The organism is Blautia sp. AM47-4, from assembly GCF_003479865.1.
GTDB classification, from domain to species: Bacteria; Bacillota; Clostridia; order Lachnospirales; family Lachnospiraceae; genus Fusicatenibacter; species Fusicatenibacter saccharivorans.
Genome location: NZ_QUHY01000006.1, coordinates 1 through 54,844, shown reverse-complemented (window position 1 = coordinate 54,844; position 54,844 = coordinate 1). Strand labels below are relative to the sequence as shown.

Below are 54,844 nucleotides of genomic sequence, written 5' to 3'. Positions count from 1 at the left end.
CGTTGCCAGAAGCGCACTCCGCTTCGTTTTGATCTTCGTCCCCGCCCATTTTCCATACGCCGCCGAGCCGCCGGATTTCGCCATCAGCACGACAACCATGCCAAGCAGGATATCGAAGATCAGAATGTTGATGTTCATGCTGTTCCGTAAAATTTCAAAGAAGCTTGTGAACGCATCCCACGGATGGAAGCCGGTGTACAAAAGGACACCGACTGCCGATCCGATGAACAGGGAACTGTAAACTTCTTTTGTTACAAATGCAAGCAGAATTGCAAGCAGCGGCGGGACGAGTGCCCACCAGGTTCCGATAAACATTGAACCATTCATGTCGTCTGTTTTCCCTTTCTGCTGTTAAGTTCGTTTACACTTCCGGCGTTACAATTTTTCCGGCTACTGCACATGCTGCCGCTGTCTTTGGAGATGCCAGATAAATTTCAACTTTAGAAGTACCCATTCTTCCAAGAAAGTTTCGGTTGTTCGTTGCTACAACACGCTCGCCGTCAGAGAGGATTCCGCCCGCTCTTCCGCAGCACAGACCGCAGCCTGGATGTGTAATCATGGCGCCTGCCTCTGCCAGTGTATCGAGAATGCCCATTTTGCTTGCCTGCAGATAAATCTTGCGGCTTGCCGGTGTTACGATCAGTTTTACGTAGTCGGCTACTTTTTTGCCTTTTAAAACCTCGGCTGCCGCCTGCAGATCCTCGAGACGGCCGTTCGTACAGGAACCGATGAAGACCTGATCGATCGGGGTTCCCTCGAGAACGCTGGTATCACGGATCTTGTCTACCTGGGACGGGCATGCCATCACCGGCACGAAGTCCTCAGCACGGTAAGTGATAGTGCGCAGATATTTCGCATCCTCATCGCCTTTTAAGCTCTTCTGATAGTCATTGAGTTCGATCTCGCAGTATTCTGCGGTCTTCTCATCCGGGGTAAAAAGTGCACATTTGGCACCTGCCTCGATCGCCATGTTGGCAATCGTCATACGGCTTGCCACGGTCATATTTTCTACGGTGCTTCCTGAGAACTCCAGTGCGCGGTACGTTGCGCCGTCTGCACCGAGGTCACCGATCAGACGCAGGATAATGTCTTTTGACATCACATTTTTCGGCAGCTCGCCTTCGATGACAACTTTGATCGTCTCCGGCACTTTGATCCACATCGTACCCGTTCCAAGGATGCTCGCCATCTCTGTGTAGCCGATTCCGGAAGAGAATGCACCGACACAGCCGTATGTCGTCGTGTGGCTGTCGGTTCCGAAAACAACGTCGCCCGGTTTTACGTAACCTGCCTCTGTCATTAACTGATGGCAGATTCCGTCGCTTCTGTGTACGTTTTTCATGCCGTATTTCTTTGCAAATTCATCGCCTTTGTGGAAATGTCTCGTATCGTCCACCTGGCTTGCCGGAACGAGGTGGTCGTAGATCAGAACGACTTTATCCGGGTCCCACAGTTTGGTAAAGCCCATCTCCTCGAATTTATCGCCGACAAACGGGATGAAGATATCATGAATCATGACTCTGTCCACGTTGACCGTCACAATGTCGCCCGGTTTTACGTCTTTTCCGGTGTTGTGGCGGATGATTTTTTCAATTACTGTATTGCCCATCGTTTCTTCCTCCCGCTCTTAATCCAATCCGTTGCGCTTGCGCATTGCCTTTACCAGGCCGCCTGCCTGAATGATATCCATCAGGTTCTCCGGCAGAGCTGCGATCGGGTATGTTTTTCCGTTGTAATCAACATGCTCATTCATCTTGACGGTGATGGTGTCGCCCTCTTTGATATCGTCGTGCAGATCCGGCTGCTCGATCAGAAGAAGGCCGTTATTGATGGAGTTGCGGAAAAAGATCCGAGCAAAGGATTTCGCGATAACGCAGGAAATGCCGAGCGCCTTGATGATCTCCGGTGCCTGCTCTCTCGAGGAGCCGCAGCCGAAGTTCTTTCCTGCCACGATGATGTCGCCCTTTTCAATCTGTCCGGCCAGTTCCGGGCGGAGCGGGGAAAAGCCGTACTGTTTCATATCGTCAATTGTCTTTAAAGCAAGATACTCGGTCGGGATAATGATATCGGTATCAATATCGTCTCCAAGCACCCATACTTTTCCTGTAAATGCTTCCATATGTTTATTCTCCCAAAAATATTATGTATCTCTCAAAGAAAATGGTCAGATCTGGTCTGCGGTCGCAATCTTTCCGGCAATTGCAGATGCGGTTACGGTTGCGGCAGAGCCCAAGTATACTTTGGAACTTGGATGACCGGCACGGCCCTTGAAGTTACGGGTTCCGGTGCTGATCAGCACTTCGTTCTCGCCGATGACACCCTGGCAGCTTCCCCAGCAGACGCTGCAGTTCGGGTTCATCACAATGGCTCCGGCCTCCATGAAGGTGTCGATGATGCCTTCTTTTAATGCCTGGCGGTAGATCGTCTGGCTTGCCGGAACAACGAGGAAACGGACGCCCTCTGCGACTTTCCTTCCGCGGATGATCTCTGCGCCGACGCGGAGATCTTCGATTCTTCCGTTGTTGCAGGATCCAAGGAATGCTTCATTGATCGGCGTTCCGCAGGTCTCTTCTGCCGGAACAACGCGGTCTACGAAATCCGGTTTTGCAACAACCGGGCGGACTTTGGAAAGGTCAAAGGTGTACTCTCTGACGTATTTTGCGTCCGGATCGCTGTGAAAGATTTCTTTTGGCTCTCTTCCGTGCTCTTTCAGGTACTCGATGGCTTTCTCATCTGCCTCAAAGATACCGGTCTTGGCGCCGGCCTCAACTGCCATGTTGCAAAGTGCCATACGGTCGCTGATGCTTAAAGTCTTTGCACCCTCACCGGTAAACTCCATCACCTGGTAGTTGCATCCGTTTGCGCCGACCTCGCCGATGATGGTGAGGATCAGATCTCTCGCATAAACGCCCTCCGGCAGTTTTCCTACAAGATTGAATTTTACGCTTTCCGGTACGAGTACCCAGGAAGTTCCCGTTACCATGCCGTACAGGAAATCGGTACAGCCGACACCGGTGCCGAATGCGCCGAGTGCTCCGTAAGAGCAGGTATGGCTGTCAGCGCCGAAGATCAGCTCGCCCGGGCGGACATAGTTCTCAATCATCACCTGATGGCATACACCTTTTCCTTCCCAGAAGTCAATGTTGTTCTCTCTTGCAAAATCACGCATCTTTTTCTGGGATGCTGCTGTTTTCGGGCTGTCGGACGGAACGTTGTGGTCGACGATGAAAACGAGCTTTTTCGGATCCGCAATGTGCGGGTGGTTTAATTTGTTGCGGTACATATCAACCGTCAGATGGGTGGTTCCGTCGTTGCTCATCAGACGATCCAGTGTTACGGTGTGGATATCTCCCGGCTTTACTTCCGGAACGCCGGCTGCAGCGGCGATAATTTTCTCTGCAATTGTCATTCCCATGGTTCTTACTCCTCCTCGCGGTTCAAAGAAGCAATCAAGCCTCCCTGATTCAGTATGTTCTGCATATATTCCGGCAGTTTGGTGCAGGTGTACGTTTTGCCGTTCACCTCTGCGGTTCCCTCGGACATATGGAGGACCATGGTGTCCCCGTCTTCTACGGCATCCGGCAGGTCTTTACAGACAATCGCCGGCAGACCGATATTGATGGCGTTGCGGAAAAAGATTCTGGCGAAGGATTTTGCGATAACTGCCTGCACACCCAATGCTTTTAAAACACCCGGCGCCTGCTCTCTTGAGGAACCACAGCCAAAGTTTTCTCCTCCTACAACAAAATCTCCCGGTTTTACTTTTTTTGCAAAGTCCGGATCTAACGATTCAAACGCATGGCCTTTCATCTCATCCAGATTCGGCAGAAGCAGATACTGGGACGCGATGATCTGGTCTGTATCAAGGTCATTATGAAATTTAAAAATTTTACCCTGTTCCATTTTCTTTCGTTCCTTTCGCATAAAAATTCTGACAAAATCTATTGTAACACAAAAGATATGGTTTGCAAAAGGAAAAAAAGCAAAAAATATAGGCCGCCTCACCTTTTTCCGGTAAGACGGCCTGAAATGCTTCTTTAGTGGGTCGTTCCCATTGCCTCTTTTACTTCTTCTTTGTTGGTTACGACTGCCTCGATGCAGTATTCCAGAGATTTTGCAATCGTTTCCAGCGGCATGCTTGCATGGTGCTTGCTTTTCCGACTACCTGCTCGCATGCGAACGGTACGTGGATGAAGCCTGCGCGGATGTTCGGATATTTCGTTGCGCACAGGTGAAGCACATTGTACATGACGCAGTTGCATACGTAGGTGCCTGCGGTGAAGGATACGTGGCACGGAAGGCCGTGTTCGCGGACGTTCTGAACCATTGCTTTGACCGGAATCGTTGCAAAGTATGCGGTCGGGCCGTCTGCCTGCAGCGGTTCATCGGACGGCTGCTCTCCGGCGTTGTCCGGGATTCTTGCGTCTGCAAGGTTGATGCCGACTTTCTCTACGGTTACGCATGCGCGTCCGCCTGCCTGTCCGACATCGATGACAACGTCCGGATTGTGCTCTTTGATGGCTGCTTCCACGCAGGAAATACTTCTGGTAAACTCGGTCGGGATCTCAACTTTTACGATCTCTGCTCCGGCGATGGTATCCGGCAGAAGTTTGATGGCCTCGAATGCCGGGTTCACACTCTCTCCTCCAAATGGGTCAAATCCTGTTAATAAAACTTTCATCGTCTTTTCTCCTTTTGTCTCTTAATTTTTGTCTCCTGGTTCTGTCCTTTAATATAACACAGGCTCGGGTGCAATAATCTTTCCCCGGTCCATAATCTGACGGTTATCGGTAAAAATATCGGGTTCCCGGCAGACCAGGTCGAAGTGGCCTTTCGCATTCTGCACGCCGCCGAGCGCGATATTGCGTCCAAGCCCTACGTGGAAAGTTCCATACGCGGATTCATCCTCAATGTAGCAGTTGCCGAGGCAGTTCGAGCACGAATTCAGTCCGATGCCAAGCTCTCCTGCGATATAAATCCGTGGATCGAAATATTCCTCCATATACTTCTTTAAGCGGATGCCGGTCGGTGTCTCCTCGATATCGACATATGTTGTAACTGTAACCAGCGGTTGGATTCGTCATCCAAAATCCGCCGTTTTCCGCACTGCATCATGAATTCAATTCTACTAAAATATTCAAAAGATATCAACCTGTTTCTGATTTTTCTATGAAATTTGCACAATTCTTCCAATAAAAATCAATTTTGCGTCCATACTGTCTGAAAATTTTGTAGAAAATTTCTTTTTCCTCAAAAAGAAAAAGAGGCGTTCACAGCCAGCAGAAACATTTCTTTCCTGCGGACCGTGACAGCCTTTTTGCCGTCTTTCTTTTTCTTATTTCCAGACCGTATCGTAGTTGATCGGTTTATAGAATGCTTTTTCCCGGCTCTCATGATCATCCGGACGGTTGCCGAGAAGCCACATGGTTTTAGTTGCGACTGCCTCCGGGGTCATATCGTATGACTCGAGAATGTTGCACAGGGTTTTCATCTCATGGCCGACTTCATAGACGGTCATATCGCTTCCCTCGTGAGAAACCTGGGTACACATGATGATGAGTTTTTCCGGGTACTTCTGGCAGAGCTCGTAAAACGGCTCCTTGATGCTCGCCGGAATACCGCCGACACCGAAGCTCTCCACAATGATCGCATCGTAGTGCTCAAAAATCGCCGGAAGCAATACCGGGCTGATTCCCGGGATCAGTTTCAAGAGAAAAACGTTATCGCTTAAGTTTTCATAAAAACGAACCGGCTTTTCATACGGCAGCATCGGCAGATACCGCAGAATCCGGCGGTCCTGTATTACCGCAAGGTACGGGAAATCGATGCTGGAAAAGGCATTGTAGCTCTTCGTCCGCACCTTCTTCGCGCGCGTTCCCGCGATGACTTTTCCGTCGAACACAATCTGCACACCCTGGGATGCATCATCACAGGCGTAATAAAAGCTGTCGGACAGGTTTGTCTTTGCATCCGTGATATCCAAATTGATCGGCCGCTGTGCTCCGGTGATGACGATCGGCTTTTCCGAATTCTGAATCATATAGGAAAGCGCCGCCGCGGTGTACGCCATCGTATCAGTTCCGTGCGCGATGACGAAACCGTCGTAATCCTCGTAATGCTCCTTCGCCACTTTCACCAGCGTGCTCCAGTTCTCCGGAACCACATTCGAGCTGTCCAGATTAAACGGATTCACCGCCGTAATCTCACAGAGGCCTTCCACCTCCGGAATATAAGACAATAACTCCTCCGGCGTAATCTGCGGAGTCAGACCATTTTCCGTCTTCTTCGAAGCGATTGTGCCGCCGGTTGCGATAAATAAGATCTTTTTCAATGTAAATCACTCCTGTTTTCTCGTTTGGTAACAAGTTTTCTTTATCTTAGCAGACTTTGGGGACGGCGTAAATGATGAATTTGGAAATCGAGAAACCAATCCTTTCCATTGACGCGAAAAATTCCGTTTGCTATACTGAATTTTAGACACAGAAAATCCTTATCTACGAATTTTACATTCAGAAAGCCAGGCTTCCTATGAATCATGAAAATCATCCCGGTCATCCATATCTTTATTCTTTTCTTCTTGTTTTCGGTCTGACGCTGATCTGCGCTCTGCTTGCGGGATCTTCGTATTGATCGGAGCGTGAAAAACAGGAAGCTGCCGAACAGCGCAGAATCCAGGAGCTGCATAATGAATTTCTGACTCAGAAAGATTAAACACATGTTAAACATACGTGAAACGCCCTTTACCGGCTACGCCTTCAGCAACACCTTCTGCCCGCAGACCGGGATTTCCTCGAGATACTTAAAATACCACTTCTTCCTCCGCGCCGAATACCGCACCACCACCGGAATCCAGCAATTTTCCACTTTCAGATACACATACTGCCCGGAAGCCACTTCCACCTCGCCGTTCTGCTGCTCTACAAATGCACGGTTTTTCTTTATTTTTACAATGCCTTTCGTCATAATGATCATCCTTTCTGAACGGGTTTGAAAAGATACTCTACCTGTATTGTATGCAGAGGGGATAGGAAATTTCCACTTTTCAGGGGCAAAAAAACAGGACACGGGATTCCCCCATTGTCCTGTTCTCCTTTTATCACACACCTGCTTACCCCTCAGCATCGTTCTGCTGCCAAACTTTATCGCTCGAATCAGAACAGCTGCCCCAGCAGTTTCAGCTTTTCCTTTTTGGGGAATGCGGCTTCAAATTTTTCAAAAGCTTCCGGGTTCTTGTCACAGATAAAACTCCAACGCCAGCTGCATGGCCGTTTCATCAGAATCCGCCAGCTTACGAAAAATCACCGCCATATATTTCAATGGTCCGCCCGCCAGATAATCATGATGAAGCTGCGCAAGTTTTGAATCGCGGTATTGTTCCAGCGTCAGCATTTTGCGAAAATTGGCAGAGAATGTTTCTTTCGTCCAATGCTCAAACTGCGCCATGCTGTAATCATGAATCTGTGCAATCGGGGTCTGCAGATAGAAGTGTAATGGGGTCTGGTACCAATGTGCAGCTCCTCGGTGTCCAGAAACGCATCCTTGTGATCGACTCTTCCGGCTTTCCGGATCTGGCCTGTCTGTGCTTTTTTCAGGCAGCCACATTCCCGGCAGCCCGACTCACTGATTATCGTAACACGTAACCTCTCTTTGTGAAACCCCGGAGTCAAAAACAAAAAATCTCAAAACCAGTTGCTCTTGTTCTCCTGGTTTTGAGATTTTTTATGCTGTGTATCTTTTATTTTTCACCCGCCATCGGCTGATGGTCTGCAATTTTCAGAAAAACAAATCCAAGCGCAAAGAAAACCGCCAGACATGCAACCGCTACGTTGATCGTTCCTCCCGCCAGCTTTACAACTGCAATGACTACAGATCCAAGGAAGGAAGCGCCCTTGGCAAAAATATCGTAGATGCCAAAATATTCTCCCGAATTCTCCGCCGGAATAATTTTGGAATAATACGACCGCGACAACGACTGAATTGATCCCTGAAAGCATCCCACTCCAAATGCCAGAATCGCAAAGTGCACCAGCGTCCGCAGTGTCAGCGCATAGAGGCAGATGACAAAATAGCCTGCGATACAGATCAGAATCAGGGATACCGTGTCTTTTTTCCGCGACAATTTTGCAAAAAACAGAGATCCTCCAAAAGCGACAACCTGCGTGGCAAGCAGGAAAACAACCTGTCCGACCGTATTCAGATTCAGATCGGTTCCGATGTTGATGCAGTTGTCAATGATAGTTCCAACCCCATCAATATAGAGAAAGAATCCAATCAGAAAGAAAAATACTTTCCGGTCCGAAACTGCGATTTTTTTCAGGGTTCTGAATATTTTTCCAAATGTCTGACCGACGGTAACCGTTCTCATTTCCACGTAATTCTTCTGCCGATACTCCTTCAGCAACGGCAGCGTCACCACCAGCCACCAGAGAGCCGTCACGCAAAAGCCAATCATCTTAGAGACAAAATCCGGCAGCACCCCGACCATATCCGGCCCCAACACGTAAGCAATCAGTGCTACAAGAAACGGAATGCAGGATCCCAGGTATCCCCACGCATAGCCATAGGAGGATACCTCATCCATACGTTCCTCCGTCGTCACGTCATTCAGCATGGAATCGTAAATCGTCAGCGATGCATTATAGCAGACTCTTGTCACAATATAAATGACCAGAAACAGCACCCAGCTCGTCGCAACGCCATTCAGCACACATCCTGTGATGCCAAGACCTGCCGTTGTGGTAAAAAAGATCTTTTTCTTATCCTTACGATCCGCCAGCACACCGCAGACAGGACCGATCAGTGCCACCACCACCGTAACAATTGAAATGGCAATCGAATAATACGCCGTCGCCTGATCCGAACTGATTTTTCCCGGCCCTGTACCGATTGCCAGACTCTTAAACCAGATCGGAATCAGCGAACAGGCAAGCATAATAAATGCCGAATTTCCCACATCATATAAAACCCATGCAAACTCCTGCTCCGTCAGATTTCGAAACACTTTTGTCCGATGAAGAGCACGAAACAGACCACTCATACTCCAATCCCCACTTTCTTTTATTTTGTCATGCAGTATCAGTGTAGCATAGATTTCTTGATATTCAAAGTATTTTTTTGTATGAAAGTAGCCAAAATCATTTGCGAAACGCCAGTTTTCCCATCCTTCCATGATCCGCCGGAAATTTCACAGCAGATCATTTCGATTTCTCAGATTAATGCCGGTGTCTGCGCCAAAACGGAAAGGATCGCAATCACCGCAAAAATCACAGCAGCTGCCACTGCAGCAATCATAATTTTTCTTTTCATAGCATACCTACTTTCTCTATCATGTTTGCGGAATATTTTGTTTTCGTAATCATATCTTTTTTTCTAAAGACATTATACCCTATGCATAGGAATACATCAAACTTTTCCAGTCCAGGCCATTTCCAGACAGCTTTTAAAAACAGTCTGGCATGACTCCAAACGATTACAGGCGCAGGCGGTCATAACCGTCTGCGCCTGTAGTCGTTTCACTTTTTTTGCAGATGTTTTATAAGAATCTGATTACTATTTTTTTATTTCTCTGCTATACTTATGCTAAGATACCAGACACGCTCTTGCACCGGCCTGGCAGTCCGTGCATTGAGAAAAAATAAGAAAGCAGAGGATCAAAGAGATGACGAAAATCCCAAACAGACTTCACAAATACGTGCCATCTATGCTGCTGTTTCTGCTGTTTGAAGCAGTGGCAGTTACGCTGTGGCTCACAAAGGACAATTTTTTCTATCTGCTGAATTTCAGCTACATCGGAGCCTGCCTTGGGCTTGGAACGGCACTGTTTACCGCCGGGAAACGGTATGCCCGGCATTTCGTCCAGTTGGCGGTGGGCAGCTATATGTTGCTGTACCTTGGCGTGATTTCCCGTGAAAATATGCAGATCGAAGGGTTCTGGTACTACCTGTTTCTCGGCGTTTTCGAAGCAGCAACTATCCACTACGCGGTTGCAAAAATTTTCGGACCGTTGCTTTTTGGGCGTGGCTGGTGCGGTTACGCCTGCTGGACAGCTATGGTGCTGGACTTTCTGCCCTACAATCAGCCGCAGAAGCCACGAAAAGAAAAGCTGGGCTTCCTTCGCTATGTGATGTTTCTTCTGTCTCTGGCGTTGGTGTCTGGGCTGTTTCTGATGCAGGTGGCACATCTGGAGCAAATCATGTTCTGGCTTTTCCTGGCCGGAAATGCGCTTTATTACCTTGTCGGTATTGTGTTCGCCTTCCTGTTTCAAGATAACCGGGCATTCTGCAAGTACCTGTGTCCCATTACGGTTTTTCTCAAACCTATGAGCTATTTCTCTCTTCTGCGCGTCCACTGTGATGAGGATAAGTGTGTCCATTGCAGGAAGTGTCTGCAGGTCTGCCCCATGAACGTGGAGGTTAATAAGGAAACCCGCAAGCGGAAAAACGGAACAGAGTGTATTCTCTGCTATGAATGCACGAAAGTTTGCCCCTCAAAAGCACTGCATTAACCGTTTTTCCTCATCCGTAAGTTTATTCCTCGCTTCGGCTGATTGATCATATATAGTACATTAATGATTGGAATTATCTATATCTTCTTTTAGCATTCTACTGCTACCTTAATTACACCATCTCTCTTACCTTCAAAGAGTTCATAAGCTTCCTCTATCCTTTCTAAGGGATAGGTGTGGGTGATAAGCGGCTCTGTGTTCAGTTTTCTCTCTGCAATCAACCGTAATGTTTCTTCACAGTCACAGCCATCCACCCCTCCGGTTTTAAAGGTAAGATTTTTTCCATACATATCCGGAAGCGGCAGGATCTGTGCCTGATCATAAAGAGCAACCACCGTCACCAGACCATTTGGTCTCGCGCATTCCCAGGCCAGACGGAAAGTAGCTTCCGCCCCCGCAACCTCCAGCACAACGTCAGCTCCCCCATGATCGCTGTTTGCCCGTACAAACGCTTCACACTTCTCCGGAGAAACCAACAAAATCTCCGGATAATGCTGTCGGATAAACTGCAGACGATTTTTATCCTTTTCACACACAATAATCCGTCTTGGTTTTTTCAGCATTACCGAAAGCAGGGTACAGATACCGGTGGGGCCGGCTCCGATGATCAGCACCGTGTCCTGCTCTGAGATCTCTGAAATACGCGCTGCCCAGTAACCGGTAGCCAGAACATCGCCCACCAGCAATGCCTGTCGATCTGTAACGCCATCCGGAATCTTATTCAGTCCCTGATCTGCAAAGGGCACACGCACATATTCCGCCTGGCCGCCATCAATCCGGCAGCCCAGCGCCCAACCGCCATTTTCATCTGTACAGTTATTCACATACCCTTTCTTGCAGAAAAAGCATTCACCGCAGAAGGTCTCCACGTTTACTGTCACCCGGTCTCCCGGTTTTACCTTGGTAACTGCCTTTCCAACCTCTTCCACAATCCCCACCATCTCATGGCCAACCGTGATCCCGGGTACTGCCCGCGGAACGCTGCCATGTTTGATATGCAGATCGCTGGAGCAAATGCTGGCGAGTGTCACTTTGACAATAGCATCCCGCTCCTGCATCAGGGTCGGTTTTGGCTTCTCTCTTAATTCGAATTTTCCTTTTGAAACGTAGGTATACGCCTGCATATTTCTATTTTCCTCCACGTTTTTTATAATCCTCATCTATACGTTTTTTCCAGTCTGCGTTCAACGGGGCACTGCACCGGACAGAGCTGATTGCTTCGCTGACCACCTCATAATTCAACGCAGTTCCTTCGCTGTCGCACTGATAGTTGACTGCACGGTCTGCACCGATTCCGAACTGGCTTGCGGTCTCTACCGCGTCAATATTAGCACCGAGGAACAAAAACTCCCAACCGTATTTCGCTTTCTGCCGCTCGATCATCTGCCTCACTTTTTCGCTGTTGTACCGGCGGCTGGCATTTTCCATTCCGTCCGTAGTGATTACGAACATGGTGTGTTCCGGTACATCCTCCGGTCTTGCATACTTATGAACATTTCCAATGTGATGAATCGCACCGCCGATGGCATCTAAGAGCGCTGTGCATCCGCGAACTGTATAATCCCGGTCGGTCATCGGTCGGATTTTCTTTACATCTACACGGTCGTGCAGGACTTCACTCACATTGTCAAACAGTACCGTTGAGATCAATGCTTCGCCCTCTGCTTTTTTCTGCTGCTCAATCATAGAATTGAATCCGCCGATGGTGTCCCGTTCCAGTCCGTTCATGGAACCGCTGCGGTCTAAGATAAAAACGATCCCTGTTAAATTCTTTCTCATATGCTTGTCCTCCTCCAAAAAGATCTCGCCCTTGCGGGCTCGCTGTCGCGGTATTCGCCAAGGTTTCGAGCAAGCTCGAACTTTGGCTCATTACACGCGCATATGGCTGCTCGGTTTTGTACCTTACAGTCATAGTATAGCGATTTTCTTTTGTGGAGTGGTCGCATGGAAAGCGACATTTCTTTGTTCTTATGCTCCGATCAGACTCTGGTCAAAGGCAAACAGTGCCTCGTTAATTTCATACACATTATAGTTTCCCCGTTCGACAAAATATTCTACAATGATGTCAAATTTACTTGAATGGGACAATGTGAATCCTGCCTTGCCGAGCATCTCCTGCATCTGGGCAAGCGGTAGCTCCAAAGCGAGGGCAAATGCCAGCACCGTAGGTTTGGATGGCTTATAGAATCTATCCGAACGGATTTTTGAGAAGAGCTTTCTGTCAATATTTGCTTTCTTGTAGCACTATGCATCCGTCATACCGCTTTCCTCAATCTTTCGAAGCAGCATTTCTGAAAAGCTCTCATCCATCTGCCCCAGCGCCTCTTCCAGAGACTGACTGCTGCAGGATTTACAGATTGCTTCGGGCGGCAGCGGGACAGATGCAGCTTCAAAGCAGGATTCCTCTTGCCATGCTTCGGAACACCGACTCTGTTCTGCCCTCCTGTCGGTATGTTCTTCCACATACCTGTCATCTATGTACACTGCGATGTCATCAAACAGCTTTCCGCTAATCTGATATGTCTTTCGGTCAAAAATAACGATATAGACCATCATCTCGTTTTCCAGCAGAAATTCGCTGATGGTATCGACTGCAACCTTCAGAGCCTGGTCTTTTGGATAGCCGTAAACACCGGAAGAAATCAGTGGAAAGCTACAGACTGACAGCCATTTTCTTTCGCCAGATTCAAAGATGTCCGATAACAGGATTCCAGAAGCTCCTGCTCCCGATGCCTGCCATCCCTCCAGCGCGGACCGACTGCATGGATCACATATTTGCAGGGCAGGCGGTATCCCTTTGTAATTTTTGCACTGCCGGTTTCGCAGCCATGCAGCGTACTGCATTCTGCAAGCAGTTCCGGTCCGGCCGCACGATGAATGCAGCCGTCCACACCGCCGCCGCCCAAAAGGGACGTGTTGGCAGCATTGACGATTGCGTCAACGTTCATTTTTGTAATATCGTTTCTGATCATTTGCAACGGCATGAAGCACCCCTCCCATTCGTCCAGCAGTTGAAAATCAACATTAGTAAATAAAATATCCCATAACATAAGCTTCTTTAAAAACACTTTGATTCTTGACTCCAGGAACTTTATCGAGATATTCCATGTCATTACTTGCAATCTTAACTCTTTTTAAGTTAAGATGCAATATTTGAGTTAAAAGTAGTTGAAAATCAACATTATTAAAAATCATTTTCGAAAAAAGTCCGGTGTAGCATGAGCATTACACCCACACTGCACCGGACATTCCACATCATCAACTGCTCTGTCTATTTTCTTCTTCCTGCTCATGCAGCTGCTCTTTTTTCTACTCGTCCCCTTTCAGGATTTCTTTGCCACAATGTCAAGTGATGAATTAAAAAAAGACAAGCAACATCAAAGAAAAATTTCTTTCACAGCACTTGCCTTTTTCTATTATATTATCGTTATAAAAGCTCCTACTTGAATGCTTACAAACTGTTCTTCAAAATCTCCAATACCTCATCATGATTCAACACCTTATATCCACCTTCCATGATGATGGTTCCATTTGCAATACCATGTAACATTTCTTCTGTTGCCCCCAACTCATGGAGATTCATTGTAAGTCCCAGTTCTTTCATCCAAACTTCCATACAGGAAAGCCCTTCTCTGGCAACCTGTTCATCAGCTTTTCCAGCAGGATTGACCTCCCACACATTCACAGCAAAACGGCAAAACTTGCTAAGACCATAAGGCATAATATACCGATATTGAACTTATTATAAATGAATCTATATCACCTGAAATGTTTTCCATTTTCCGGACTTCTGCCTCCAGAAGAAAATGACCGCCCGAATGCTCCAGTCACAAACCATTGCAATAGCAATCCCGATCACGCCCATTTTCAAAACAATTCCCAAGAGCCATGATAAAAGCAGACGCACCGCTATCGTGGAGATAACCGAAACATACATGGTAAATTTCACATCACCCGCTGCCCGCAGCCCATTACTAAGCGCACCGGAAAAGGGATATGCTGCTGCATTAAACACGTTATGGATTAAAACCAGCCAGATTACAAGCCGTTTGGTCTCCGGCTGCAAAGCATAAAATTTCATAAAGAATGGAGTCAGAAGAAAAATCAAAAGATTCCATGCCGATGAAATCAGCAATGTGATTCTTGTCAATCTCTTAAAATAATGCTCCGCAGCATCTGCATTCCCATTTCCCATACACTGTCCAATGACCGTTATAAATACGGGACCCATAGCGACTCCCGCCAGCGCAGCCAATGACCAGATACTTTGTGCAACACCATTTGCAGCAATCTGATATGTTCCAAAAAGTGCAACGATACCGCTTAATGCTACTTTGACTAACTGGAATATACCGTTTTCCATCCCATTTGGAATAGCGATTTTTAGAATTTGTTTCATGAAATCCACATTCCACCGGAAAATCCACTTGCAGCGATAGAACACTTCATTTTTTCTCTGAAAACAAAGTACTGTAATCATCACGGCTGAAAATGTCCGAGCGATCAGTGAAGGGTATGCAACACCTGCAACACCTGCACGCAAAACAAATACACCAATGAAATTTCCAATAACATTGATGATATTGGAAATTACCGACAAATACATGGTCACACTGGTTTTTCCAATACTGCGAAAAAGGGCAGCGCCAGCATTGTAAACCGCCAATGCCGGATAGGAATATGCAGAAATCCTAAGGTATGTAATACAAGAGTGCATCACAGAATCTTCCACTTTACCGAACATCAGACGAAGCATCCCTTCATTTCCAATTAGAACCATCACTGCGATCAGTATGGAAAAAATCGCAGAAAATGAAAGAAGCTGACTGGCGGATTCTCCAGCGTCATCATTTTTCTTTCTACCAATATACTGGCTGATCACAACCGCCCCTCCAGATGCCAATGCTGTAAACAGATAAATAAAAATAGTATTGAACTGATTTACCAGTGAAACACCGGATACTGCCGCTTCTCCTGCGTAGCTGACCACCAGTGTGTCCGCCATCCCTACAAGCATTATCAGCAGCTGCTCTAAAAACAGGGGAATAATCATAGCCATCAACTTCTCGTTTGAAAACAGAGTTGTTTGCTGATTCACGCCTTTTCCTCCTCTTATTGTTATTTTTTTGTTTTACAGATCATATAATCGATTGCATCAAGTGACTGCTGCTTTTCATGTACCTCATCAAGCAATTTGTACCGATATTTTCGCAACATCCTTATCTGCATTTCTTGATCTTCGCATCCTGAAATTTTTGCGATTTCTTCTTTGCTTAATCCGGCGTTTATACGGGAATCATAATCCGGTTTCATGAAATGGCACTCCCTCCTCAATAAAAAATATAGGTGCAGAAATTAAAGCTGTTTGCTTTATCTCTACACCTATATTATAATTTTCTAATTGAATTATATCAAATACTTAGTTTTTATGGTTTGTCCATGCCTAAAAAGCATTGAATATGTTTGATGAATTTTGTGGTTGCTAAGCTAAACGGCTGACCACGTTTCCATGCTAATACACTTGTTGCTGTAAGTGGCGGATCAAGCGGTCTGAATGTAACCTTTGATTGATTCCAGAACGGTACAGCCCCTTCAATCACCAATGAATATGCCAAGCCTCCATTCACCATAATTGCGCTGTTCGTACTTAAATTGCTGGTAAAAACAATATCCAGTTTCTCATAGTAGTTACCAAACCAACTTGCCAACTCACTCTGCACATTCATACGCCTAGGAAGAATCAAAGGCAGTACAGACAAATCTTTTGCGCTTACCGTTTCTTTCTTGGAGAGTGGATCATCCGATTTCATCAGAACCACCCATTTTTCCCTTATATTCAAGCGAATAAATTCATATTTTTCCATATCAACCGGCTCAAGAAGCAAACCAATATCCAGTAGTCCCTTCTCCATTTGTTCCTTTACCAAATCTGCTGTGGCTGTAAAAATGTCAAAAGTAACACGGAGATATTTCCGACGAAAGGACTCAATTATTTTAGGAAGAAGTTGTACAGCAGCAATTTCTCCACACCCAATGGAAATTTTACCTTCCACCTGTTCCTCTTGCTCCACTAATTCTTTTTCTGTCTTATCTACAAGCTGCAAAATTTCTTCCGCACGACGGCGAAGAAGTATTCCTTCATTTGTCAATTTGATTTTCCGTGTCCCTCTATCAAACAGCTTTACACCAATATCTTCCTCCATCTGTGCAAGCTGACGTGAAAGTGTCGGCTGCGTGATATGTAAAACTTCTGAGGCTTTTGTGATACTTTCTTCCCTTACTACAGTCAGAAAATATCGAAGAACTCTAATTTCCACGAAAAATACCTCCCAAATTCATCATGCTTAATAAGTATATTTTAACGTATCTATACTCGAAAGGCAATAAAAAACATCTGCTCATCGTATGCTTACCGGTAATATAATTTTATGTAAAACTTGATAAACCCCTATCATTTAATCGTTCTGTCTACATTGTAGAGCGGGGAAAATCGAAAAACAATGGACGGAGTACAAGTCCTTCCAAGAGGGATAAGAAAACTTCTGAATGGGTAAACAGTGCTAAAAAAGGTTCTGACATTGAAGCACAGCTCCATGTCAGAACCCATTTATTTCACAAATTATTTTTTGGGGTTGCGTCTCCCAGTGTTTTCCGAGCCACGCACTTCCTCATGGTAAAAGTAATCCACAATGACCGGGTGCCCAGGCTCTGCCCGGCCGTAGGGCAGCTCGTTGTCCACGAAGGGACAGCTGTTTTCTTTCGCCAGCCGTTCCGCTTGATCCTCCAAACCACGGAAGTAGCTTCTGTCTCTCTTGTTGTAGATAGCGTTGTACAGCGGAACCAAGTCAGGATGTTTTTTACGTATATAGTCAAGGATGTCTTTTTTGAATCCGCCTCGCAGGTTTAGATTTTCCAGCCACACCAGGTCGCACTGATTTCTGACCTGATGGAAGATAGCCTCAAAATCCGTGATACCGGGAAAAACCGGAGCGATAAAGCATACGGTGCGGATACCTGCGTCATAAACCTGCTTCATGGCATCCAGCCGTCGCTTAATGCTGACGGCATTGTCCATATCGTTTTTGAAATCCTCGTCCAACGTATTGATCGACCAGGAAACCGTGACCTTTCCCAGTTCTTTCAGGAGGTCGATGTCACGGATTACCAAGTCTGACTTGGTACAGATGAGAATTTCTGCCTCACTGCCCCGGAGCTGTTCAAGAAGCTTTCGGGTGTTCTGAAACTGAGCCTCCTGGGGCAGATATCCATCGGTCACTGAACCGATGACTACGCGCTGCCCTTTGTATTTTTGCGGATTTTTGATTGCCGGCCAATGTTTCACATCCAGGAATGTACCCCACGGTTCGGTGTGCCCGGTAAATCTCTTCATAAACGAGGCGTAGCAGTATTTGCAGCCATGGGTACAGCCCACATAAGGATTGACGGAATAGCCTCCCACCGGCAGGGTGGATTTTGTCATAATATTTTTGGTTTCTACATCCTGAATCAGAATGCCGCTCTCTTTTACTTCTGCCATGTCTTTTGTTCCTCCAATACCCGGTAAAAAGCCGTGGGAAATTCTTGTACCATCTGTGCCTCTCCCATGATAGGTAGCAGATCTTCTTTCATAAATACAGGGATGCCAAGCGCATGGGCCTGATGTGTCAGGTTCCACACCCATTCCGGTTTCGATACGGCTTTGCCCTTCCTATGTCCGGTCTCAGTCCCAATGACGATCCACTCAATTTAATACAAACAGCCACCGCTGATGCCTCCTTACCGTTTTAAGATTTAGCCTTCTGCCGCAGGTGCAACTTTCCCGAAGCCGTTCCAGGCATACAGGCCCTTCTTGTCCTCATCGCCCAGGAACTTGTCCACCTGACAGATGTGCAGGATATGGTCGCCCACCTCCACCGACTGCTGCAAGGTAGCCACCATCGCCAGCCGGGTGTCCGCCGGAATCTGGATGTCGCTGCCCTCCACAGCCATCATCTCGATGTTGTTGGCGGCCGCCTTGTCGGTCTCGGCTCCGGTAGATGCTCCGCAGGCCATTACTGCGCCAGCCAGACTCTCGCCGGGAACAGTGACGACGACTTTGCCGGTCTCACGCACACGCTTGCCGGTGTGGGACTGTTTGCCAGTGGCGAAGCCACCATAGGCGGATTGAAGGAGAGGTAAGACACAAAGCAAATGGGAGCCAGGTTCGTAGAACCATCCTCCTTTTTAGAGCAGATCAGTGTCAGCGGATTGGGGGAGGTCAGAACAGTAGCCTCCATAATGTTCAGTTCTTTCATAAAATTCAGACCTTTCTAAGAGATTTCAGTCGTTGACTGTATGGCCAACCAGTGATATATTTATTATATCTGATAGCAATTTTTGTTCAAGTACGCAAATTATTTATACCTGGTATCAAAAAATATACTGCAAAAGACGAGGAACGATCCAATTATGACTTATGAAGAATTCAAAGAAAAGGTTGGCAGTGTCATTCTAACCGGCGAGGGAAACTGCCCGGTCACGCCGGTGGTTCAAATGCTGCAGGGCAAATGGAAACTCCAAATTCTCTATGAACTGTGCATCAAGTGTCCTATGCGGTTTGGGGAACTGAAAAAGATGCTAAAGCCAATTACAAATACGGCGCTGACAAATGCCCTCAAAGAGTTGGAAGCCGATGATTTGATACAGCGAATCCAATACAACGAGATGCCCTTGCGGGTGGAATATTTCCTTACTGAGAAAGGTCGTGACCTGCTGCCGGTCTTTTACGCCATTTCCCAATGGGGAATGAAATATATACCATGATTCTAACTATATTAATATCTGTATGATAATAGCCGGGAGGCATTGACAATTTGAGTCAACTTCCCGGCTTTTTATGCATTCTCTACTGCTGCAAAGGATTCAGGAAGCAACCTGATTCATGAGAGTTGATAACTCCCACCGCCTGCAAATAGGCATAGATGATTATGGTCCCAACAAACTTCATGCCCCGCTTTTTCAAATCTTTTGAGACGGCATCAGATAATGGTGAGCTAACCTTGTCTACTTCTTGGATGATTTTTTTCTCTGTCCAATGCCATAAGTATCGGTCAAAACTGCCCCACTCTTGCTGTATCTTTTGAAACACTTGTGCGTTGACCACTGCAGCTCGTATTTTCAGCCGGTTACGGATGATTCCAGAGTCAGCTTGCAGAGCCGTCAATTTTTCTTCGCTATAAGATGCCACTTTCCGTAAATCAAACCCATCAAAAGCACGGCGAAACGCTTCCCGTTTATTTAAGACACATTCCCAGGTGAGACCTGCCTGAAAATTCTCCAAAATCAACATTTCAAACAGCATATGGTCATCGTGGACCGGTCTGCCCCATTCCTCGTCATGGTATCGCAGATAAGTGGTATTAGTTGGGCTCACCCAATGGCATCGAATCTTTCCGTCTGCCCATTGCATTTCTTACTCCGCCTCCAAGAGAAAAATAACAGGTCGGATGCCGTCTGGACATGCAAACACACCAATCGTATCATCATTGAGCCAAGTGCCAGACGGCTGAACCAGTTCCCCCAAGGATAACTGACGCACCATGGGAGCAATCACCTGCCAAGCAACGCCACACATCCCATCCGGCGGATTGATGCCATCGCTGTACAGCACTTGACCTTTCTGATGAAAAGGACGTTAGTGAGCAAGATAAATCGCCGGACATCCCACACGCAGTTTTAAATCTTTGTATGGCTTTTGCAGTGTCTGCATCATAGCACAGCACCGCGATCAGCTGCTTTTGAAAGGAACCGGCAAACAACGCCCACATTCCAAAGGGCATTCCAGCGTATTTCATTGCAGATACCTCCCGGCTTCCGCTTCCAGTGCCTGCCATACTGGGTAGGCTGCGCCGTTCGCATCGAAAAATTTCTTGAGATCCCGGTTCAGCGCACTCATTTCATCGATGGCGTTCATTGCGTGGTCGGAGGCGCAGAGCTTGCCCAGCGAGGTGACACACATCAGCTTGAAAAAGCGCAGGCAGGTCTTGCGGTATTTCTCCCCTTCAAAGTCTGCATCCTCCTTGGGCAGAATGGTGTGCCCGGCATCTCGGATGGCGCGGTATCCCTCGATGTTGGCATCCAGCACACGGTTCAGGTACGCGGTATCTCCCCTGAGCTTTTTCAGGTCGCCGTCTGTCTTATAGCAGGCGAAGGCCGCAGGCATCACAAACGCGGCATGGCAGAGCAGATAGTCCTCCATGTTCGGCTCGTAAACAACCTTATATTTTGTGCCATGGAAGATGCGCCCGATCAACTGTTTATTGGAGGTTGCACCCGTCAGCTGCCCGATGGTAATCTTTTTCAGGTCGATGGAGACCACCCGGTCAGCCTCCCGATGCCCGGCAGAAAGCGCAAAGGCAAACAGGACGTTCTTTTCCGGCAGTGCCGCCGCCTGCGCCCTCGCCTGCACATTGTTCCCCACAAAAACGATGTTCTTCGTCCGGTTCACCCGCAGCGTGTCCAGAACGGAATCCAGCTGTGTATAGCGCAGGACTACAAAGATCACATCGTACATTGCATCCGGTGCAAGTTCAGTCACCACCGGAATGCGGCTGACCGAGGTGCGGAGTGAAAATTTGTCCTTGATCCGCAGGCCGTTCTGCTTGATCTCCGCAGCCCAGTTTTCCCGCGCAAGCAGAGTGACATCCTTTCCGGCGCGCAGCAGATTTCTTGCCAGATTGCACCCCAGAACGCCTGCACCATATACCAGAATTTTCATAGCTTGCCTCCAAATCCGATCTTCACGATCTGCATTTTCATCCCGTTGTCCCCGACCTTGGCGAGAAATCGGAAAAAGCCGCTGACGGAAGGGTCTTTCAGGTCGTTGTAGCCCATCATATAGCCCCTGCTGGATACCCGTAACCGGCTGTCCCACTCGCCAATCTCCTTGGGAGCATCCGAAACCGCGAAATATGCCCTACATCCTTGATTTTTGCCGTTCTGAGCCATGTTTTTGCGATCATCTTCACCGCCGTACGGTTGGCAGCATCAAAGACCAGCACTCCGCCTGGGAAAGCGTCCGCCATCCCCTGCACCAGTTCCCGAACCTGCTCCGTCAGGAAGTAATAGAACACCCCGGAGGCAAAGAACACCGCCCCGCCGGAGGCATCGATCTTGTCAAACCATGCGGGGTCTTTCAGGTTGCAGGGGATGTTTTGCTCCCGCTCCCCGGCGGGCAGCAGCTGCTGCCGCAGGGCAATCACATCCGGGAAATCCAGATTGTAGATCTTGTATCTGCCATTGTCGCAGGCTCTACCGGTGTTATCCAGCCCGCAGCCCAGATTGACCACTGCCGCGCAGGGGTGATTTTTCAGGTACGCCTGCACTTCAAAGGCAAGGTCATTCTGCCGCATGGCGACCTCCAGCGCACCGAAACGCTGCATCAGGCTGCGGGAATTTTTCTCTGCCTCTGAAAAGTCGTAGTCGATCTGGTCGATCAGACGCACCGCCGTTTCGTCCCGGTAAAGGTTCGGATACAACTCCGTACACAGCTTCCGTGAATACAGCGGGAGGATCAACGTCTCCTGCACGGTGTTTTTCTCGATTTTGTATTTCATATCGGGTCCTCTCACTTTCTGATAAACGGCAGCTTCGGCATACCGTCCTGTTCAGCGATAAATGCCAGCATCTCAGCAAAGCCCTTCGGATCACGAATCTGATATTGCATGTGATCGTATCCCTCAAATACGGGATAATTGCCGCAGGGATAGGCTTCTATCACCGCTTGACGGTATTTGAAATGATCTTCTATGCTGCCAAACTCGAAATAGAGATGCTTTTGCAGTTCTTCGGAAAGTGCTGGAAAGGGTTTATCCTCCAGGCTGTCCAGAATCTGTCGCCGCAAATTTGTGTAGGTCAGATTTTTCCCAGCGTCTATAAAATACGACTTTATGGAATCGTCGTCACACCACAGTATCTTTTTCAGCGTACCGCCCTTCGACCAATATAGGCTCTTGATGGCAAAATACAGAAACGGCGTCATGATACGGCGCGTGCCCTTTCCGATTTGGGCGAACTGCCCGCCGTCAAAGAAAGCGTGCTCCACAGGCAGCTTCGTCTGCGTCAGAAACGCCATGGCAAGGTCTGCACCGATGGAAGAAGCGACCACCATCGCCAGCCGCTCCACGCCCTGTCGATGCAGAAAGTCCTCCACCTGCCGTATTTCGTCCTGCTTGCTGACATATTTCTGCCCCTCGCAGTAAACGGTGGAGGTGGGCAAGATGCAGAAATATCGATCCTGCAAATACCTCGCAATCGGTTCGCTGCTCGCTCCTGTCACACCCATTGCATGAAAGAACAGCACGGCAGGATTCCTCCTGTCGCCATATGTTTGAAGCAGCATTTCTATCACCTCATATTTTCATAAAAAGCATCATAATCGCCGCCAGTACTGCCGAAATGACCGCCATACCAATTGTGCCGAACAGCCACTTTTTGCCCTTATCCTTGGCTGTAATGTAGGGTTTCAGGTCTTCCGTTCCCGGAATTTCCCATGCGTTCGTATGTCCTACCCAATAGCCGTCAACCCAAAATCGGTCTATGAGATTCATAACGGACAGTATGACCAGCAGCTGCCAGAAGCCCTGAACGAAGCCCTTTGCGCCGTTGAGCGCATAGACGCAGACCAGCACATAGGCGATGTATCCGGGGACGCAGACAGCTTTAAAAATCAAAGCATTTCGCTTGATTTTCGCGTGTGTTGTAAGTCCCAGCGTTACGCACCGCTCCTGCACCTCCTGGCTGTAAAGATGCACCATGCCCACCGCGCCCTTGCAGATACCGATGGCGCAAACCAAAATGAGCAGAACGCCCAGCCCGATGCCTTCCAAAATCACCTGTAAAAGCATTACCGATTCCTCCTGAATCCCGCCTCATCCCGGTATTCGGGATGTCCCTTCAAGTACGGGTCTTTATCGCCGCAGATGGTGTAGTCGCATCGGCAGCCGTCCACGCAGGTGGTCGTTCGCACCAGCTTGGCATGGAGCAGTTCCATGGACGCATAGTCCACATTGCACAGGGCGGGCATGATGTCCGTAAGACCGTGCCGGATGGCGAACTCCGCCGCCGGACACGACGTAAACTCATAATAAATAGGCTTGCCGTTTTCGTAAGGCGCAACCGACATCTCGTAATCGTGCCATTTGTCGCAGCCGCTTTTCGCACGAACAAACGCCCTGTACATCAGCTTCCTCCAGAACGGCTTGTTGCAGTCCACGAATTTCAGCTTGCGGAAGGTCGGCAGGATCAGATTTTCCTCCATCTCTTCAATTTCACGGAACGAAGTAATTGCTTTGCAGACCACATAATAGCTCATGATGGCGATGCAGTCGTAGGTGCCGCCTACGCCGTTGTGAAAATTCTTTTTACCGCCGAGGTCGGTGCGCCACTTGGAAAGAAGCTCTGCGTATCTCAGCTGCACCTGCTCCCAGACCGCCTCGCGCTCCACCTCCGGATAGTGCAGAGTGATTTTCGCCAGAATTTCCTTTTTGCAGGGTTTGGAATATAGCACATGGCAGCTACGGTCAATTTGTAATTCGCTGTCCCTCATCTTCCCACGCCTTTCAGAAAACCGCTCTTTGCATTTTCTTCGGTGTCGTCCGATTCGTCGTAGGCATCATAGGGTGCCGATGGGTCATGTACTCGTTTTTTGAATGGTGAACAGTGCTTGTCTTTGTGGGCAAACGCAAAGGCAAAATTGTCCGTCCATCCCGTGTGACCGGTGATGAAATATGGATGCAGCCCACGTGCGCGCAGTTTCCGCTCCAGCTCCGCCAGTGACTGCACAGCCAGCTTATTGTCCTCCGCCAGCGAGGAAATGAAGCTGTAGCCGCCGTCCGCGCCAAACCACAGCGTGTCGCCGGTAAAAAGGTACTTATCGTCAATGAGGTAGACCATATGTCCCCATGTATGACCAGGAACCAGAAAACACTCGATCCTGACGCTGTCAATATCAAAGACCTCTCCATCGTGAAGCAGCTGCTTTTCGTTGTAGATGGTCACTTGCGGCAGCTTATAGAGATGATAAATAACCTTGCGGCGTGTTTCTCCGATCAGATACCGGTTCTCGATCTCGCCGATGTACAGATTCGCATTCCGGAACAGCCCCGGACTGTCTGCTTCCACCGCACCCACATGGTCGGTGTCCTGATGGGTGATAAGGATATGGTGTATCGACTTCGGATCAATCCCAAGCCAGCTCATTTTTTCGGCAAGGCGGTCGTAGTTATATCCCGCATCGACCATAATGGTCGTATCGCCTTTGTGGTAGAAGAAGATGTTCGCCACCCATTCGCGCACGCAGGCAACATTCTCGTCGATCCAGCCGGTGTTCAAAGGCTTGAAGATTTCCTTGCCCCGGTACATCCAGCTCATTGCTTTTCTTTGAAATTCCGTTGCCTTTTCGACATGATCGCACCTCATTTCTGTGCTGTGACACACAGCCAGCCCTTTTTATTTTTGTGACTCTGAACCCTGCCAAAGCCTGCTTGCTCCAGATACACTTTCAGATCAGCATCCGTATAGATGGTCATACCGTTAATGATTTGCGTCCATTTGTCGTCTTTTGCTGTTTCACCGTTTGCTTCGTTACAGATGAAAAAAGTCCCGCCGGGCTTCAGCACCCGATAGACCTCTCTGAAATTCTGCGCAAGTTCCGGCCAGAAATAGACCGTTTCAAATGCGGTCACTACATCAAACTGCTCCGCTTCAAACGGCAACTCTGCTACACTTGCCTGCTGCACAGTACACTGCCCTGCTGCAATGGCACCTGCATTGACCTTTCGCGCTTTTTCTACACTGACTGCTGAATAGTCGATGCCCTGCACCTTGCCCTTGGGACACAGCTTCAGCAGCGTTTTGATGTTCGCTCCACCGCCGCAGCCGCAGTCCAGCACCATGGCATCCGGGGCAGGCTGCAAAAAATGCAATCCCCACGCTGCCATTGCGCTGTGCCCAAAGTTCATCATAGCAACCATGATCTTTCCGCTAAAGCCTACGGGCTTGCGGGTGTTTTCAAAGAAGGACATATCACACCTCCGATTTCACACATTCCGTATAGGTCAGCGGAAAAGAGGCCTTTAGAACAACACTTTTTCGCACTGTCCAATCATTCTGTTGCAGAAATTTTAGGTATTCTTCACTCGTCCACTTGCTGTGGAGAGGAAAGCCTGCCAGATTCATGAAAAAGGCTTTGACCTTGCCGGGAAATGAGTTTTCTGCGTGCGTAAAGGTAGGCGCGATCAGCACACCGTCATCCTTCAGCACCCGTTTGATCTCTCGCAATGATTTTTCTGGCTGAGGCACAATGTGCAGTGCGTTTGATACGATTACCACATCGAATGATTTGCTCGCGTATGGCAGAGAAAACATATCCTGCACGGAAAAACGCAGCTTCGCAGAGTAATTCCCCCGTTTGGCCTCTGTAATCATTTCCGGAGAGGCATCCGTCGCCTCGATGTGTGCCGCTGCTTTTACGATGTGCTTGGCGATCAGTCCCGTTCCGGTAGCCACCTCCAGCACTGTTTTGTCTTTCACGACCGGACGGATCAGCTCATACATTTTCTCGTATACTGCCCTGTCTTTTCGCATAAAGCAGTCATACAGACCTGCATTTCTGTCCCAGAAATTCTTGTGTTCTCGCATTGCTGTCTCTCCTTTTATAGTTAGATTTATCTAATCAGCACGTGCACGCTGATACGTTAGGTTCGGCTAACTCACGTATTTAGGAAAAGCCGCATTTCTGCGGCCTTTCGGCTTATACAAATAGCTTGCTGCAAGCATCTCACATCTGTATTTTCAGCCACTGAGGATAACGCCTCTCGATCTACTCCTTATGGAAACAGCCAAAATCTATTTTCACACCATTGCGGTGACTTTTGCTTTCTTATCCATATTATATCATGCTCACTTCTTTTTTGCAAGGACGGTCATGCCAAGATCCACGATGATTTTTCCAATCGTTTTGCTTTGCATTGGGGTTGACCTCCTATCCTTTATTGGTTCCTTATCGAATGAAATTTGTCATTTCCCACGGTTCTTCCGGGGGCAGAGGCACCAGCTTGCTGCCTACCTCTTTGCACTTGAGATAATAAGCCATATTATGACCCAGTGTTCGAAGAGTCGCAAGGCCCTCACGGTCCTGCATTACTTCCTGCGGTGTTGTTCCATGCATCATGTTCCAATAACGAGACGTAATAATAGGCATCTGCATCAGACCAAAATACTTGTTCAGCTGATCCCATGTAGCCGTCGTTCCGGCTCGTCTAGCCGACATAATCGCCGCTACAGGTTTCAAATAGAATCGTCTGCCGCCTCCGTTTAAATCGGCATAAAAAGCACGGTCCAGAAAAGAAGTGATTGCACCGGCAGCTCCTGCCCAGTGGACCGGCGTTCCAAATACAAAGCCATCATAATCCTCTGCCAATGACAAAAAATCGTTTACCGTATCCTCAAACACGCAGCGATTGCGGTCATTGCACTTGTGACAGGCGATACAGCCGGAAATCGGCTTATTGCCAATCCAGAACGTATCGGTATCAATCCCGTTCTGATTGAGTGCCTCCGACACCGCACACAGTGCTGTATAGGTGCAGCCTTCCCGGTGAGGGCTGCCATTTACAAGCAATACCTTCATGATTCATTCTCCTCCTTGGTGTGAGACAAGACCCAGTTTAAAACATCATATTCCCCAAAAACCACATTGCCGCCGCCATGATAATTGCTGGTAACGCCCCGCTGAGCGAACCATTCGTCATTTGGTGTCTGGATCTGAAGAACATTGCTGATCTGCTCCTCGCTCCATCCAGCTTCCTCATAGGCATCATGGAGACTGTTGTAAGCACTCCATGCCCGCTGGGAACCATAATACTCATCATGTTCTGCCATAAAAATATAGACAGCCGTGCCATTTTCCGCAATGGGCGCATAGTCCCCATCCCACTGAGATGCTCCGTGGAGATAGGCTGCATAGAGGTCCGGGCGCATAGATACTGCCTGGGACATGGTTTCCCCGCCAGCGGAATAGCCCGCAGCATACACCCGAGACACATCCACAGAAAAGTTAGCAAGGAAATATTCCGTCAGCTCAATGGCCTGCCGAGCCGACGTATCATGCCAATCCGTCAGCTGAGCAGACACAACGATCATATCCTCCTGAAGCTGCGTCCAGCATAGGAACCCATCCCCGTCCAGGTTCGAACCGGAAGATAATATCTGTAATGGATCGTCCCCGTTTCGCCCTCCAGAATCTGTTCTGCAATAATCCCTGTTTTCATGGACGATTTTTCCTCGCCAGAGGAGATGGCACTGGCTGCATCAGTCTCCGGTTTTATTGTTTCCGATGGCTCAGAGGATACTGTTTCTTCCAGATGCACTTCAGCTGAAGGGAAAGCCGTACATCCGGTACTGTCTAAATTTCAGCCAAATCTGCCTTTATGTACTCCGCCATCTGGTGTGCGATTTCTCTGGTATTCCCATTGGAGACAGAGTAGTAAACAACCAGTATCCTGCTCATTGGGCTTTCCCCCTTTATACGATTCGCGTTTTGCCCATATTGGTGAGCATTTCCACTGTGGAAGGATCGTAATGGTCAAAGAACAGACTCTTTCCTTCATCCAGAGTGCGGATGGCCTCCATATCTGCTTCACTCAGGGAGAAGTCAAATACATCCAGGTTCTGTTCCATCCGCTCTTTGTGAGTGGATTTTGGGATCACGACTACATCGGACTGGATCAGAAACCGCAGGGCAGTCTGTGCAGCCGTTTTTCCGTACTTTTCGCCAATTTCAACTAGTACAGGGTTGGTAAAACAGTTTTTCTTCCCTTCGGCAAAGGGGCCCCATGCCTCGTGCTGCACACCGTACTTTTTCATGTATTCGTGCGCAGTTCGCTGTTGCTGAAACACATGGGTTTCCACCTGATTGACCATGGGTGCAATTTCTGCGAACTGACACAGATCGATCAGTCGGTCCGGGTAGAAGTTGGACACGCCAATAGCCCGCAGCTTTCCCTCTTTGTATGCTTCCTCCATGGCTCGGTATGCGCCGTAATAATCTCCAAAAGGCTGATGGATCAGCATCAGGTCAAGGTAGTCGGTTTTCAGCTTGTGCAGGGATTTGTCGATGGATGCCTTTGCCTTTTCATAACTGGCGTTGGACATCCAGATCTTGCTGGTGAGGAACAATTCCTCTCTGGGTACGCCACATTTCTGGATAGCATTGCCTACCGCTTCCTCGTTTCCGTAGGACTGAGCGGTATCAATCGCGCGATACCCAACTGAGATTGCATCCAGTACACAGCGCTCGCATTCTTCGTTCGAGACTTGGAAAACGCCGTATCCCAGTTTTGGCATTTTAACGTTGTTATTCAATAATACATATTCCATCATAGATAACTTCCTTTCTGTGGTTTCACAACACCTCTCCAGGCATTGCTGGATAATCTTTTGTTTCTGATTCTATTGTAAAGGTTTCTGTAAGATTACAGAAGTCTCGATTCGTTATAAAGTATTAACCTTTAGCTTTCCACTAATACGAAAACAAGGTACCTGTTGAAACAGATACCCTGCCTTGTAAAATCATTCTATTGATTAGACGAATATGCCCGTTTATGGCCGGGTGTAGCGCACCCATAACACATTCGGTACAACTGTCTGCACCTCTTTAAGATGAAATGCAGTCGGTTGCCAGGATGGCAGAAAATCAACTTGGGTAAAGGAACTGACACCGTTGCCGCCGTCGGCTACCGGGGCAATGACTAGACTCAACTCGTCCACCAAATTTTCAGCCAAAAACGATCCATTGACGATCCCGCCGCCCGCCAGCATCAGTTTGTTGATGCCAAACAGTCGATGCAGTTTCTCCAAAAGCAGAGTGCAGTTCAGTCGTTTCTCGCCGGCAAACAGATAGGAAACCCCTTGATTCTGTAAATAAGACAGGTATTCTGGAGCCACCTGCTCCGTCAGCGCCTCGATCACATGGGCGGCCCTTTTTTTCGATGGACAATCCGGAATAGGCCAGCTGACCCTGTGGGTCCACTGCAACAATGAAATTGCCCATGGCCTTGCCTGTCGGGTTTACCCAATCCGCTCGGGGCGGAGTGGACATCACAGTGGGTAGCTGCCCCACCTTTCCCTCGGCATATCCCCCCAGCATGGTAGTTGTGCCGTATAAGGTGGCCTGACATCCGTAAAAACTTCGCAGTTCCCCATAGGCTTTTATCGCCGGAACTGTTTCAGGCACACCGAAAAACGTACCGTCAATCTTTCCGTCCAGAGAAGTGAGCATATGGCACACAACAAAAGGGTGTTCCATCTTATTCCTTTCCATAGACATTTTTTGCCATCCGCAGAGCCGCCCACGCCTTGGGCCAGCCAGCATAGAAAGCAAGCTGGGTCAATGCCTCGCTCATCTCGGTGGCGGTTACACCGTTGGCCTTGGCCCGCTCAATATGATGAAGAAGGGATGTATCCAGAATTCCGCTGGCCATCAAGGCGGAGACGGTAATCAGGCTACGGTCACGGGGCGAGAGCTTATCCTCTCGCGACCAAACCTCTCCAAAGAGGACATCATCGTTTAATTCCGCAAATTTAGGGGCAAATTTGCTCATGGCATCTCTGCCTGCTGTTACTTTATCCATGATAATCCCATCCTTTCTATCGGATTTATTTTAATTTAGTATATTCTGCTTCATCTACCGGCTCCAGCCACTCGGCTTTGGAACCTGGAACGGAAATCGCTATATGGGCAAACCAACTGTCAGGAGCCGCCCCATGCCAGTGCTTTACCTCGGGCGGAATGTTAACCACATCTCCAGGGTTCAATTCCTGAGCGGATTTGCCCCACTCCTGATAATAACCCCGACCCGCCGTACAAAGAAGGATCTGACCGCCGTTATGGTGGATGTGCCAGTTGTTCCGGCAACTGGGCTCAAAGGTCACGTTGGAAACAGACACGCCCATATCACTCAGGGGCACAGATAACTGGCCCCGCTGAAATACTGCCCGGCCACCGTGTTGGGACTGCCCTGCGGGAACAGATTGTGAAATTCCTTATTCATATCATTCGCCCCCTTATTTCAACTTGCCGCCATCGCTGAACGCATTGCCCACACGCTCACCCAGCACATGGTACCCATTGTTGGCTGGCTCAAAAGAGATGGGCTGGAATTTGCTCATATCCAGCTTCCCATCGCTGTCCAATACGCTTTCGTCAATGCTCACATTCACAATCTGACCGATGATGTTGCCGTCCTCGCTCACTTTCAGGAGTTTGCACTCCAGAGCTACCGGCAGCTCATCGATGAGGGGCGCATCCACCGATTCGCTCTTGGTGCAATGGAAGCCAGACTTCTCCATCTTTTTCGGCTCATTATTTGCGGACACCATGCCAACATAGTCCGCAGAAACCGCATGGGCAGCGTCAGCAAAACTGACGGTAAACGCTCCCTTTGCCTGGATATTCTTGGTGGTCTTATGATCAGCGCTCAGACACAGTACTACCTTGTCTGCATCGTACAGGCCGCCCCATGCGGCATTCATGGCATCAGGATTGCCGTTTTCATCATAGGTGCCGATCACAAGCACCGGCAGCGGATAAAACCAGGATTTTGTTCCAAAATTCTTACGCATTGCGAATCCCTCCTTATTTCTGCTCGTCTACAGGCGGAACCATTTCCGCATACTTCTTCAGCATTTCCGGTGTACTGGTGTAATATCGCTTCTGCTTGTCCAAAGCAGTGATTTTAGCCATTTCATCATCTGTCAACGCAAAGTCAAACAGGTTGAAATTGTCTTTGATATGGGCCGGGTTCTTGGAGCCAGGGATCACGATATTGCCGGCCTGAATGTGCCAGCGCAGGATGATCTGGGCATTGCTCTTGCCATACTTTTTGCCAAATTCCGTGAACAACGGTTCCTGGATCAGCGCCTTGTCTCCATGCCCCAGAGGATACCATGCCTGGATGACGATGCCTTCTTTATCCAGAAATGCCTTCAGTTCTTTCTCCTGCGAGTAGGGGTGCACCTCTGTTTGGAGCACGGCAGGCTTTACCTCGCAGATGTCCAGAATCTCCTGCACCTGCTCCGGGGTAAAGTTGGAAAGGCCAATGGCGCGCACCTTGCCCTCTTTGTAGGCTTTCTCCATAAGCCGGTAACCTGCGACATAGTTGCCTGCGGGCTGGTGGATCAGCAGCAGGTCAATGTAGTCGGTTCCCAGGCGCTGGAGCGTTTTTTCTACCGCATCTTCCTGCTCATAAAAACTGGGCCACAGTTTGGTTTCCAGAAAAATCTCATCTCTCGGAATCCCAGATTTCCTCATAGCCCGGCCAACGGCTTTTTCGTTCACATAGGCATTGGCCGTGTCAATCAGGCGGTATCCGCACTGAAGAGCGGAGAGGACGGATGTCTCCGCTTCATCCGGGGTAAGCAAAAAGGTGCCAATGCCTGCCATGGGCATTTTGATTCCGTTGTTCAAAGTTGCGTATTCCATAAATAAATCCTCCTAAAAAGTGATTGCTTATTTGTACCGATACAAACAGTGTTTACCAAAATTTGTGGCTGGCGGTTCAATACACCAATGCCGTAAAGGAAAAAGTGACCAACTTCCACCGTTTTTCATCCTGGGTGTACACTTCCGTCACCATAAAGTGGTGAGTGGTTTCCTTCCCGTCCAGCAGTAGGCTGTAATCGCAGTCAGTAAGCACCACTCCGGTATCTCCAAACAACTCAGCCTTCTGACTGTGGAAGGTAATATTCGTAGGTTGAAAGGCCCCACTGGTGTAAAATTCGATTTCCTTGTCCAGTTTGCAGGTGATGCCAATATGGACAAAGTTGCAGTCAGGATGAGCACAGGCTCGCATCCCCACTTCGTCGGCGTGTTCCATAGCTTCCCAAAACTGCCGAGATATATCAAGTAGCGTTTCGTTCATGAGCATACTCCTTCCGTTTATTTTAAAGGCGTTCCACCGAATACCGCAGACATATCCATATGATCCAGTGCGTCGTCCAGAGCGCGCACCTCACTGGGCGTCAAAAAAACAGATGCGGCCCCAGCATTTTCTTTCATGCGATCTTCCTTGCGAGTGCCAGGGATGGGTACAATCCACGGGTGCTTACACAACATCCAGGCCATGGAGATTTGGGCCGAGGTTGCTCCTTTTTCCGCAGCCATATCTGCGAGCAGTTTCAAAAGTGCGGCATTTTGGTCCACAGCTTTGTCAGTGAACTGGGGCATAGCAGCACGGTAGTCGGTGGCGGCATCAAAGCGCTGCCCCTTGTCATATTGCCCGGTGAGGAAACCATTGGCCATAGGGGAAAAAGCCACCAGGCCCACGTCCAATTCTTCCAAAATGGGGAATAACGGTTCATAATGCCGTGCCATCATAGAGTATCGGTTCTGTACCGCCGTCACCGGGCACACGGCATGAGCCCTCCGCAGGTAGTCTTCATTTGCCTCCGAGATGCCCCAGTGAGTAATTTTGCCTTCCTGGATCAGATCAGCCATCACCTCCGCCACAGTTTCCGGCTCTACGTTGGGGTCGATTCTGTGCTGGAAATACAGGTCAATGTGATCGGTTCCGAGCCGTTTCAAAGATCCTTCCACAGATTTGCGGATGGTCTCCGGGCGGGAATCCGCCACCAGAGGCAATGGAACCTTTCCGCTCTCCTGGTCAAACCGCAGGCCAAATTTCGTGGCGATTACCGTATGATTCTTTACATCTGCCAGTGCCTTGCCCACCAGCGTTTCATTTACATGGGGGGCGTCGGCGGTACCGTACACCTCAGCGGTATCAAAAAAAGTATAGCCCAAGTCAAAGGCGCGACGGATTAGACGGACAGCCTCTGCTTCCTCCGTAGGCGCACCGTAGGCATGAGAAAAGCCCATGCACCCCAGGCCTACAGCAGATACGTTCAAATCAGTGCCAAGTGTTCTCATCTGCATCATCTTTCTCTCCTTTGTGATTCTATTGTAATCCATTGCGAAAAAAACAGAAGTCTCCATTGGTTATGGAGTGATAAGTCAAAGGTTTTAGCTTCTTCGGATTCCGGTATATTTCCTTGAGATTTTCAGAAAAGAGCAGGCTCTCCCCGAAAGCGGAAGAACCTCCTGCTATACGGATAGTCATGAGGCAACCCGTGTTGTTAGTTATCATCTACATCTTCCGGCATAGTGAAATAGGCGATCAGAATATTGCTATCTGAGTTGGGACTGACTGTTTCCTGCTTCATGGTATTGGAAGAGGACTGTGTTGCATCCGAATCTGTTTCCGGGGGCTGGACTGTGGAAGATTCTGTACTTGAAACCTGGTCAGGCCCCGAAGTCTCGCTGCTGCAAGCGGAAAAGCTTAAAAGAAGTATTCCTGCAAGAAAAAAGGGAAAAATACGCTTCATAGGGGTCCTCCTTCCTGATTGTTATGACAGGCTCAGGCTATCCAGCCATTCCTGCATATCGCCCTCACTAACGCTGGAACGGAAACGCATTCCTTCCTGCCAGTCTCCGGTTCCGGCCAGTTCTGCCAGCAGTTGTCCGCTTTCACCCAAACCGGAGCTTGCCGAAGTGGCAAATGGAATCACTGTTTTGCCGGTAAAGTCATTCGCTTCCACAAACGTATCTACCGGCCATGCAGCAATTCCCCACCAGATGGGATAACCGATAAACACAGTATCATAGCTGTCCCAGTTCTCCACCGTGTCGCTCACCAGTTCCACATCCCGCAAAGACTCATCCGCATATTCCTGAGAAACCCGGCTGTCCTCATTGTTGTAGTTCAAATCTTCGTCCGTATAAGGATCAGCAGGTTCCAATTCAAACAGGTCGCCGCCGGTAATATCTGCAATGTAAGTAGCTGCCTGTTCGGTATTGCCAGTAGCAGAGAAGTAGACTACCAGTGTGTTACCAGCCTCCACTTCGGTTTCCCCCTGGAAAGCCGGTTCCTGACTGGCGGCGGTGGACGATGTGTCGCTTGCTTCACCGGATGCAGGGGGAACGGAAGATTCCGGCGTACTGGATTCATTTGTGGAAGATGTGGTGTTTCCACAAGCAGCGAGACTCAACGCCATTGCAAAGCACAAGAAAATTGCAGTCAGTTTTTTCATAATGAGCATTCCTTTCCTGTATTAATCGGGGCTCTTATTCATAGCATTCATGGAAAATTTCCAGAATCTCTTCATGGGTCATAGGCTTATAACTGCCCTGGGAAATACCACAGGAATCAGCGATTTCTTTTAGTTGCCCCTTTTGTGCGCCCAGCTCCTTGAGGGTAGTTGGCAAGCCAATCTCTTGAATGAAGCTGGAAAGGGCATCGATACCGGCCAGAGCCAACGCTTCATCGGATTTTCCATCACGCTCAATTCCCCATACATTTTCGGCAAAACGGACAAACTTGCTTAAGCCTTCCTTATACACATGACGGTAATACACCGGATGGATCACCGCCAGACCACAGCCGTGGTTGCAGTTGGTATAAGCGCCCAGCTGGTGCTCCATGTTGTGACATTCAAAGTCGCACTTTTTTCCCATCTTGATGAGTCGGTTTTCCGCCATGGTGGAATCCCACATCAGATTGGACCGAGCCGTGTAATCCTCCGGGCTGTCCATGGCAACACGCAGATTTCGGATCACACTACGCATCAGTGCCTCCATGATGTCATCGGAAACATTGTCCTCATTGGGCTGGCTGAAATAGGTCTCCATGATGTGGCTGAGGATGTCAAAGCTACCAGATGCCATCTGTTTTTTGGGTACAGAAAAGGTATAGGTGGGGTCCATCAGAGCAAATCGGGGATTGAGAGCCGGATAATCCCGCCCTGTTTTTATCTTTCTCTCTTCATTGGTGATTACCGCGCCGCCGTTGCACTCGCTGCCAGTACCAGCCACAGTAACTACTACACCCAGAGGCAGCGGATCAAAGTCGATGACGCCGGGGTGAGCCCAGAAATCCTCCCAGATGTCCCCGTCATACCGGGCAGCCAGAGAGACAGCTTTGCAGCAGTCCATGGTGCTGCCTCCGCCTACGGCCAGAATCATATCCGCTTGATTGTCCCGTGCCAGCCTCGCACCCTCCTGCACTTTGTCGTAGGTGGGGTTGGACATAATGCCGGAGAACTCCACGATGGTCTTTCCAGCGCCTTTCAGAATGCCTGTGATTTCATCGTAGACACCATTGCGCTTGATGCTGCCGCCGCCATAGGCCAGCAGGATGGTCTGCGCATTTTTTGTCAGACAGGTCAGATATTCCTTCACACAGCCCTTGCCGAAATAGACCTTCGTGCTGTTTTGAAAAATAAAGTTGTTCATATCCATACTTCCTTTCTTAAAATTTCATGAATCATCGGTTACATTTGAGCTTTCCAAAAAGCAACAGCCTCATCAAGCCATCCTTCCGCCACAGTACTGGTTCCCAATCCGAATCCGTGGGGCAGTCCTGGATAATGATGAAACTCCGTTGGAATACCAAGGGTACTCATGGCGGTTAGGCGACGTTCCATGGTTCGCCAGTTTGCAATGCCATCGCTTTCTCCCACACAGGCGAAAGTTGGTGGATCGTTTTCCATATAATCACTGTGGCCCGTGTACTGCATAATTACTGCACTCGGCTGTAGAAGATCATCCCCTCCAAATGCCGCCGGGCCATAGGACCCAAGCCACGCTGCCATACGGGCTCCGGCTGAACCGCCCCAGAGAGAGTATCCTTTCGTATCAACTTCCAGTAAATGGCTCTGTCATTTGATCCTTAGGCGCAAAGCCGGCTGATTCCTGCTGAAAATCTGCATCATCCAAAGATGCGGTGCTCTCTGCCGAGTGAGATTCACCGGAAGAAGTTGTCTCTGTTTGTCCAGGAACCGCACATCCTGTGAAGCACAGCAACAGACAAACCGTAGCTACCAGAATTCCTTGCACCTTCATTTTGTCACCTGCCTCTCTTCCTTTTCTGATTTCATTATAAAAAAAACGAGACTTCCACAGAAGTCTCGTTTCGTTATGTAGTATTTACCTTTTGGTTATCACTTGTCCCGTCCAGTTTCTTTTTGCACCGCCCTTAGAAACTGCTTGACTACAGGGGAAGGATCTGGTGAATGGAGCAGGCCATAGGGAATTGTGTAACTCCAATCCACGGGTAAGATTTTCAAAAGCGGATGGACGTACTGCCACTTGGGCACCGCCATCAGCACACAATCGTTGTTTTCGCACTGGTTAAAGGCATTCACATCGTAAAAGTCAAAATCCACAATTTGGATCTTCGGATGGTTTTTCCAAAGATCATCTCGTAGCAAATCTACATAGTGGCTCCATTCCCGACGCATCATCATGAATTTTTCGCCATACAGATCCTGAACGGTGAGCCTGTCTTTTCCCGCCAGCCGGTGATGAATGGACACCGCCGCGCAGATAGGTTCCTTTGAAATTTCCAACCCGGCACAGCGGCGCAGGTTCAACATTGTTTCATCAAAGATACCCGCTATTACATCAATGTTCTGTCCCAAATTGGCCAGAATCTCCCGGGCGTTCTCAGGTGTATTGTCGAATGGCACCAGTTGGAATTTAACTCCTGGACACTCCTCCTGCAGTTTTGGCCACAGATCCACCAAAACCTGAGCTGGTGTCATGGATGATGTACCGATACGGATGATGTCTTCGCTCTTTTTCATGACATTTTTTGCCCTGGTCACCGAATCTTTGCAATATTGGATGATGTATTTTGCGTCCTGTGCCAAAGATTTACCAGCCTCCGTCAGCTGAAGGCCACGATGGGTGCGCACAAAAAGCTGCAGATCCAGATTTTCCTCCAGCAGATTGATCTGTTTGATGACTGCCGGGGGGGAAATAAACAATTTCTCCGCAGCTTTGTTGAAGCTACCGCATTCCGCTACACACAGGAAGGTTTCCAATTGAGGGTTATACATGGGAAATATCACTCCTTCCTTTTCTGTTTTTTCTTAAATCAGCAGGCTTTTGCGCCTCCTTGGGAATCATCCAGAACCGGCCAAATCTCTGCACGCCTTCGATCCGCCCTTCTTCACAGAGCTTCTGAATCCAGCGTTCTGATATATTCCACCGCTCAGACGCTTCTTTTACCGACATAATATCCATTGTTTCCTCCACGGTTTTCTTATTCCGTTGAAACATCTATGATATTATTATATCCGGATAAACGAAGTCTTTCAACTTGTTTTTTGTGAACCTTTTATGTACCCAGCCAGAAACGGCTGGGTTTTTCTTTTGGTCAGTTAATGCGCCGGGGTTCCGTACCCATAGATTTCATAGTAACCAACCGGGTAACTGTTTTGACGGCAGCTATCGCCGGAGTTACCTCGATAGTGTAGATGCGGCCATTCTCCACCTTCTCCACGATACCAACATGGTCGGAAGAACCATCCTGGCCGCCATCATCCCAATCGAAAAAGATAATGTCGCCAGGGCGCGGCTCATAGCTGTTGTCCTGCCACAGTCCGCGCTCCTGGAACCACAGCACACCCTGAGATGGTGTTGGCCTGCACGGAGTCCAACAGGTACTCCACGTTCTGAGTGATGGCGGTGGGATATGCGCCGCGCTTACGGAACTGACGCCATGCGGAGTTGAAGAACACACCGCTTTGCTCGTTCTCAAACACCACATGGAACTCGTCAAGGAACACATGGGTGCGCTTGCCTCGTTTCCAGTTGAGGGTAACGCGGTTGAGAATGGTGTCGGTAATGACCAGCAGGCTATAAATTGCACTCACTATGGATTAACAGAACGCCTAAAAATAATCCATGTACTTATGAAGTAACAAATCAATAAAATTGCCAAAATCCCCATTGTTGCCCCTATTTGTAACATCAATGTACTAAACCCAATATAGGCTGAAATTTCTGCTGATATGGTTTGGATAAAGTAAGCTATTACAACAGCAGCTACAATGATTGCTGTGATAATTGGAAGCCCAAACCAAACACTTAATTGTTGCAAGATAAGTTTTCCGATATGCTTTTCTTCCACCCCCAATTTTCGGAGTACAGAGAACGATACTTATATTGTCCTGCGTCTAAAAGCTGTTGCAGGGAAAGTACCGTAAGACATATAACCATCAGTACGACAGCACCATAAATCATTGCAGTCTGTAAAATAAAGTTATTTGCTATGGAACTATTGATTTGCAGTGTGCTAAAACGCACGCCATAAATAGCCCCGGTTTCTGCCTGCTCGGGATACTTCTCTGTAAAAAGTTTTTCCAGTTTCCTTGCATTTTCATAGGAGATATTTTCCGTTGTTGTAATATATCGGTTTTTTATCACTGGCAACAGCTTTTCACAAATATTGTCTGGAAGTACATACAATACATTTGTATAGGAATTGTACGCTGTTTCTCCAATCGGATCCTCATAATAGGACTGCCCGGAAAGAGTCAATTCTCCTGCGTCTGTCATAATGCTGGTGTGTTCTTTCAAAAAGCTATCCCGCTCTTCCTCGGTGGCGATTGCTTTCCATTGTGTTGTAAATTCATCTTCCTCCAGAGAAATCTGTTCGTAACCCAGCATTTCCCGTATAGTGTTATAATCACTCAAAGAAATTGCTACAATCGGAAAATCATATTTCTGTCTGTTGTGAAAATCATCTTTCTCTGGCAGATATAGATTGAACGTGCAATCATAAACTGTATCTATTTTGTGTTCTGTCAGAAACTCAGTAATAATTTCATAACTGTCTTGCGGCAGATTTTCTTCTTCATATACGTCATTATATCTTGAATATACCTGCACATCATACATAGAGCGCATATCCAAATAACCTGAAGCCCAGCCCGTCAAAATAGGGGCGGCAATAAACATGAAGATTGCAAGGACAAGGGTTATACAAATCAGCGTCATTGTTTTGCTGGTTGTATTTAGTTTTGATATAATTTGCCCGAAAAAGAACAGGTTTTCTCCCTTGTATCTATGTTCCGGCGATTTTACTTTCCATGCTACAATCAAACCACTGGTAAGATAAATGAAGGCACAAATGAAGAAAAGTAAGTCAATCACAACAAAAAGCAGATATTGTTTGAGCGTTCCACCACCTAAAGTCAGATAATATTTATTTGTTAATGCTGCAACGCTGGCTGCTGTAAAAGCATTCAATACAGAACATATCAGCAAACCGGCAATGAAACATTCTCTTTTTTTCTTTCTAATTATGCAAAATATCGACCACAGCAAAGTAAGCAGCGGAAAAAGAATATTTCCCCAAAACATAAGCTGCACCGGAAACGCAAAGCGGGTGTCATAATAAAACCAGACCTTTTGTATTCCTGTAATCAATCCCCATACGGTAAATACTTCAAAGAGGACTACTACAACAGAAATGAAGCGGCTCTTTTTTAGCTCTGGTTCGTTCTCTTTCTCTGCGGAAAGCATATCAATAATTTTTGTTTTCTGAATGGTACGGGTATTGAAAATTCCTACCACAAAAAAACTTGCCACAAAAAATACCACTGTCAACAAAACGGTATCCGGGAATAATGTCCATGAGATTTCATAAGGCTTTCCATAAGCAGTAAGGAGCATTGCGGTAATGAATTGAGAGCAAAATACACCGCAAAAAATACCAATCAAAATGGAAAACATACCCATAATCAGTGTTTCTGCAAAGAAAATCCTGCCAATGGTTTTTTGTTCCATTCCCATAATGGACTGGACAGCAAACTCTTTTTGCTTCCGTCTTAGCATATAATGATTGACGAACCGTATCAAAAATAACAACAGCAATGTTATCATGCAGATTGCAATTTTCATTCCGTCACTTAACAGCGTAAAATCATACTCGCTGCCTATATCCGGGCTATAATAACTACTGGAAATAGACAAGAACGCATAAAACACGGTAACACAGATTGTCATTGTTACAATGTAGACCAGATAGTCTTTTACAGACCGTTTTGCATTTCTGAAAACAAGTTTAGCATACATGGCTCTGTCCCCCTCCGATCATGGTAAGGACATTCAGAATTTTATCAAAAAAATCACTTCTGCTGTCGTTGCCCTTGCGCAGTTCCATAAAGATTTCTCCGTCTTTCAAAAAAAGAATACGGCTGGCATAGCTGGCGGTAAAAGCGTCATGGGTTACCATAAGAATTGTCGCCCTAAGCTGTTCATTGATACTTTGAATGGTAGACAGCAGCATTTGTGAGGAATGGCTGTCTAATGCTCCTGTTGGCTCATCTGCCAATAAGAGTTTCGGATTGTTGATAATTGCTCTTGCACAGGCACAACGCTGTTTTTGACCGCCCGATACCTGATAAGGATATTTGTTTAGCATATCGCTGATATTCAGCTTTCCGGCTATATCCAAAATGCTGGGTTCTACACTCCCGGCAGGGACTTTATTGATTGCTAATGCCAGTGCAATGTTTTCTGAAATTGTCAATGTATCCAGCAGATTGAAGTCTTGAAATACAAAACCTAAATTCTCTCTGCGAAAGCGGGCAAGGGATTTTGGGTTGATTTCCGTTATATCTGTTCCCTCTAAAAAAATATGCCCTGCACTTACGGTATCAATCGTAGAAATACAGTTTAGCAGCGTTGTCTTTCCAGAACCGGACGCACCCATAATTCCGAGAAATTCTCCGGCTTCCACAGAAAAACTAATGTCTTTAATGGCTTTGGTAATATTCCCCTCATTGCCATAATATTTCTGGATATGCTCCAGCTTCAAAATTGTATTCATCGGATAAACCTCCTTAACTGTTCCATACCTATATTGTAAATGGAGTATATCATTTTTTGTATCAAGTTTTCTTACACAGTTCTTACAAAAATGTAAGAAGTGCAGAACCTATCAGCCCTGCACTCCGATAATAAAATCATTCATTTGAAAGATAAGTGAAATCGTTGTTCCTCTGTTTTCGGAATAAGCAGTAAGTCCTATTCCCAGTTTATCACATAGACGCTTGCAAAGATATAAGCCAATTCCAGTAGAATTTTTCCCGGTTCGCCCATTCTGACCTGTAAATCCTTTTTCAAAAATACGGGGTAAATCACTTTTAGGAATACCTATCCCATTATCGCTGATAGATAGCACAATCTTGTCATTCGTTTTTGTCGCCCCAAAGTGCAAAATAGGCTGCTCTGCATGGTATTTGATTGCATTACCGATAATCTGATTTAAGATGAACCGCACCCATTTTTCATCGGTGTAAACTTTTGTTTCTATATCGTCTATCTGAATTGACATATGCTTTGACGCAAAAGATACTTATTATCTGCGATTGCACTATGCACAACATCGCATAAATTGACTTCACGGACAGAATAGTCTTTTTCAGTGTGTTCACTTCTGGCGTAGTAAAGCGCCTGTTCTGTATATTGATTGATATTCTCTAACTCTGCCAATACCTCTCTGGAAAAGGGAGAACGGTTATTCTCACACAGCAGCTTCATGGCTGTAATTGGTGTTTTTACTTCGTGTATCCATTGTTCAATGTATTCTTTATATTCCCTGCGTTCCCTCTGTACTTCGCCAATCCGTTCCAACATAGATTTTTCAGCCATTTTCATAATCTGGTAAAAAACCTGTTCATCAGCCCTTTCCGGCACTTGCATGATTTCCGGCAATAAATATCGTTCTTCTAATTGCTCCGTCATATTGAGCAATTTATTCAGATATTTTTTTCGTGAGAAATAAAATGCCAGCAAAGATAAAACAAGGACAATCGACCAGACTGCAAGAATAAACAGGACTGTTTGGATAGGATTATCGCTTGCAATCAGGAACAAAGCAAGGGCAAGCATACCCAGCAAATTGACTAAAATAACGGGGAGTTGATTTTTCAAATATTGTTTTCCACTCATAATGTATATCCTTGCCTGTGTTTTGTTTTAATGAAATCTACAAGTCCGATTGCTGCCAGTTTGTCGCGAATACGGGTAATATTGACACTTAGGGCGTTATCATCAACATAAAGCTGATTGTCCCAAAGAAAATCCACAATATCATTTCTGGAACAGATTTTTCCAGAGTTCTTAAAAAGGTAGTAGAGGATTTTCAATTCATTCTTTGTCAATTCTGCTTTCTGTCCTTTGTACTCTATCATGCTACTCTCCAAATGCAGGGTAGCTTCTCTCCACATATAAATTTCTGTTTGAGGGGAACGGTAGGCTTTCTTTAACAATGCAGCAATTTTAGCAAGAAGAATAGCGGGATTATAAGGCTTTGTGATAAACGCATCTCCACCCAGCATAATGCTGTTCAGTTCGTCCATATCTGTATTGCTGCTTGTTACAAATACAATCGGAATATCTGAAAAGGTGCGAATTTGAGAGCATATTTCAAAACCGTTATTCCCCGGAAGTTTTATATCCAGAATAACCAGATGTGGCGCAGCTTCTTTTAACTGCTCTATTGTTTGGGAAAAATCCGTAACTGCAAATACTTCATATCCATTCCCAGACAAAAGAGTTTTAAGCTGTGTTTGTATCGTAAAATCATCTTCAATGATTAGTATTTTTTCCTTCATAAAGATACCTCCCTGACACTTTATTATACTGTATCAGAGCGGTTTTCTCAATCCATATTGAAGAATAGTAACGGAATAATGGGCGGTTGTCTATCAAATTTTTGTGTGTTACTTTATCGCACATGAGCATTGGCGCCAGGGTTGTCATTTCCATAACCTTCCAACAGGTTGATGACACCCCAGATACCAAGCCCAGCACCCAGAGCGATAACGAGAGTCTGAAGAACGGTAATTGCCTGTTCAAAAAATGCCATAAATAATATTAGCCGGAATCATTTGAATGATTAGTTAGGTTTGTTTCATAAGCGCACAAAAGCCGGAACAATCTGCCCTCGATATATGAGAGCCTGATTCCGGCTGTCCTCCTTTTTCATTATTTTGTTGATGATTGTCCGCTTTGTACGCCAATGGCCTCAACAGAGGCAGTTGCGGCAAATAGATACGATCACTCCTTTCTCAGCGGAACCGTATTACACGCCCTCCGTGTCTACTTCATATACATCGCAGACCTCATCAGGCTTGAGTTTTAGTCTGGCAGACAAAAATGCTTCAATATCAAAGGTATTTCGCTTGTCTGCATCAGCTGTGTATTTGAAATTAGGGTGTCTGGTAATGTCATACTTGTCTGAAAGAAACGGACGCACACCGCGCAACTGCAAGATGCACTTGCCGCCATCCATAACTGCCAGCTCGTCCTGGCTCATCAGCTCTTTGCCACATTGTCAAGTGATGAATTCAAGAAAACGGCAGCCGCAAAGAAAAATCTTTGTGGCTGCCGTTCTAATTGGCGGCTTGAAGCAAAAAAATCCCCGGTTGTACCAGGGAAATAAAAACTTTAGTATAGCCTAAAAGAGAAAGCTAGCGCCTTGAGGCGCGGCCAAGTAGAGTGGGCTTAAAGCCTGCGTCCCGAGCCACCCGTTTTACGGGTGGCAGCGACTCCTTGTCTGTTTATCTTATACTTGTCAATTTATATTATCCAATAATGTGAATTATAATATGACAGTACGGATGCATATTATAGAAACATAACTTTGAAAGAATCAAGCATAACCTGTGGAGTGACTCTTCAACGGATAAACTATTTTCACTTCATACAGTTCCGACATATGGAATAAGGAACACCAATCGCCCTCAATACAACTTTCTTTCTATTAGTTAAAAATGCACATAATCAAAAAAGAAAATCGACTTATTTTAGACAAATTCATTGACAAGTTCTGCTTTAGGTGATAAAATAAAAGTGAAAAGTCGAAATTTATATTGTTGGGAGGTAAGACCGATGATTTGTTTTAAGGTTAAGTTGCCTAACTTAATAATGGAGCATTTTTACCGACGCTGCCAGCTTTGGAGGCTTAGAATTAAAATTGTTTCTATTTGCGCATAAGTTAGGCATGATTATTTGTCTACTTATGCGCTTTTTTATTTGAATTTTCAGTATTAGCAGAAAGGAAGTGTTATACATAGATAACATATGGCTTATCCTTTTGCTTCTATTAAGTTTTTTTATGATTTTTAAGCCGGAACTTTTATGGAAAATTGAACACTTCTTTTCTGTAAAAGGCGGTGAACCTACAGATTTATATCTTGGTTTGATGCGGGTTGCTGGAGTATTCTTTTTTATTGCATCCATCATTTGCATTATTGTTTTGGTTTTATAAGAGAAGGGGGGCTTTTAATGAAAAAGCTAACACGTAAGATTGTTGCACTTACTCTTTCCTTGGTTATGTGCATAAGTTTTTCTAACACTACTTTTGCTTATGCCGACAACGAGAATATCAGTTCTTCTGCTGAAGCAAGCAAAGTGAATTGGTGGAAGATTGGCTGGATTATCCTTTCAGATTATGTGGAAAAGCTTATCGATCTCGATGGACAGAGTGAAAAGGATAGTAGTTGGGCCTATCTTGTTTCACCTAGCATAGAATATAACACGGGTGATATGGGGCCTGAGGTTTATTTTCGTCCAGAAGTAGATAACAGCGTTGGTTCTATCCGTATGCATGGACATAGGATTATCTTTGTCGATATTTTTACACAGATTGCACTCATCTTGTCAGATGCCTCTGGTGATACGGTAAGTCAAGCAACTACTGGTACAAATCAGTATATGTTTTATACAAAGAAAGCAGGAGACAGTTCTGGTACATGGAAAGCACAGTTTGTTTCAACTGAGACATACAAATGGCAGTTGTATTATGCCCATTATTACAATGCCAATGCTCGTTCAAGTGTTCCTATGACGGAAGATGGATTTTACTTTGGGGATAATAACAGAGTTTATCAATTCTCTGTTGCAGAATCTTACAGACTTAATTCTCTTCCTCCAGAGGTTGTTGATATGACACAACTTAATGCTCAATTTATTAATCCTGCTGATGGAAAAACTGTAGATTATCTCAAAGACTTTAATGCTGGAGATCAAGTTCATTTCTCTGATATAATTATTGACATTAGTTATGATGCGACTGAGGATGCGACTACATTTTATTTTACCGAGGATACTTATGAGGAAAACATAGGATGGAAATTTGCAGGAAATCTTCTTGACCAATATTCCGCTGGTGATGTTCTGAATCTAACTTTTGATGTGTTGAATGTCGGAAACTATCAGGCATTACTTTTGAAAGCCTCGACTACTTTGAAGCAGCTTACGCGCATAATAACGGTGCCGCTTATCCCAATATTCAAGATTACCAATAATTTGATTTTGACATAAGGACTTATAGAAGAGGGCGTGTTGCGGATAATTTTCTGCAACGCGCCCTTTTTAGTATGCTTTAGCAAAATAAAGTTATCCCTTTTACTCTGGCCAAAGGAATAACTTTATTGCCTGATAGCATTAAAAGAAAATTGTTGTATCACTTTTGATATAAATTAAAAGTATTTAGCGTCTAAATTCTACCTTGACATTTCCCCAACAAAATTGTAAATAATCTTAACCTCCTGTGTCCTCTGACCATCAATCTTCTTGATTTCTCCAATCAGAATCCGGCTAATGAGCCGGTTCAGCACCGCCTCGTCCAGTTCCTCGATGGCGGCATAGCGCCGGATTTCCTTGATAAAAGTGCGGACTTCGCTTTCTTGCGCATCGGCACGACCTTGCATCATTGCCAGGTCATGCAGGCGTTTCTGGTTGGATTCCTGCTCCTGTTCCAGCGCCGCCGTCAGCTTCACAAACCGCTGCTCGGTCAGGATGCCTTTGGCCTTATCGGTGTACAGGCTCAGGAACATCCCGTCAATTTCCTGATTTCGGGCTTCCAGCCGCAGGCGTTCCTTTTCTGTCTGGGAGGCGTCCACCAGATACCGGTGCTCCATCCGGCGGCTGAGCCGCTGGTAGAACGCATCGGCATCCTTCATAGCCTGCGCCGCCAGTTCCTGAATGTCTTTCAGCACCAGATTGTATAAATCCCTGGCCTCGATCTTGTGGCTGGAACAGACCTTGCAGCCCATGCGGTTGTAGGTCTGGCAGATATAGTACGCCTTGTCAATCGGCTCCCGCATTTCGCCGGTGAAGCGGTTCTTCCCGGTTCGGCCCACTTTCTCATACCGCACCTGCATGGACTTCCCGCAGGTGGCGCAGTAGACCAGACCGTGGAACAGATTATAAAAGGGGCAGGAATTCCCCTGAATGGTCGGCCTGCGGTCAATGAGTTCCTGCACCTGTTCCCATTCCTCCGGCGTCACAATGGCCTCATGGCAGCCTCGATCACTTCCCACTGGTCACGGGGAATAATGTCATAGGTGTTGGAGCGGATGCCTTTCTGATGCGTCCGAAAGACCAAATGTGCGCCCTTATAGAATGGATTTCTCAGGATGTGACTGATTCTGGCTCCGCCCCAGAAATAATAGTTGGCGTCAAACTCCGTGTTGGCTTTGACATGGGTGATTGGGATTTTTTCTTCCATCAGACGTTTGGAAATCCTCATGCAGCCCAGCCCGTCAAGGGCATAGTCATAGATTTTGCGGATGATTGGCGCTGTCTCAGGGTCAATGATGAGATGCCCCTTGTCCTCCGGGTCACGCATCAGGCCGAAGGGCGGCGTCCCTCCGCAGAACTTCCCCTGCCGGGAGCGGGTGGTGATGCCTGCCAGCACCTTTTTAGAAATATCCCGGCTGTACATATCGTTCAGGATATTCTTAAAGGGCGTAATGTCCATCTCCTGACGGGTCAGGCTGTCCACGCCGTCCGTGATGGCGATATAGCGTACATTGTGTTTGGGGAAAAAGATTTCGATATAGCTGCCAGCTTCAATATAGTTCCTACCAAGCCTGGATAGGTCTTTGGTGATGACGCAGCCGATCTTCCCCGCCTCAATGTCAGCGATCATGCGCTGGAAGGCAGGGCGGTTGAAATTGCGGCCCGTATAGCCGTCATCCACATAATATTCATACTGGAACATTCCATGCTTTTCAGCAAAGTCCCGAAGCATGATTTTCTGGTTGCTGATGCTCATACTCTCGTTGTCGCCGCCGTCATCCAGAGAGATGCGGCAGTAGAGAGCGGTGATTTTCTCATAGACTTGTTTTTTCCTGCTCATAGCGTTCTCCTTCTATGAACAGGGACACGATACCATTATAGTACCATGTCCCTGCCCCTGAATCAACCGTTTTTACGCAGCGTTTTCGGCCATTTCCCGCTGCTGACGCCATTCCTCGAAGTGTTCGCAGGTCTGACGCTCAATCAGCTGCTCAAAGGCTTCCCGCATGGACTTCTCCCCGGAGAACTCCCGCACCACCACAAAACGGACTTTATTTTTCTGCTGTTTGCTTTTTTCCATAGGCTACCTCCATAGAGTAGCAGGCCAGACGGCAGCACTGGCAACGAAGTCCGGCAACGAACCTCTGAAAACCTGTAAACTACCGTCTGACCTGCAAATCTTACTTTATCAATTTTCTTGAAAAATCTCGTTGTTTTCGTTGCCGGAGATAGAGATAGATATTAGAAAATACCTTATTTACAGGCTTTTTCCGTATCCAGACCGGAGAATCCCCGGCAACAAACCCGGCAACCAAGTGGCAACCATCCCGGCAACAGACCGCTAATTTTATGCGATCCACTCCTTCGGCAGTTCCAGCTGGCAGCATTCTTCCTCGGTCAGCTCCACAAATCCATCTTCGTTGCCGGGCAGTTCGTTGCCGGAAACGTCCCGTTCCCAGCCCCTCTGCCTGCCATATCCGGTGAACATCCGGGGATTGGAGAATGGTTTCCAGCCCGTCACCACCGTGTTCATGATCTCGTTGATATTGTGCAGCTGCCACCGCTTCGGCTCATCGTAGGTGTGGCCCAGCGCCTCCTTGAACAGCTGTTTGGAGCAGACCATGCTGCCGGTGTAGTGTTCCAGAAAGCCCTGTATCTGTCCGGCCTCGGTGTCCTCCGGCATGAAATCCTTCTGCACCTCCACCAGCTGGCGCTGGATGGACTTGCTGAACTTCATAGAGTAGTGGCCGCTGCGGTAAATCGTCATGGCCTCCGCCCAGACCTGTAAAAGATAGGCTCTGGAGGCGTCCTCGTCCTCCAAAATGTGAACCTCTGCATTCTCCGGGTAAATCATGATCGGCAAAAAGCGCCGATTTCCGGCCCGGTCAAGGGGCAGGAAGTCCAGTGTGTTGGACGAACCGCCGAACACACACTGCCGCAGCCGGTCTTTGGGCTGGGCCTCGTAGGGCGTCCGGTAGGTTTCCTTCTGGCGGCTGATAAAGGAGCGGATTTCTTCAATGCTTTTGGCGCTGCTGGTAGCCAGCATCTCCGACATTTCGATAATCCAGTGTCCTTGCAGCTTCAGATACACCCTGTCATCGTCCAGTTTTTTCAGGTCGTCACTGAACCACTCGTCCCGGATCGCCAGCAAGCGGAAGAAGCTGGACTTGCCAGCCCCCTGACCGCCCACCAGACAGAGCATTTCCTCATATTTGGAGCCGGGGCGGAATACCCGCCGGATAGCCCCCAGCAAAAAGTGTTTCAGCATTTCCTCCACATAGTCGCTCTCGTCCGCACCTAAGAAATGATGGAGACAGGAGCGGATGCGGGGCGTCCCGTCCCAGACAAGGCCGTTTAGCACGTCCTGTATGGGATGGTAGCAGTTCTCATTCGCCACGATGGAGAGCGCCGCCGTCATCTTTTTCTCACTGGTCAGGCCATAGGTCTGCTCAAAATAGAGAAGCAGATATTTCACGTCCGTATCCGTCAGGGCACTGGTATTCCTGCGCCAGCCTAAATCCTGTACAATGTCCACCCGGTCAGTCAAAAGGTTCAGGCGGATCGCCCCACGCAGGAGAGGGTCATGGCAGAACACCGTCCGGCAGTTGCCGATGGTGTTGGCGGGCTGGCCCTTCTCGGTGACGGACAGGCTTTCCCGCACCTCATCAACGCTCCGCTCCGGCGCTAAGGCTTCGGCTGCGCTCATGGCGGCCTGCCGGGTGGCTAGCGGTAAACTCTGATATTCGCTGCTCAATCTTCCTCACCTCTTTTCCATACTCAGCGACCACGGAAGCACGTTCCTCCATGCTGCCGGACAAGAGAATATCCAGCAGATATTCCGTGTACGGTTTCTTTTGCAGGGCCTCCACGAACAGCGGATTCCACGCTTCATCCGGCGTCTGCGGGGCGTATTCCTTCTCCCAGCGTTCCAGCAGATGCAGGTAATTGCACAGCACCCGGAAACATTTCTGCTCCGCCTGCCGGTAACGCAGTTCCTCGCTGATTTTTCGCTTGACCGGCCTCCTGCGGGGCGGGTCATGGCCTTTGGCGTCATAGTGGACAGAGAAATCCTCCGCCAGCTTCAGCGCCGCCTCCTTACTGCTCAGACTAAACAGACGGGCGGTAAAATCAATCACATCCCCATCTGCCTGACAGCCAAAGCAGTGGAACCGATGGTCAATCTTCATACTGGGATGTTTGTCATCATGGAAGGGACAGCAGGCCATGCCATTCCTGCCAACCTGCACCCCGTAATATTCCGCAGCCTGCCTTGTGGTGACAGACTCCTTCACCGCTTCAAATATATTCGATTTTCTCACCTCCAGGCAGAGAAAAAAGCACCCGTTTCCGCAGAAAATCAGGTGCCTCATAACTCCATATCGTGTTTCTTTTTCGGAGCAATCCGCCCCTCACGTTCCCAGCGTTCCCGGTTATCTCGGTCAGCGTTCAGCCTGCCTTTCGCCAGCTTCTCCCGGATGGATTCTCTGGCCTTCTCCTTAATCTGCTCCTTACCGGCCTTCTTGACCTCCGGCTGCATGAGAGTTTTCTGGATTTTTGCCAGGGCGTTCTGCATGACCCGTTTGATTTTGGTAATCACTCCATCCAGACGGGCGGCAGCGTAGTCACGCTCCTTCTTCGGGGCCTTGCGCTCCGGCGAAAGCACCCATTTTTTCGATTCTTCCACCAGACGAATATCTTCCTTGTGTGTCTCCTGCCGGACGGTATCGGTCACCACCTCCACCGCCTTGTCATAGGCCGCATCGGAAACATCATCTAACAGCGTCTCCACGTCCTCGATTTTGAGCGTCAGTTCTTCCAGCTTCTGCTCCTGCGCCGCAAGCTGCTCCTTCTGCTTCATCAGGATATAATCCTGTTTTTCCAGATAGTCCCGCCCGCCGTAGGACGGCTCCTGATCCAGATGCAGCCCATGCCGTCTGGCGATGTCAAACAGGATCGTCCGGCAGACCGCATCAAAGGTCTGCTTGCGGTTGTTGTTCCGGCCTTTGGGCTTCTCCGGGTTGGGGAGAGGGATGCCAAGTTCTTCCAGCGCCTTTTCCTGCTGGGGGCACAGTTCCCCATAGCGGTTCTCACAGTCAAAGACGTGCCGCTCATGGATGTGGGGCGTCCCCTCGTCCAGATGGAGCGCCCAGTCCAGGATGTGGATATGGGAACCGAAGCGGCGCTCAAATTCCTGATAAAACTCATTGACGATGGAAAAGAGCGTATCCGGCGAGACGGATTCTCCCATCGTGCCGATCTGGTAGATACTTTCCTCCGGGCAGGTCTTGTTGTTTTTCAGCAAGTCCTCCACAGTGCGGTTGCGCTCGGTGTGCCGGGTTTTCTCATTCCGGGCGTTCTGAGCTTCCACATAGCCGCCGTAATGCTCGTAGTAATACATCCGCTCGATTTCCTCAAAGCTGAAATCCGGCTGCTCCGGGTTCTCCCGGAACTCATGGGTGGTAAAGCCCCGGTAGCAGTCCCAGTAGACATTTTGCCTTGCCCGTTCTGCGTCAATGTGTTCGCTGTTCTCCACATCGAACCGGCGGTCATTGTGGCGGGGATTATAGGTGCCATGCTTGCCGGAGCGTCCATTGTGTCGTGTCAGTTTCAAACAGATTTCCTCCTTCCTGCGAAGATGTTCTGGGGCCGGGGAAGGGGGCGGCGAAGCCGCAAATCCTGCGAATTTTGCGTCAGGTAATACCCAATACAAGTTGACGCAGGCATCAACTTTCCCTGGGCAAGGCGTTTCACCCTTGACCCGATGGGGCGGCTGCCCTCAACCTGCCAAGCACTTCGTCCTTGACCCGATAATGGCTGCCGCCCTTAACCTGCCAATGGGCGTTGCCCCTTGACCCCAGCAGTGCGCTGCCGCCCCTGCACCCCGCCACAAAGGGCTGGCCGCCTCTGTACTTCCGCACCGGCGAAGCTGGCTTCCACCGCAGGGACGGTGTTTGCCAGTTTCACCGGCTCCGTATCCACACATTTGCGCCCATAGGCGGGGAGTGGATACGGAATACGCCTGCGGGGATTGCCGGTCAAAACATCGGGTGCAGACCCGTCATTTTTCCCGTAAACACCCCGATTTTAGGCGATTTTTTCTTCCGTTACCACCACCTGAAAGCCATGCTCCTTTGCGTACTCCCTTGCGGCGGCTTTCCGTTCTTCGCTGTACGGAGGCACCAGCCGGATCGACAGCCGGGACTTGTCCAGCACATAGGTCACGCTGCCCTCCGGCGTGCTGCGCTCCAACCGGCACAACAGTGGGTACTTCCGGCTGAAATCAGCCAGCCTGCGCTTCAAGCTGGCGTTGAAGGTGTAGACGCTGGCAAGGTTCTCCGCCTCGTTCCAGTTGATGATGGTTTCTTTCTCATACTTAGACAGCTTCTTCATACAGATCCTCCTCATAATCGGTGTAAGATTTCAGCACACGCAGGTTGCGCTTGAGACGGCGGTACTCGTCCATCTCCATGCGCAGATGGTGATAAAAATCCTCGTACCAGCTTTCGTTCATCTCCGTCTCCACCTTCCGGGCCAGCCCCAGCATCCGGCGTTTGGCCTCCGGGTCAACCGTCAGAGCCGTCAGCCATTTCAGCCGTGTCACCGTATTGTGGTGGCTGAGACAGCCGTAAGCGTAGAGAATCTTCTTTTCTTTCATACTCAGTGTCATAATGATTTCCTCCATTTCTTTGCTGCGGAGCCATGCGCCCCGCATGATAAACTTGTTTCCTGTCCGCCGGTCTGCCTGCAAGCCGCTCCTGCCCGGAATTTCTCCCGGCGTATCGGCCTCTTTGGTGTGCTCGATTTCTGTCCTGGCGTCACTTCCCCGGAGGCCATACCCCTTGCAGCCGGTCATTCGATTTTCAAGGTTCTGTGCCTGTCTGCAAGAACCAGTTTACCGAAAAAAGAGGCCCTTTCCCGTATATCCAAAACGTCGGAAAAACGCTCGAAATCCGCATATTTCCACGCTTATGGAATCGTGCTATAATGGGTGTAATCACTGAAAAAGATAACGAGAGAGGGGGCTTTGGATGTACGCAAAGCTGACAATCCCGGAGCGGCTCAAAGACCTGCGGGTGGTGGACAAGCACCTGACGCTGGAACAACTGGCGGAGCAGACCGGCCTGTCTAAATCCGCGCTGGGAAAATACGAAACCGATGACTACAAGGACATCAGCCCGTTTGCGATTGCAACGCTGGCGGACTTTTACGGCGTGTCCACCGACTATCTGATGGGGCTGACGGAAAATAAAAATCACCCAAACACAGAACTTCAATCTCTGCATCTGAGTGATGATATGGTGGAACTTTTGAGCAGCGGCAAAATCAACAACCGGCTTCTCTGCGAACTGGCTGCCCACCCGAATTTCCGGCGGCTGATGATAGATATGGAAATCTGCATCGACCAGATCGCCAATATGCGGGTGGAGCAGATGAATCTGGTGTTGGAGGCCACCCGGCAGACCGTCATGAGCAAGTATGCGCCCGGAGAAGATGACCTCTATATGCGGACGCTGGAACTGGGGCAGGTGCAGGAAAGCGATTTTTACAGCCATGTCATGCACGATGATCTGGACAGCATCGTCCGGGACATCCGGGAAGCACACCGCAAGGACAAGACCACCGCCGACCCGCAGCCCACGCTGGATGACGTCAAGGAAAAGTTTGAACAGGCGCTCGAACAGGGCAGCCAAGAGGAAGTGGTAATCCACGAATTTTGCGACAGAATGCAGATACCCTTCGAGAAGATTTCCTCAGAGGACTTCTCTGCATTTTTGCGGATACTGAGCCTGTCCAAAATGCTCAAAAATCCCAACAACATGAGAGGAAAGGCCAAGCCGCAGCCGTACTATGCGCCCAAGCGGAAGAAACGCAGATAACAGGAAAGCCGCCCAATCTGTACCGTTGGACGGCTTTCGACCCGTTTGTGGGCGGAATAAAATATGTGGTTATACATCCGTTAGCTGACCGTTTTCATCAGCTTTTTCATAAACTTCCAGAGACGGATGCCATCTTTGAGGCCCAGCCGGTAAAAGAAGCACTCGCTTTCTGCACCAGAATCGAAAATAGAATCACAGTAGTGTCTTACAGCGTCCTTCTGTTCCTCAGACAATGCGCTGATTGCTTTTTCATACTCGTTTTCCAAGCGAAGGCAGTCCTCTTTTTTCTCCGTGCCGGTTTCTGCCTCCCGCCACTTAGCAAACTGGCTCTGCATCCGCTCCTGAATCATCAAATCAACCAATTTTTCTATATCTGTACCCATAAGCGCCCCTCCTTATGCTGGGCGGATATAATTCCGGTATGTTTCCAGGACGGAATCTGACACACCGCTTTTATATACTTTGCGGATGTCGGAGATTTCCTCTTGCTTCAGCAGTTTCAGCCATTTCAGCAGCTCAGCCCTGCCGTTGGCAAAGTTACAATAACGCCCATCGGCGTATTCGATACGGTATCTCATAGACAGGCACCTCCTTAAACAAAAATCATCTCAGAGAGGATGATTTCCTCTGCTCGGCTGCGAATGCTGTTCATGCCCCCGACCCACGCAAGCTGGTCACGGGCTTTCAGTTCCTCGGTGACACCCTCCGCCTCCTGCATCTGCGAGACGATACACGCCAGCCGGTCAGCGGCCTGTTCGTTCAGGTCAGCAAGATATGTCCAGAGTTTTCCCGACAGAAGCAGGGCATTGTACTGGCCGGGCCGGTGTTCTTGCAGAAACGCTTTGTGCATCCGGCCCCACCGCCCAATGGGGCGGCTTTCCTCCGGTAGCTCCAGATCGGGGATGTAGTAGTCTCCCACCAGCGTGTAGCTGATTCCGTTTTGATGGATTTTCTTTGGTAAATGCTCCATGTTCGACCTCCTGTATTCAGTTATTTCAGAATCCAGTTGATCGTGTCCCTGTTCATGATAAATTCAAGGCAACTGAACTCTTCACGAACAAGTATGGCATATCCTTTCCTAATTTCTGATAACTGAGGCCGTGGGAAACCTGGCTGCCCCGGTTTCGGACTGGTTATAGAGATCAATGGTCTCTTTCCCCAGCAGCTCCGAAATTTCCTTGAGGGTGGATTTCTCTTTGCCTCCCAAAACAAGGTGCTGTCACAGTTACCGACGATGGTATCCGCCGCGTCCTTGTAGATGGT

At 48.0% G+C, this 54,844-nt stretch carries 69 protein-coding genes and 7 pseudogenes (1 of these 76 cut by a window edge); 5 read left to right on the top strand and 71 right to left on the bottom strand.

What is annotated here, in order from left to right:
* The 11 genes and pseudogenes from DW965_RS05720 to DW965_RS05660 all read right to left on the bottom strand — a co-directional run.
* Positions 1-327: the beginning of a Na+/H+ antiporter NhaC family protein gene (locus DW965_RS05720; protein ID WP_118659115.1), read on the bottom strand. The gene continues 1,200 nt to the left of window position 1, outside the view; only the first 327 of its 1,527 coding nucleotides appear in the window; the start codon lies at positions 325-327; its stop codon lies off the left edge, out of view.
* Positions 328-361: 34 nt separating this feature from the next.
* Entirely contained in the window at positions 362-1,609 is a 1,248-nt protein-coding gene (locus DW965_RS05715; protein ID WP_118594684.1) for a 3-isopropylmalate dehydratase large subunit, read from the bottom strand.
* Between the two features lie 18 nt (positions 1,610-1,627).
* Positions 1,628-2,119: a LeuD/DmdB family oxidoreductase small subunit gene (locus tag DW965_RS05710; protein WP_022462500.1), complete on the bottom strand. Its 492-nt coding sequence runs from the start codon at positions 2,117-2,119 to the stop codon at positions 1,628-1,630.
* 45 nt (positions 2,120-2,164) lie between these two features.
* On the bottom strand, positions 2,165-3,415 hold the full coding sequence (locus tag DW965_RS05705) for a 3-isopropylmalate dehydratase large subunit (protein WP_118718952.1): 1,251 nt from the start codon (positions 3,413-3,415) through the stop codon (positions 2,165-2,167).
* A 5-nt stretch (positions 3,416-3,420) separates the two neighbouring features.
* Positions 3,421-3,903 (bottom strand): LeuD/DmdB family oxidoreductase small subunit, encoded by a 483-nt coding sequence (locus tag DW965_RS05700; protein WP_055218301.1) that lies wholly within the window; start codon positions 3,901-3,903, stop codon positions 3,421-3,423.
* A gap of 134 nt (positions 3,904-4,037) precedes the next feature.
* Positions 4,038-4,681: pseudogene (pcp, locus tag DW965_RS05695) on the bottom strand (pyroglutamyl-peptidase I).
* 48 nt (positions 4,682-4,729) lie between these two features.
* A complete protein-coding gene (locus DW965_RS05690) occupies positions 4,730-5,002 on the bottom strand; it encodes a hypothetical protein (RefSeq protein WP_055228473.1) in 273 nt (90 codons plus the stop codon).
* 333 nt (positions 5,003-5,335) lie between these two features.
* Positions 5,336-6,331, bottom strand: a complete 996-nt coding sequence (locus DW965_RS05685; protein WP_117509129.1) for an asparaginase — start codon at positions 6,329-6,331, stop codon at positions 5,336-5,338.
* Between the two features lie 416 nt (positions 6,332-6,747).
* Entirely contained in the window at positions 6,748-6,963 is a 216-nt protein-coding gene (locus DW965_RS05675; protein WP_022462490.1) for a hypothetical protein, read from the bottom strand.
* A gap of 270 nt (positions 6,964-7,233) precedes the next feature.
* Positions 7,234-7,602 carry a hypothetical protein gene (locus DW965_RS19785; protein WP_226906283.1) on the bottom strand — a complete coding sequence of 123 codons (369 nt, stop codon included), beginning with the start codon at positions 7,600-7,602 and terminating at the stop codon, positions 7,234-7,236.
* A 133-nt stretch (positions 7,603-7,735) separates the two neighbouring features.
* Positions 7,736-9,037 (bottom strand): MFS transporter, encoded by a 1,302-nt coding sequence (locus DW965_RS05660; RefSeq protein ID WP_117760423.1) that lies wholly within the window; start codon positions 9,035-9,037, stop codon positions 7,736-7,738.
* 630 nt (positions 9,038-9,667) lie between these two features.
* On the opposite strand from DW965_RS05660, the gene DW965_RS05655 reads away from it, so the two are divergent.
* A complete protein-coding gene (locus DW965_RS05655) occupies positions 9,668-10,504 on the top strand; it encodes a 4Fe-4S binding protein (protein ID WP_055218396.1) in 837 nt (278 codons plus the stop codon).
* A gap of 89 nt (positions 10,505-10,593) precedes the next feature.
* Here the strand turns inward: DW965_RS05655 and DW965_RS05650 are convergent, their stop codons facing one another.
* From DW965_RS05650 to DW965_RS19770, 12 genes are all read right to left on the bottom strand, one after another.
* On the bottom strand, positions 10,594-11,628 hold the full coding sequence (locus DW965_RS05650) for an alcohol dehydrogenase (protein WP_118718950.1): 1,035 nt from the start codon (positions 11,626-11,628) through the stop codon (positions 10,594-10,596).
* A 4-nt stretch (positions 11,629-11,632) separates the two neighbouring features.
* On the bottom strand, positions 11,633-12,283 hold the full coding sequence (locus tag DW965_RS05645; protein WP_118718948.1) for a vWA domain-containing protein: 651 nt from the start codon (positions 12,281-12,283) through the stop codon (positions 11,633-11,635).
* A gap of 189 nt (positions 12,284-12,472) precedes the next feature.
* Positions 12,473-12,625 (bottom strand): hypothetical protein, encoded by a 153-nt coding sequence (locus DW965_RS22485; protein WP_330420938.1) that lies wholly within the window; start codon positions 12,623-12,625, stop codon positions 12,473-12,475.
* 123 nt (positions 12,626-12,748) lie between these two features.
* Positions 12,749-13,060, bottom strand: coding sequence for a hypothetical protein (locus DW965_RS22480; protein ID WP_330420937.1), 312 nt, complete (start codon positions 13,058-13,060; stop codon positions 12,749-12,751).
* An 86-nt stretch (positions 13,061-13,146) separates the two neighbouring features.
* A complete protein-coding gene (locus tag DW965_RS22475; protein ID WP_330420936.1) occupies positions 13,147-13,488 on the bottom strand; it encodes a macro domain-containing protein in 342 nt (113 codons plus the stop codon).
* A 467-nt stretch (positions 13,489-13,955) separates the two neighbouring features.
* Positions 13,956-14,120: an oxidoreductase Fe-dependent alcohol dehydrogenase family gene (locus DW965_RS20920; protein WP_022462483.1), complete on the bottom strand. Its 165-nt coding sequence runs from the start codon at positions 14,118-14,120 to the stop codon at positions 13,956-13,958.
* Positions 14,121-14,258: 138 nt separating this feature from the next.
* Entirely contained in the window at positions 14,259-15,602 is a 1,344-nt protein-coding gene (locus tag DW965_RS05630; RefSeq protein ID WP_118601192.1) for an MATE family efflux transporter, read from the bottom strand.
* Positions 15,603-15,622: 20 nt separating this feature from the next.
* Positions 15,623-15,817, bottom strand: coding sequence for a DUF4224 domain-containing protein (locus DW965_RS05625; RefSeq protein ID WP_022462481.1), 195 nt, complete (start codon positions 15,815-15,817; stop codon positions 15,623-15,625).
* Between the two features lie 113 nt (positions 15,818-15,930).
* Entirely contained in the window at positions 15,931-16,821 is an 891-nt protein-coding gene (locus DW965_RS05620) for a LysR family transcriptional regulator (RefSeq protein WP_119198133.1), read from the bottom strand.
* A gap of 302 nt (positions 16,822-17,123) precedes the next feature.
* Positions 17,124-18,041 (bottom strand): radical SAM mobile pair protein B, encoded by a 918-nt coding sequence (locus tag DW965_RS05615; protein ID WP_118601191.1) that lies wholly within the window; start codon positions 18,039-18,041, stop codon positions 17,124-17,126.
* 254 nt (positions 18,042-18,295) lie between these two features.
* On the bottom strand, positions 18,296-18,616 hold the full coding sequence (locus DW965_RS19775) for a flavin reductase (RefSeq protein WP_243036440.1): 321 nt from the start codon (positions 18,614-18,616) through the stop codon (positions 18,296-18,298).
* On the bottom strand, positions 18,556-18,798 hold the full coding sequence (locus DW965_RS19770; RefSeq protein WP_243036432.1) for a hypothetical protein: 243 nt from the start codon (positions 18,796-18,798) through the stop codon (positions 18,556-18,558). Before DW965_RS19770 ends, DW965_RS19775 begins: the two co-directional genes overlap by 61 nt.
* A 154-nt stretch (positions 18,799-18,952) precedes the next feature.
* Here DW965_RS19770 and DW965_RS05600 point away from each other — a divergent pair, with 154 nt between their 5' ends.
* On the top strand, positions 18,953-19,306 hold the full coding sequence (locus DW965_RS05600) for a winged helix-turn-helix transcriptional regulator (RefSeq protein ID WP_055218319.1): 354 nt from the start codon (positions 18,953-18,955) through the stop codon (positions 19,304-19,306).
* Between the two features lie 82 nt (positions 19,307-19,388).
* Here the strand turns inward: DW965_RS05600 and DW965_RS05595 are convergent, their stop codons facing one another.
* The 37 genes and pseudogenes from DW965_RS05595 to DW965_RS05415 all read right to left on the bottom strand — a co-directional run.
* Complete coding sequence (locus tag DW965_RS05595; protein WP_055218321.1) at positions 19,389-19,952, bottom strand: DNA-3-methyladenine glycosylase I; 564 nt, start codon at positions 19,950-19,952, stop codon at positions 19,389-19,391.
* Positions 19,953-19,955: 3 nt separating this feature from the next.
* Positions 19,956-20,159 (bottom strand): annotated as a pseudogene (locus tag DW965_RS22470) (TIGR04076 family protein); the annotation flags it as partial.
* Between the two features lie 174 nt (positions 20,160-20,333).
* Positions 20,334-21,260, bottom strand: a complete 927-nt coding sequence (locus DW965_RS05585; RefSeq protein ID WP_118601189.1) for a ketopantoate reductase family protein — start codon at positions 21,258-21,260, stop codon at positions 20,334-20,336.
* Positions 21,257-21,379 carry a hypothetical protein gene (locus DW965_RS20915; protein ID WP_330420935.1) on the bottom strand — a complete coding sequence of 41 codons (123 nt, stop codon included), beginning with the start codon at positions 21,377-21,379 and terminating at the stop codon, positions 21,257-21,259. Before DW965_RS20915 ends, DW965_RS05585 begins: the two co-directional genes overlap by 4 nt.
* Positions 21,376-22,098 carry a class I SAM-dependent methyltransferase gene (locus DW965_RS05580; RefSeq protein ID WP_330420934.1) on the bottom strand — a complete coding sequence of 241 codons (723 nt, stop codon included), beginning with the start codon at positions 22,096-22,098 and terminating at the stop codon, positions 21,376-21,378. Before DW965_RS05580 ends, DW965_RS20915 begins: the two co-directional genes overlap by 4 nt.
* A gap of 11 nt (positions 22,099-22,109) precedes the next feature.
* On the bottom strand, positions 22,110-22,844 hold the full coding sequence (locus tag DW965_RS05575) for an alpha/beta fold hydrolase (RefSeq protein ID WP_243036430.1): 735 nt from the start codon (positions 22,842-22,844) through the stop codon (positions 22,110-22,112).
* Positions 22,845-22,893: 49 nt separating this feature from the next.
* Complete coding sequence (locus DW965_RS05570) at positions 22,894-23,388, bottom strand: hypothetical protein (RefSeq protein ID WP_118601187.1); 495 nt, start codon at positions 23,386-23,388, stop codon at positions 22,894-22,896.
* Positions 23,388-24,089, bottom strand: a complete 702-nt coding sequence (locus DW965_RS05565; RefSeq protein ID WP_055267104.1) for an L-2-amino-thiazoline-4-carboxylic acid hydrolase — start codon at positions 24,087-24,089, stop codon at positions 23,388-23,390. The genes DW965_RS05570 and DW965_RS05565 overlap by 1 nt, the downstream gene beginning before the upstream one ends.
* The gene (locus DW965_RS05560; RefSeq protein WP_118601186.1) at positions 24,086-24,961 is read right to left on the bottom strand and encodes an MBL fold metallo-hydrolase; all 876 of its coding nucleotides are present in this window, start codon (positions 24,959-24,961) and stop codon (positions 24,086-24,088) included. Before DW965_RS05560 ends, DW965_RS05565 begins: the two co-directional genes overlap by 4 nt.
* Complete coding sequence (locus DW965_RS05555) at positions 24,958-25,566, bottom strand: class I SAM-dependent methyltransferase (RefSeq protein ID WP_117760434.1); 609 nt, start codon at positions 25,564-25,566, stop codon at positions 24,958-24,960. The genes DW965_RS05560 and DW965_RS05555 overlap by 4 nt, the downstream gene beginning before the upstream one ends.
* Before the next feature lies 1 nt (position 25,567).
* Positions 25,568-26,182: a class I SAM-dependent methyltransferase gene (locus tag DW965_RS05550; RefSeq protein WP_117760435.1), complete on the bottom strand. Its 615-nt coding sequence runs from the start codon at positions 26,180-26,182 to the stop codon at positions 25,568-25,570.
* Positions 26,183-26,543: 361 nt separating this feature from the next.
* Positions 26,544-27,173, bottom strand: coding sequence for a flavodoxin family protein (locus DW965_RS05545; protein WP_118601185.1), 630 nt, complete (start codon positions 27,171-27,173; stop codon positions 26,544-26,546).
* Positions 27,170-27,676 carry a prolyl oligopeptidase family serine peptidase gene (locus tag DW965_RS05540; RefSeq protein WP_243036429.1) on the bottom strand — a complete coding sequence of 169 codons (507 nt, stop codon included), beginning with the start codon at positions 27,674-27,676 and terminating at the stop codon, positions 27,170-27,172. The genes DW965_RS05545 and DW965_RS05540 overlap by 4 nt, the downstream gene beginning before the upstream one ends.
* 5 nt (positions 27,677-27,681) lie before the next feature.
* Positions 27,682-27,813, bottom strand: coding sequence for a hypothetical protein (locus DW965_RS20380; RefSeq protein ID WP_256372848.1), 132 nt, complete (start codon positions 27,811-27,813; stop codon positions 27,682-27,684).
* Between the two features lie 134 nt (positions 27,814-27,947).
* Positions 27,948-28,052: a flavodoxin family protein gene (locus DW965_RS19295; RefSeq protein WP_117760438.1), complete on the bottom strand. Its 105-nt coding sequence runs from the start codon at positions 28,050-28,052 to the stop codon at positions 27,948-27,950.
* A 14-nt stretch (positions 28,053-28,066) separates the two neighbouring features.
* Positions 28,067-28,921: an aldo/keto reductase gene (locus tag DW965_RS05530; protein ID WP_055267130.1), complete on the bottom strand. Its 855-nt coding sequence runs from the start codon at positions 28,919-28,921 to the stop codon at positions 28,067-28,069.
* Positions 28,922-29,143: 222 nt separating this feature from the next.
* Entirely contained in the window at positions 29,144-29,512 is a 369-nt protein-coding gene (locus DW965_RS19765; RefSeq protein ID WP_243030577.1) for a RibD family protein, read from the bottom strand.
* Positions 29,513-29,850: 338 nt separating this feature from the next.
* Entirely contained in the window at positions 29,851-30,174 is a 324-nt protein-coding gene (locus tag DW965_RS05520; protein ID WP_118601183.1) for a carboxymuconolactone decarboxylase family protein, read from the bottom strand.
* A 25-nt stretch (positions 30,175-30,199) separates the two neighbouring features.
* Positions 30,200-30,511: a cupin domain-containing protein gene (locus tag DW965_RS05515; protein ID WP_330420931.1), complete on the bottom strand. Its 312-nt coding sequence runs from the start codon at positions 30,509-30,511 to the stop codon at positions 30,200-30,202.
* Positions 30,512-30,607: 96 nt separating this feature from the next.
* Positions 30,608-31,165, bottom strand: a complete 558-nt coding sequence (locus DW965_RS05510) for a flavin reductase family protein (RefSeq protein WP_117760441.1) — start codon at positions 31,163-31,165, stop codon at positions 30,608-30,610.
* A 13-nt stretch (positions 31,166-31,178) separates the two neighbouring features.
* A complete protein-coding gene (locus tag DW965_RS05505; RefSeq protein ID WP_117760442.1) occupies positions 31,179-32,024 on the bottom strand; it encodes an aldo/keto reductase in 846 nt (281 codons plus the stop codon).
* Between the two features lie 76 nt (positions 32,025-32,100).
* Positions 32,101-32,463 carry a nuclear transport factor 2 family protein gene (locus tag DW965_RS05500; RefSeq protein ID WP_055267979.1) on the bottom strand — a complete coding sequence of 121 codons (363 nt, stop codon included), beginning with the start codon at positions 32,461-32,463 and terminating at the stop codon, positions 32,101-32,103.
* 17 nt (positions 32,464-32,480) lie between these two features.
* On the bottom strand, positions 32,481-33,479 hold the full coding sequence (locus DW965_RS05495) for an aldo/keto reductase (RefSeq protein ID WP_330420930.1): 999 nt from the start codon (positions 33,477-33,479) through the stop codon (positions 32,481-32,483).
* Between the two features lie 197 nt (positions 33,480-33,676).
* Complete coding sequence (locus DW965_RS05485; protein ID WP_055267973.1) at positions 33,677-33,925, bottom strand: hypothetical protein; 249 nt, start codon at positions 33,923-33,925, stop codon at positions 33,677-33,679.
* A 21-nt stretch (positions 33,926-33,946) separates the two neighbouring features.
* The gene (locus tag DW965_RS05480; RefSeq protein ID WP_055267971.1) at positions 33,947-34,630 is read right to left on the bottom strand and encodes a flavodoxin; all 684 of its coding nucleotides are present in this window, start codon (positions 34,628-34,630) and stop codon (positions 33,947-33,949) included.
* Between the two features lie 34 nt (positions 34,631-34,664).
* Positions 34,665-35,831 carry an iron-containing alcohol dehydrogenase gene (locus tag DW965_RS05475; RefSeq protein WP_118601178.1) on the bottom strand — a complete coding sequence of 389 codons (1,167 nt, stop codon included), beginning with the start codon at positions 35,829-35,831 and terminating at the stop codon, positions 34,665-34,667.
* A 38-nt stretch (positions 35,832-35,869) separates the two neighbouring features.
* The gene (locus DW965_RS05470) at positions 35,870-36,190 is read right to left on the bottom strand and encodes an alpha/beta hydrolase (RefSeq protein ID WP_306665732.1); all 321 of its coding nucleotides are present in this window, start codon (positions 36,188-36,190) and stop codon (positions 35,870-35,872) included.
* Positions 36,191-36,538: 348 nt separating this feature from the next.
* Complete coding sequence (locus DW965_RS05460) at positions 36,539-37,438, bottom strand: LysR family transcriptional regulator (protein ID WP_022462153.1); 900 nt, start codon at positions 37,436-37,438, stop codon at positions 36,539-36,541.
* Positions 37,431-37,625, bottom strand: coding sequence for a helix-turn-helix domain-containing protein (locus DW965_RS05455; protein ID WP_173815393.1), 195 nt, complete (start codon positions 37,623-37,625; stop codon positions 37,431-37,433). The genes DW965_RS05460 and DW965_RS05455 overlap by 8 nt, the downstream gene beginning before the upstream one ends.
* Positions 37,626-37,758: 133 nt before the next feature.
* Positions 37,759-38,007, bottom strand: coding sequence for a CHAP domain-containing protein (locus DW965_RS05450; protein ID WP_442857824.1), 249 nt, complete (start codon positions 38,005-38,007; stop codon positions 37,759-37,761).
* Complete coding sequence (locus DW965_RS05445) at positions 37,961-38,257, bottom strand: hypothetical protein (protein ID WP_330420958.1); 297 nt, start codon at positions 38,255-38,257, stop codon at positions 37,961-37,963. Before DW965_RS05445 ends, DW965_RS05450 begins: the two co-directional genes overlap by 47 nt.
* A pseudogene (locus tag DW965_RS05440) lies at positions 38,257-40,463 on the bottom strand (FtsX-like permease family protein). The gene DW965_RS05445 and the pseudogene DW965_RS05440 overlap by 1 nt, the downstream one beginning before the upstream one ends.
* Positions 40,453-41,220: an ABC transporter ATP-binding protein gene (locus DW965_RS05435; protein WP_117760450.1), complete on the bottom strand. Its 768-nt coding sequence runs from the start codon at positions 41,218-41,220 to the stop codon at positions 40,453-40,455. The pseudogene DW965_RS05440 and the gene DW965_RS05435 overlap by 11 nt, the downstream one beginning before the upstream one ends.
* 111 nt (positions 41,221-41,331) lie before the next feature.
* Positions 41,332-42,344: pseudogene (locus DW965_RS22035) on the bottom strand (sensor histidine kinase).
* Positions 42,341-43,009: a response regulator transcription factor gene (locus DW965_RS05425; protein ID WP_117760452.1), complete on the bottom strand. Its 669-nt coding sequence runs from the start codon at positions 43,007-43,009 to the stop codon at positions 42,341-42,343. The pseudogene DW965_RS22035 and the gene DW965_RS05425 overlap by 4 nt, the downstream one beginning before the upstream one ends.
* Before the next feature lie 113 nt (positions 43,010-43,122).
* The gene (locus DW965_RS05420; RefSeq protein ID WP_007037419.1) at positions 43,123-43,263 is read right to left on the bottom strand and encodes a Maff2 family mobile element protein; all 141 of its coding nucleotides are present in this window, start codon (positions 43,261-43,263) and stop codon (positions 43,123-43,125) included.
* A gap of 216 nt (positions 43,264-43,479) precedes the next feature.
* Positions 43,480-43,725: pseudogene (locus DW965_RS05415) on the bottom strand (VirD4-like conjugal transfer protein, CD1115 family); the annotation flags it as partial.
* 735 nt (positions 43,726-44,460) lie between these two features.
* On the opposite strand from DW965_RS05415, the gene DW965_RS22030 reads away from it, so the two are divergent.
* Complete coding sequence (locus tag DW965_RS22030) at positions 44,461-44,667, top strand: DUF6199 family natural product biosynthesis protein (protein ID WP_334291862.1); 207 nt, start codon at positions 44,461-44,463, stop codon at positions 44,665-44,667.
* Positions 44,668-44,684: 17 nt separating this feature from the next.
* Positions 44,685-45,722, top strand: coding sequence for a hypothetical protein (locus tag DW965_RS05405; RefSeq protein WP_117813726.1), 1,038 nt, complete (start codon positions 44,685-44,687; stop codon positions 45,720-45,722).
* Between the two features lie 182 nt (positions 45,723-45,904).
* Here DW965_RS05405 and DW965_RS22025 read toward each other — a convergent pair.
* The 7 genes and pseudogenes from DW965_RS22025 to DW965_RS19760 all read right to left on the bottom strand — a co-directional run bounded on the left by DW965_RS22025 (position 45,905) and on the right by DW965_RS19760 (position 52,557).
* A pseudogene (locus DW965_RS22025) lies at positions 45,905-47,544 on the bottom strand (recombinase family protein).
* Between the two features lie 72 nt (positions 47,545-47,616).
* Entirely contained in the window at positions 47,617-47,784 is a 168-nt protein-coding gene (locus DW965_RS19290) for a hypothetical protein (protein WP_171027916.1), read from the bottom strand.
* A 267-nt stretch (positions 47,785-48,051) separates the two neighbouring features.
* The gene (locus DW965_RS05390; RefSeq protein WP_055221981.1) at positions 48,052-49,410 is read right to left on the bottom strand and encodes a virulence-associated E family protein; all 1,359 of its coding nucleotides are present in this window, start codon (positions 49,408-49,410) and stop codon (positions 48,052-48,054) included.
* On the bottom strand, positions 49,370-50,074 hold the full coding sequence (locus DW965_RS05385) for a CHC2 zinc finger domain-containing protein (RefSeq protein ID WP_055266766.1): 705 nt from the start codon (positions 50,072-50,074) through the stop codon (positions 49,370-49,372). The genes DW965_RS05390 and DW965_RS05385 overlap by 41 nt, the downstream gene beginning before the upstream one ends.
* Positions 50,071-51,315: a serine/arginine repetitive matrix protein 2 gene (locus DW965_RS05380; protein ID WP_117760454.1), complete on the bottom strand. Its 1,245-nt coding sequence runs from the start codon at positions 51,313-51,315 to the stop codon at positions 50,071-50,073. Before DW965_RS05380 ends, DW965_RS05385 begins: the two co-directional genes overlap by 4 nt.
* A gap of 473 nt (positions 51,316-51,788) precedes the next feature.
* On the bottom strand, positions 51,789-52,094 hold the full coding sequence (locus DW965_RS05375) for a hypothetical protein (protein ID WP_055222220.1): 306 nt from the start codon (positions 52,092-52,094) through the stop codon (positions 51,789-51,791).
* Entirely contained in the window at positions 52,078-52,557 is a 480-nt protein-coding gene (locus DW965_RS19760; RefSeq protein ID WP_226906287.1) for a hypothetical protein, read from the bottom strand. The genes DW965_RS05375 and DW965_RS19760 overlap by 17 nt, the downstream gene beginning before the upstream one ends.
* 175 nt (positions 52,558-52,732) lie before the next feature.
* On the opposite strand from DW965_RS19760, the gene DW965_RS05365 reads away from it, so the two are divergent.
* Entirely contained in the window at positions 52,733-53,581 is an 849-nt protein-coding gene (locus DW965_RS05365) for a helix-turn-helix domain-containing protein (protein ID WP_055266762.1), read from the top strand.
* 80 nt (positions 53,582-53,661) lie between these two features.
* Here the strand turns inward: DW965_RS05365 and DW965_RS19755 are convergent, their stop codons facing one another.
* The 4 genes and pseudogenes from DW965_RS19755 to DW965_RS05345 form a co-directional block, all read right to left on the bottom strand.
* Entirely contained in the window at positions 53,662-53,964 is a 303-nt protein-coding gene (locus DW965_RS19755) for a hypothetical protein (protein WP_055219875.1), read from the bottom strand.
* Positions 53,965-53,976: 12 nt separating this feature from the next.
* On the bottom strand, positions 53,977-54,159 hold the full coding sequence (locus DW965_RS05355) for a hypothetical protein (RefSeq protein ID WP_055219873.1): 183 nt from the start codon (positions 54,157-54,159) through the stop codon (positions 53,977-53,979).
* A gap of 14 nt (positions 54,160-54,173) precedes the next feature.
* Entirely contained in the window at positions 54,174-54,551 is a 378-nt protein-coding gene (locus DW965_RS05350) for a TnpV protein (protein WP_055219871.1), read from the bottom strand.
* A gap of 97 nt (positions 54,552-54,648) precedes the next feature.
* Positions 54,649-54,844: pseudogene (locus DW965_RS05345) on the bottom strand (TraM recognition domain-containing protein); the annotation flags it as partial.

Bases quoted from the DNA above. Each gene is read 5' to 3' on its own strand.
- DW965_RS05715 (WP_118594684.1), bottom strand. From the start codon at position 1,609: ATGGGCAATACAGTAATTGAAAAAATCATCCGCCACAACACCGGAAAA.
- DW965_RS05710 (WP_022462500.1), bottom strand. From the start codon at position 2,119: ATGGAAGCATTTACAGGAAAAGTATGGGTGCTTGGAGACGATATTGAT.
- DW965_RS05705 (WP_118718952.1), bottom strand. From the start codon at position 3,415: ATGGGAATGACAATTGCAGAGAAAATTATCGCCGCTGCAGCCGGCGTT.
- DW965_RS05700 (WP_055218301.1), bottom strand. From the start codon at position 3,903: ATGGAACAGGGTAAAATTTTTAAATTTCATAATGACCTTGATACAGAC.
- DW965_RS05690 (WP_055228473.1), bottom strand. From the start codon at position 5,002: ATGGAGGAATATTTCGATCCACGGATTTATATCGCAGGAGAGCTTGGC.
- DW965_RS05675 (WP_022462490.1), bottom strand. From the start codon at position 6,963: ATGACGAAAGGCATTGTAAAAATAAAGAAAAACCGTGCATTTGTAGAG.
- DW965_RS19785 (WP_226906283.1), bottom strand. From the start codon at position 7,602: ATGTGGCTGCCTGAAAAAAGCACAGACAGGCCAGATCCGGAAAGCCGG.
- DW965_RS05660 (WP_117760423.1), bottom strand. From the start codon at position 9,037: ATGAGTGGTCTGTTTCGTGCTCTTCATCGGACAAAAGTGTTTCGAAAT.
- DW965_RS05650 (WP_118718950.1), bottom strand. From the start codon at position 11,628: ATGCAGGCGTATACCTACGTTTCAAAAGGAAAATTCGAATTAAGAGAG.
- DW965_RS05645 (WP_118718948.1), bottom strand. From the start codon at position 12,283: ATGAGAAAGAATTTAACAGGGATCGTTTTTATCTTAGACCGCAGCGGT.
- DW965_RS22485 (WP_330420938.1), bottom strand. From the start codon at position 12,625: ATGCAGGAGATGCTCGGCAAGGCAGGATTCACATTGTCCCATTCAAGT.
- DW965_RS22480 (WP_330420937.1), bottom strand. From the start codon at position 13,060: ATGATGGTCTATATCGTTATTTTTGACCGAAAGACATATCAGATTAGC.
- DW965_RS22475 (WP_330420936.1), bottom strand. From the start codon at position 13,488: ATGCCGTTGCAAATGATCAGAAACGATATTACAAAAATGAACGTTGAC.
- DW965_RS20920 (WP_022462483.1), bottom strand. From the start codon at position 14,120: ATGGAAGTTTGGATGAAAGAACTGGGACTTACAATGAATCTCCATGAG.
- DW965_RS05625 (WP_022462481.1), bottom strand. From the start codon at position 15,817: ATGAAACCGGATTATGATTCCCGTATAAACGCCGGATTAAGCAAAGAA.
- DW965_RS05615 (WP_118601191.1), bottom strand. From the start codon at position 18,041: ATGGCAGAAGTAAAAGAGAGCGGCATTCTGATTCAGGATGTAGAAACC.
- DW965_RS19770 (WP_243036432.1), bottom strand. From the start codon at position 18,798: ATGAAAGAACTGAACATTATGGAGGCTACTGTTCTGACCTCCCCCAAT.
- DW965_RS05600 (WP_055218319.1), top strand. From the start codon at position 18,953: ATGACTTATGAAGAATTCAAAGAAAAGGTTGGCAGTGTCATTCTAACC.
- DW965_RS05595 (WP_055218321.1), bottom strand. From the start codon at position 19,952: ATGCAATGGGCAGACGGAAAGATTCGATGCCATTGGGTGAGCCCAACT.
- DW965_RS05585 (WP_118601189.1), bottom strand. From the start codon at position 21,260: ATGAAAATTCTGGTATATGGTGCAGGCGTTCTGGGGTGCAATCTGGCA.
- DW965_RS20915 (WP_330420935.1), bottom strand. From the start codon at position 21,379: ATGATGGGCTACAACGACCTGAAAGACCCTTCCGTCAGCGGCTTTTTC.
- DW965_RS05580 (WP_330420934.1), bottom strand. From the start codon at position 22,098: ATGAAATACAAAATCGAGAAAAACACCGTGCAGGAGACGTTGATCCTC.
- DW965_RS05570 (WP_118601187.1), bottom strand. From the start codon at position 23,388: ATGCTTTTACAGGTGATTTTGGAAGGCATCGGGCTGGGCGTTCTGCTC.
- DW965_RS05565 (WP_055267104.1), bottom strand. From the start codon at position 24,089: ATGAGGGACAGCGAATTACAAATTGACCGTAGCTGCCATGTGCTATAT.
- DW965_RS05560 (WP_118601186.1), bottom strand. From the start codon at position 24,961: ATGAGGTGCGATCATGTCGAAAAGGCAACGGAATTTCAAAGAAAAGCA.
- DW965_RS05555 (WP_117760434.1), bottom strand. From the start codon at position 25,566: ATGTCCTTCTTTGAAAACACCCGCAAGCCCGTAGGCTTTAGCGGAAAG.
- DW965_RS05550 (WP_117760435.1), bottom strand. From the start codon at position 26,182: ATGCGAGAACACAAGAATTTCTGGGACAGAAATGCAGGTCTGTATGAC.
- DW965_RS05545 (WP_118601185.1), bottom strand. From the start codon at position 27,173: ATGAAGGTATTGCTTGTAAATGGCAGCCCTCACCGGGAAGGCTGCACC.
- DW965_RS20380 (WP_256372848.1), bottom strand. From the start codon at position 27,813: ATGAAAACAGGGATTATTGCAGAACAGATTCTGGAGGGCGAAACGGGG.
- DW965_RS19295 (WP_117760438.1), bottom strand. From the start codon at position 28,052: ATGAGCAGGATACTGGTTGTTTACTACTCTGTCTCCAATGGGAATACC.
- DW965_RS05530 (WP_055267130.1), bottom strand. From the start codon at position 28,921: ATGGAATATGTATTATTGAATAACAACGTTAAAATGCCAAAACTGGGA.
- DW965_RS05520 (WP_118601183.1), bottom strand. From the start codon at position 30,174: ATGGATAAAGTAACAGCAGGCAGAGATGCCATGAGCAAATTTGCCCCT.
- DW965_RS05510 (WP_117760441.1), bottom strand. From the start codon at position 31,165: ATGCGTAAGAATTTTGGAACAAAATCCTGGTTTTATCCGCTGCCGGTG.
- DW965_RS05505 (WP_117760442.1), bottom strand. From the start codon at position 32,024: ATGGAATACGCAACTTTGAACAACGGAATCAAAATGCCCATGGCAGGC.
- DW965_RS05500 (WP_055267979.1), bottom strand. From the start codon at position 32,463: ATGAACGAAACGCTACTTGATATATCTCGGCAGTTTTGGGAAGCTATG.
- DW965_RS05495 (WP_330420930.1), bottom strand. From the start codon at position 33,479: ATGATGCAGATGAGAACACTTGGCACTGATTTGAACGTATCTGCTGTA.
- DW965_RS05485 (WP_055267973.1), bottom strand. From the start codon at position 33,925: ATGAAGCGTATTTTTCCCTTTTTTCTTGCAGGAATACTTCTTTTAAGC.
- DW965_RS05480 (WP_055267971.1), bottom strand. From the start codon at position 34,630: ATGAAAAAACTGACTGCAATTTTCTTGTGCTTTGCAATGGCGTTGAGT.
- DW965_RS05475 (WP_118601178.1), bottom strand. From the start codon at position 35,831: ATGAACAACTTTATTTTTCAAAACAGCACGAAGGTCTATTTCGGCAAG.
- DW965_RS05470 (WP_306665732.1), bottom strand. From the start codon at position 36,190: ATGGCAGCGTGGCTTGGGTCCTATGGCCCGGCGGCATTTGGAGGGGAT.
- DW965_RS05460 (WP_022462153.1), bottom strand. From the start codon at position 37,438: ATGTATAACCCTCAATTGGAAACCTTCCTGTGTGTAGCGGAATGCGGT.
- DW965_RS05455 (WP_173815393.1), bottom strand. From the start codon at position 37,625: ATGGATATTATGTCGGTAAAAGAAGCGTCTGAGCGGTGGAATATATCA.
- DW965_RS05435 (WP_117760450.1), bottom strand. From the start codon at position 41,220: ATGAATACAATTTTGAAGCTGGAGCATATCCAGAAATATTATGGCAAT.
- DW965_RS05425 (WP_117760452.1), bottom strand. From the start codon at position 43,009: ATGAAGGAAAAAATACTAATCATTGAAGATGATTTTACGATACAAACA.
- DW965_RS05420 (WP_007037419.1), bottom strand. From the start codon at position 43,263: ATGGCATTTTTTGAACAGGCAATTACCGTTCTTCAGACTCTCGTTATC.
- DW965_RS05405 (WP_117813726.1), top strand. From the start codon at position 44,685: ATGAAAAAGCTAACACGTAAGATTGTTGCACTTACTCTTTCCTTGGTT.
- DW965_RS19290 (WP_171027916.1), bottom strand. From the start codon at position 47,784: ATGGAAAAAAGCAAACAGCAGAAAAATAAAGTCCGTTTTGTGGTGGTG.
- DW965_RS05390 (WP_055221981.1), bottom strand. From the start codon at position 49,410: ATGAGCGCAGCCGAAGCCTTAGCGCCGGAGCGGAGCGTTGATGAGGTG.
- DW965_RS05385 (WP_055266766.1), bottom strand. From the start codon at position 50,074: ATGAGGCACCTGATTTTCTGCGGAAACGGGTGCTTTTTTCTCTGCCTG.
- DW965_RS05375 (WP_055222220.1), bottom strand. From the start codon at position 52,094: ATGAAGAAGCTGTCTAAGTATGAGAAAGAAACCATCATCAACTGGAAC.
- DW965_RS19760 (WP_226906287.1), bottom strand. From the start codon at position 52,557: ATGACCGGCTGCAAGGGGTATGGCCTCCGGGGAAGTGACGCCAGGACA.
- DW965_RS05365 (WP_055266762.1), top strand. From the start codon at position 52,733: ATGTACGCAAAGCTGACAATCCCGGAGCGGCTCAAAGACCTGCGGGTG.
- DW965_RS19755 (WP_055219875.1), bottom strand. From the start codon at position 53,964: ATGGGTACAGATATAGAAAAATTGGTTGATTTGATGATTCAGGAGCGG.
- DW965_RS05355 (WP_055219873.1), bottom strand. From the start codon at position 54,159: ATGAGATACCGTATCGAATACGCCGATGGGCGTTATTGTAACTTTGCC.
- DW965_RS05350 (WP_055219871.1), bottom strand. From the start codon at position 54,551: ATGGAGCATTTACCAAAGAAAATCCATCAAAACGGAATCAGCTACACG.